This is a genomic window from Fusicatenibacter saccharivorans (genome assembly GCF_015557635.1).
GTDB classification, from domain to species: Bacteria; Bacillota; Clostridia; order Lachnospirales; family Lachnospiraceae; genus Fusicatenibacter; species Fusicatenibacter saccharivorans.
The window spans coordinates 115,344-173,014 of the sequence record NZ_JADNOP010000002.1; the positions used below are offsets into that span (position 1 = coordinate 115,344).

Here is a 57,671-nt window from a genome sequence, read left to right on the forward strand (position 1 = left end):
CAATAAAGGAACCAAATTCTTCTGCTTCCTCCTGCAGGCCTTCCAGCGTATCCACCTTACATCCATTCGCCCGCGCCGCAAGCACCGAACACGACAGCACCGGTTTTCCCTCCAGAAAAACCGTACACAGCCCGCAGTTCGACGTCTCACAGCCGCGCTTCACACTGTAGCATCCCTGGCTTCTCACAAAATCGATCAGGAGCATGTCTGCATCAATTTCCGCTTCCGTCTTCTTTCCATTTAAGATCATCGAAATCTTCATCACTGCTCCTCCTTCTTCTGAATTTCTTCCATACATCTGCGCAGCAGCACCCGTCCCAGATGATGACGATACTCTGCACTTCCGCGCATATTACTGCCATATGTAAACTGATCAGAAATCTCCGAAGCCGCCGCCTTCAGCTCCTCCGCAGATGCCTTTCCAGCCGCCAGCTTTTCCGCCAGCTCCGCCGGAAGCTCTACACGTGCCGCCTTTGCCGGTCTTGCCCCAAGCACCGCACATCCTTTTCCGTCTTCCACCCGCACCGCACACGTCAGCACCGGGAAATCCGTTCTGGAATTTCGATGACTCTGATAAACCGTAACACCCTCATGCTTCTTCACAATCAGCCTCACCAGCACATCCCTGTCTCTCTTTGAACAGGCAAACTCCGCCAGCGGCATCCGTCCCGCATGAACCAGCTCCACCTCCGTATCCAGCGCCAGAAACAGCGTCAGCACATCCGAAAATCCAAATCTGCCGAAAATACTGCCTCCCACCGTAGCCAGATTCCGGAACTGCACCCCGACAATACTCCGCACACTCTCCCGTGCCGCACCGTCGGTATAAGCATTCAGCCCCTCATGCTCCTCCATCTGCCGCAGCGTCACCATACATCCAATCGAAAACTCCTCCTCGGACTCTTCAATCTGATCCAGTCCCAGCCCGGACAAATCAATCGCCGTCTGCACCTGCCTCTGCCCCATCTTCGTCCAGAGCATCCCGCCCAGGATACAGGCGCTTCTCTTCTGATTCAGCTCATACGCCTCCTCCAGCGACCCCACCCGGACATAATCCTTAATCTTAATCATACTTACCCTATATCCTCCATTTTTACTCAATATAGAAGCCCATATATTTGATATTATACCCGACCTGCTCCCCCCTTTCAACTTTTTTCTATTTTTTTCAAAAAAACCCTTGCATTTTCCCTCCACATCCAGTATAATCATTCAATGTCGGAAGTCATTCTGACACAAAATAAAATACATGGACGGATTCCCGAGTGGCCAAAGGGGACAGACTGTAAATCTGCTGCAAATTGCTTCGATGGTTCGAATCCATCTCCGTCCATATGCCGCAGTGGCGGAACTGGCAGACGCCCGGGACTTAAAATCCCGTGGGTAGTGATACCCGTACCGGTTCGATCCCGGTTTGCGGCACGATTAAGAGCTCTGATTCATACGAATCGGAGCTCTTTTTCCATTTCTATTTTTCAACCTCCCGTCCCCACTACCAGCCTCGCCGCCGCCCGTTCAGTCTTGCGTGATGCGGCGGCGAGGCGTCCGTCACTCCTCGCATCTATGCAGTACCACTCCCGATAACGGCAGCAAATCCATCTCCAGTATGCCCGCCGGTGCCTCGATTTCTTTCTCCTCCGAAGAAAATCCCACTGCATCCGTTGCAAACACCTGCGTCAGCTTCGCCACCGAACTCCGGTTAATCCCGGTAAGCCACACCGGAATCTCCACATGCACCCTCTCATTCCGGTTATTAATCACCACAATCACCTGCTCCTCCTGATTAAACCGTCCATAAGAAAGCACATTATAATCATGGTACAAAAATTTCAGCGATCCCATCGCCAGCACCGGAAATCTCCGATGCACCGCAATCATTTCTTTATAGAATCGGATCAGCTCCTGATCCTCCTGTCCCCAGGGATACGTCCGCCGGTTATCCGGATCCGTAAACCCAACCTGGCCGGCCTCATCCCCATAATACAGCGTCGGCGCCCCCGGCCACGTCATCTGAATCACAACCGCCTCGCGCAGCACCGCCTTATTCGTATTCTCCGCAGCCGCATACGGCCCAACATTCGCCACACGCCCCACACGATGATTCGTTCTCGTGAGGAACCGCGAATGATCATGATTATCCAGCTCATTCATCGCCGTATACAGCGAAGGCGCATAAAACGCCGGCATATGATACGTCATCGCCCCGATAAAACTCTCACTGTTTCCGAGAAGCCCCTGGTTAAACTCATCACTGTGCTTCTCCATACCCGTGAGGAACCAGGAAACCGGCTCCATAAACGCATCATAGTTCATCACCGTATCCCACTCGTCGCCCTGCAGCCAGCTCATCGCATCGCCGTAGTGCTCCGCCAGAATAATCGCCTCCGGATTCGCCTCCTTCACAACGCGCCGGAACTCCTTCCAGAACTTGTGGTTAAACTCCGGGCTGTGTCCTAAGTCAGCGGCCACATCCAGCCGCCAGCCGTCCGCATTAAACGGCGGAGAAACCCACTTCGCGCCGATGCGCATAATATCCTCCATCAGCTTCTCCGAACCCTCGTAGTTCAACTTCGGCAGCGTATCATGGCCCCACCAGCCGTCATAAAACTCATTGTACGGCCAGTTATGCTCGTTATAAAACTTAAAAAACGTGTGATACGGACTGTCCTGTGCCACATACGCGCCCGGCTCATAGCCCTTTCCGGCCTCGTAAATCCGCTCGCGGTCCAGCCACTTGTTAAACGAACCACAGTGGTTGAAAACGCCGTCCAGAATCACCTTCATGCCGCGCTTGTGCGCCTCCTCCACCAGGTGGATAAACAGTTCATTGCTCGCCTCCAGGTTCGCCCTGTTCGTCACACGGTCAATATACCGCGTTGCCCGCGTATTGTCCTTGTCGCCCGGCCAGAGCAGATCGCCTTCGTCGGAGACAATCTTTCCGAAATGCGGATCAATATAGTCATAATCCTGAATATCATACTTATGGTTCGACGGCGAAACAAACACCGGATTCAGATAAATGACCTGCACACCGAGATCCTGCAGATAATCCATCTTGTCAATGACGCCCTGCAGATCGCCGCCGTAGAAATTGCGGACATCCATCTGCTCCGGGAAGCGGTTCCAGTCATCCACCTTGTTGACCTGCTCACCGATATAGCTGTACTCTCCCGTCAGCACATCGTTGGACGGATCTCCGTTGCAGAAGCGGTCCACAAAAATCTGATACATGACAGCGCCCTTCGCCCAGTCCGGCGTATGGAAGCCCGGGATAATGCCGAAAGAGTACATCTCCTGAAGCTCTCTTGTGACACCGAGCTTGTTGTAATAACAGACCACGCGGCCTGCCTGAATCTCAAAAAAATAGCGGATCGGCTCATTTCCGACCGGAATCTCGATCTCGTAATAATCAAAACCGTTCCGGACCAAACCGACCTGCATCTGTGCACGGGTGGAACCGCTGATGAAATAAACCGCATCTACATTATTTTTCAGGGTACGGAACCGGATCTTCACCGTGTCGCCCGGGTTCGGCTCAAACGGAATCTGATACTGCGGGGATTCATCACTGTAGAGCGCATGCTTGTTGAACATCGCCCGCATCTGTGACATATACTGCTGCATTCTTGTTTTATCCATGAACTAACGCCTCTGTCTTTCTCAATCATTCATTCCTTATATTTTACCCCACACCGCCATGTAATACAACCTTTTTCTGAACACATGTAACGATTGTGTTTATTGGATTTTTATACAGTAAAAGAGCCAGCGGGGTACGCTGGCTCTTTTGGAGAAGGTATTTCTCTTATGGGGTGTAGCAAAAACTATATAATGTATTGGGGGGTTTTTACAGTTATTATAGTACCATACGTCCCTCGAAAAGTCTGCACAAATCGCGATTTTTTTTCATTTGATTCTTATTCAAAATAACGATGAATTTTTCCGGCGTTTCGGATTTTCTGTTTTAATTTGCACAAACGCCCGTAAAATCGCAGAAAAAAACCTGCAAAAAACTTTTTTTGTTCTCTGCAGGTTTTCTATTGCAAATAAAAAGATATCAGATTTCTCCAGAAACTTCCGGTGCTGTTCCTGTCATCTGTGCTTCCTGCTCAAAAATGGCTTCGAATTCAGCACGGCTCAGCTTCTCTTTTTCCATCAGCTGCTTTGCACACTCATGCAGCACATAGGAATGCTCCAGAATAATCTGTTTCGCCTGATCGTGGCATTTCTCGATCATCTGGCGGACTTCCTCGTCGATGGCTGCGGCTACATTCTCGCTGTAGCTCTTCGTATGGCCCCAGTCGCGGCCGATGAAGACCTCATCCGAGTCGGAATCGTAAGCGACAAGACCAAGGTTCTCAGACATACCGTACTTCGTAATCATGGAACGCGCGGTAGCCGTCGCCTGTTTGATATCCTGGGATGCGCCCGTTGTGATATCGTCGAAGATCAGCTCCTCTGCCACACGGCCGCCGAGGCATACGGTGATGTACTGCATCATTTTGCCTCTCGTCTGGAACATATCATCGTTCTCCGGCTGCGGCATCGTGTAGCCCGCTGCGCCAGGACCGGTCGGGATAATGGAGATCGTATAGACCGCCTCCATATCCGGCAGCATATGGAACAGGATTGCATGGCCTGTCTCATGGTATGCGGTGATCCGTTTTTCTTTATCCGAAATGACTTTACTGCGCTTCTCCGCACCGATGCCCACTTTGATGAAAGCAGACTTGATATCGGACTGGCGCACAAATCTTCTGCGGTCCTTTGCCGCCATAATCGCTGCCTCGTTCAGCAGGTTCTCCAGCTCTGCGCCGGTGAAGCCTGCGGTCGTCTGCGCGATCTGTTTCAGATCCACATCCTCGGCCAGCGGTTTGTTCTTTGCATGGACTTTCAGGATTTCCTCACGGCCCATGACATCCGGCGGTCCTACAACCACGCGGCGGTCAAAACGGCCCGGACGGAGAATCGCCGGATCCAGGATATCGACACGGTTCGTCGCTGCCATCACGATGATGCCCTCATTGACGCCGAAACCATCCATCTCAACGAGAAGCTGGTTTAAGGTCTGCTCTCTCTCATCGTGGCCGCCGCCCATGCCGGTGCCTCTTCGTCTTGCCACGGCGTCGATCTCATCGATGAAGATGATGCACGGCGCATGTTTTTTTCCTTCCTCAAACAGGTCGCGGACACGGGAAGCGCCGACGCCGACGAACATTTCCACGAAATCCGATCCGGAAATGCTGAAGAACGGCACGCCTGCCTCTCCTGCAACAGCTTTCGCCAGAAGGGTTTTACCGGTTCCAGGAGGGCCCACAAGAAGAACTCCTTTCGGGATTCTCGCACCGACCTGTGTATATTTCTCCGGTGCTTTCAGGAAATCGACCACCTCAACAAGGTCTTCTTTTTCCTCTTTTAAGCCCGCAACATCGCGGAACAGGACTTTTTTGTCTTTGTCGGTGGACATATGGGCGTTGCTTTTTCCAAAATTCATCATTTTGTTTCCGCCGCCTCCACCGCCGCCCATGGAGCGGTTCATCATCGACATGCCGAAAAGAAGGATCATGCCGAGCAGCAGGGCCGGCAGGACGGATGTCATGAAAATGCTGTCTCTCTGGACATTCTGCACGGTGTACGTTACATCAGCATCCTCCAGAAGGCTGATAGCTGCGTTTACGTCGGTCACATTGACCGTATAACTGTCACCGCCCTGCTCCTGTACCACGACGGAGCCGGTCGGCACTTCTTTGTTCTGGACAATCTGCGCGGATGTCACTTTGCCGTCTTTTACGGCGGTTTCAAATTTCTGCTGACTTGGGCTGCTGCCTGCGCTGATTTTTCCGGTGATATAGAACATGGCAAGCACTATAATCACCATAAACGCCGCGTAGAGTCCAAATCCACTGCGCTGTCTGTTCATATTTTCTTTTTACTCCTCGTCTTCGTGAAACTCCACTACTCCGATGTATGGAAGATTCCGATATTTCTGTGCGTAATCCAGACCGTAGCCTACGACGAACTCGTCCGGGATATCAAAGCAGGTATAATCTACTTTGACATCGCACACTCTGCGCTCCGGCTTGTCGAGCAGAGTACACAGGTGTACGGATTTCGGATTTCTCTTTTTCAGGATGTCGATCAGATAGTAAAGCGTTCTTCCGGAATCGATGATATCCTCCACGATCAGAACGTCTTTTCCTTCCAGCGGCTGATCCAGGTCTTTTACAATACGGACAACTCCGCTGGACTTGGTGTCATCGCCGTAACTTGATACGGACATAAAGTCAAGGCTTACCGGCACTGTGATGCGTTTTGCCAGCTCGCACATAAAGAATACGCCGCCTTTTAAAACGCAGATCAGGTGCACTTCTTTTCCTGCGTAATCACAGTTGATCTGGTCTGCTACTTCTTTAATTCGTCTGTCTACTTCTTCTTCGCTTAATAATACTCTGATTGTCTCTTTCATCTGTTTTCCTCCTTACCAACGCCAATCTGTATCTGCAGAACTGCTTTCGCATCTTCCCCGACACGGCCGCTCTCTCCTCTGCGATACCCCACGACCCACCAGATCTCCGGTCCGTCGGCGAGCAGCAGAATGGAATCCCGCTCCTCTTTCGGTATCTTGGCATCAATCATATAATCTTTTAGTTTCTTTTTCCCGCCTTTTGCGGTTACTCTCAGATAATCTCCGCTTCTTCTCGTGCGGAGGACAAGACCGTCTTTTATTTTATCACAGTCAAAGCATTTCGTATACTTTTTTTCTTCAATTCTTTCGGGAAAAACCGATGTTTTTTTCACAATCGTGACTGGATTTTCTGCAAATGCGAGACTTTTTTCCTCTTCCCACCCGGCCGGAACCGGAATTGGAACTTCTTCGCCGCTTTTCCTTTTCCGTTCTTCTTTTAAATGCACTCCCTGCTTTTCCAGGCGGAGCGTCTCGTATCCGCGCACGGCGGTGATTCCATACGGCAGGCAGACACTTTTTCCGACCTGCTTTTCAAAAAGTTCCCGCACAGATTCCAGATGCTCCCTGGTAAGATCCTTCCGTTTTCCCGCCAGCTGTTCCAGAACGCGCCGGATCACGTAGCGCTGCAGAAGAGGCGCTTCGCTGCTCACCGCATCACGCAGCACAACCGCATTTTTCTCTGCGGATGCATACCGCTCCATCAGCTGATCCGTCTGCCGCTCCAGATATTCCTCCGTTTCCAGCAGGTCCAGCGATGTCTGTGCCATATGCGCGGCGGCACGCGGATTGACCTCTTCGGTCAGATACGGCAGCACATGGTGGCGGATTCCGTTCCTCGTGTAAGCATCCTCTGCATTCGTGCTGTCCTCACACCAGGAACACTTCCGGCTTTCCAGTTCCTGCCGGATCTCTTTTCGTCCGATGCAGAGAAGCGGACGGATCACATTCCCCCGCACGGGGCGTAAGGAGGCAAGTCCGGCCAGCGACGTTCCCCGTGCCAGGTGATGCAGCATCGTCTCCGCAACGTCATCCTGGTGATGGGCGAGCGCAATTTTCACTGCCCTCTGCTCCTTTGCGCACGCTGCAAAAACTTCCTGCCGCGCCGCGCGTCCAGCCTCCTCCGTCGAGAGATGATTTTCTTTTGCGATCTTCTCCACGGGACAGGAATAGAGATAGAACGGAACATCATATTCCCGGCACAGATTTTCTGCAAATGCCGCATCCCGCCCGGCTTCCGCGCCGCGCAGGTTATGGTTGACGTGGACAGCCAGCAGCGAAAAGCCAAGCGGCTCCTGCAGTTCCCGCAGCAGATGAAACAGGCAGACGGAATCCGCGCCGCCGGAGAGGCCGAGCAGCACGCGTTCGCCTGCCGTTACCATATGATACTGTTCCATAAAGGCTCTTACTTTCTCTCGCATCCTTCGTTTTTACTCCTATTTTTTCCAGATTCTGGCGACCAGAACCGTCATATCATCCCGTGCGCGGCAGCCGCCGAGGCGCAGCACGCGTTCCAAAAGCTCCCGGGCAAATTCCCGCGGCTCGCTGTTTTTCACTTCGAGAAGAAGCTGCTTCATCTGCTCCGTCCTGTCCCCGGGCAGCGCGTCCAGCACTCCGTCCGTCATCATCACAAGGTAATCACCGTCGTACAGCTTTTTCGTTGTGGTATCAAAATCCGTCTGGGAAACGAGACCTGCGGCAAGACTGGTCGACTCCACAACCTCCACCCACGTATCCCGCCTAAGGAACGTCGGCGATGCACCTCCTTTCAAAAAGCTGCAGACGCCTGTGTAGAGATTAATCGAAGCAACATCAAACGTGGAAAACATCCCTTCCTTTGGCTGCAGCAGAAGCATCGAATTGATCATCCGTGCCGCCATGATCCGCGGGAATCCGGCGCGCAGGAACTGTTCAAACAGCTCCACCACCGTCTCGCTCTCCCTGTTTGCCTCGATCCCGGAACCCATGCCGTCCGACAGGCAGAGGACAAACTGGCCGTTTTCGCAGAGCACACTGTAATTGTCCCCGGAGATACTCTCCTGCTCCTTGGTGATGCGTCCCACACCGTAGAGAACCTGGAATTTCACATCCTCCTGAAACAGCACCGTCTGGTATTCTCCGCTTAAGACCTGTGCCCCGTCGCGTACCGCAACCATCGGGATTCCGCACAGGGAACCGATCAGTTCCGCCGTCTGGCGAAGCGTGATCCGGCAGTGACGGCCCGCTTTGACCGTCATATAGATCTGTAAATGCTCTTTCGGCCGCTCCTGGAGCCAGATTTTCTGGACGAAAGCCCCGTTTTTCTTCATCTGGCGGCAGATTTTTTCCGAGAGCTCGTCCGGCAGACTGTTGAGGCTGTACAGATCACACGCGGCGCGGTCCATAATCCCGGCGACTTCACTTAACTGTTCTGCCACCACGCGGCGGCTCTCCGCCACACGCCCCGACCAGAGCGCCGTCTGGCGTTCCTGCTGGTAGCGGTTCCAGAACAGTTCCAGAAAGCGGGAGCCGTTCAGGCAGGAGGCGTTCCATTCGCCTTTTGCACGGCTGATCTCGTCCTCATCCCCGTCGGCGATTGTCTGAAGAAGTTCCTGGCACCGCTCGCGCGTCAGGTTTCCGTACTGCTCCCAGCACCACGACGCCTTCGCACAGCGGCTGCAGACTTCCTGCTGTTCTTTTTCCAGAATCTTGTCCACCCGGCCCATCTCCGGCATCACACTTTTTGACGGCATCTGATAAAAGCTCTCTGCCAGAACGCGGAACGAATCGGCGTAGTGCTCCATCTGCAGTTTCTGCGGATGATTGTCATAGACGGCCGCTTCCCGGCGGCTTCTTCTGGCTTCCAAAAAAATTTTAGCCATGTCCCCTGCTGACAGCAATGCGCCGATCAGGAACATGGCAATGATCCACTCCGGCATGTTCCGCTCCTCCTCTCTTTGTTCTGGACTTCAAAGGGGACTGCGAAATCATGCCCTTTCTTTATCTGTTTTGTTTATTTCGACTGGGATTCTTTAAATAAAATCTCATTATCCTTTACCATGCCAAGTTTTTCTCTTGCCGTTTTTTCTATGTACTCATCGGTTTGCATGTATTCTTTCAAGGCGGTAATATCATCGGTGCGCTGCTTCTCCTCTTCAATCTGGCTGTCCAGACTGGAAAGACGGGATGCATTTGCATTGACCTTCTGCTGAAGGCTGATTCCCTTTACGGTAAGGACTGCAACCAGGCAGCACAGGACTACGGTAATTGAGAACTCTGTTGTACGGCTCTTCTTTCTGACTTTTTTCTTTCGGCCAGAATTCTTTTCTTCCCTTTCTTTCATTCTTTTCTTTACCCTTGCTTTCTATTTTCCAACCGTCTGCAGCCAAACTATCTGTTGTTTTTCGTCCGCAGACTTGTTTCTTTTGTTCTTACATGTGTAGTTACATCTTACCGTTCTTCCCATGAAATTTCAACCTTTTTCTCCGTTTTTTCATACTTTTTACCAGCCATTTTCCTGGAAAAGCGAGGATTCGCCCTGCTTTTTTGATTCCCTTTGCCAGAAGTTCCGGAAGAAAGCGTCCAAACGATGCGTGGTACAATGCAGCGCCCCCAAGGATGCCGCCAAACAGATACCCGCGGAGAACGCCGCTGTTCTCTCCGTAAATCCGTACAAACAGATACAGCGCTGCCGCAATCCAGTAGCAGAGGTCCTCTGCAGATACCGCCGCATGGCTGTGGCGGATCAGTTTCCGCGCTGTCTTAATCAGATCGTACCAGAACCCCAGGACTGCCCCCTGCCAGATGGAACAAGCGAACAGAATCAGCTCCCGGGTGACATACGCACTCATTTTTACCGGAACAGCCGCGCAAGCGCAGACCCCTTCTTCTGCAGCGGCCCATGTTCCGTATAGACCAGGCTGTCGATGCTGCCTTCGATATCCGCCTCTCCCTTTTCCAGCTCCAGGCGGCCCACATGCAGCTCTTTTCCGCGGATGGTAAGAACACCGCAGACGGTCACGAGCAGAACTTCGTTCTCATCAAAGCTTTTCACATCCTGCACGCCGCCAAGAGAAAGTGTTTTCCGCTGTTCCAGTAAAAGGCGGTGCGCCTGTTCGTTCATCTCCCCCATGCAAAAAACCTCCATACAATGGTCTATACACCCATTATATGAAGGTTTTCTCTTTTTATTCGCTGCACATGAATCCTGCCGCACTTCTTATAAGTAGCGGTAAAGCTCCTGTGCTTCTTCTTTTTTCACGGTTTCCTGCACATTCAGCACTTCTACCCTGACGGATTTACTTCCGAACTGAATTTCCAGTACATCTCCTGCCTTGACCTGTGCGGATGCTTTTGCCGGTCTGTCGTTGACGAGGACACGGCCTGCATCACAGGCTTCATTGGCTACGGTACGCCGCTTGATCAGTCTTGATACTTTTAAAAATTTATCTAAGCGCATAGATTTTTACTTAGTTCATCATGTCCTTTAAAGCTTTTCCTGCTTTGAATTTCGGAGTTTTGGAAGCTTTGATTTCCATGGTCTCGCCAGTCTGCGGATTTCTTCCTTCTCTTGCTGCTCTTTCGGATACTTCGAAGGTACCAAAGCCTACCAGCTGAACTTTCTCACCTTTCTTTAATTCTTCAGATACTACATCGATAAATGCTTTTAAAGCAGCCTCTGCATCTTTTTTGGATAAATTTGTCTGCTCAGCCATAGCTGCAACTAATTCTGTTTTGTTCATGAGTTTTACTCCTCCTGTATCTTACATTTGTTTTTTACATGGTACGCGGGCCCGCTGATACACACGACCTGCCCTGCCGGCTGTTTTTCTTCCGGATGATCAGTCTGTTACGTTGACCGGCTTTTTCGCGTAGCTGTATATATTTATATACTAATGCGTCTCTCTTGTCAAGAAAAAAGTCCCCCATACCAGCGGTTTTATGGCGATTTCTGCCCAAAACAGACTCTTTTCCACCGCACGGTTAAAAGAAGGATCCCTTAACAAACCGCAGCCAGTCTGCCTGCTGCGCATTGAGTGTTTTTAGTTTCTCCGTATTCCGCCCGGATATCCACGATTTTCTGCTTCCGTAGTAGCGGTTTGCCAGTTTCCAGTATTTCCACGGATAGGAAAGATAGAGGCGGAGTGTCTCGATTTCCCCCTCATCGAGCGGCCGTCTGGCGCTGTAGGCGTTTAAAATCCGTTCTGCCGCGCGCTCGCTCCAGCCGTGTTTTTCCAGAATTTTCCGCATAAAATAGCCAAGATCTGCCACCTGGAGATCGAAGTTCCACTTGTCGAAATTGACCGCCGTTTCGCCTCTGCCGTTTTCCAGCAGAATATTGTGCTGGCTGAATTCCCCGTGGCAGACGGCGCCTTCTTCGTCCGCCCGCTGCCGCAGTTTTTCATAGGAAGAAGCTTTCATTTCCGCGGCCGCCCGCTCTCCCTGTTCCAGATACGGACCGGCGCTTGCCAGCAGCAGTTTTTCGAACTCATTTTTCTTCTTTTTTGTCTGCAAATACTTTCGGATCTTTCGAATTTCCACATTGTGGCGGATGCACTCCTCCACGATGGATTTCCTCCGGTATTCCATTTTCACCGGCAGATGAGCTGCCGTATGTAGCCGCGCCAGCGCGTCCGAGGCGCGGATAAGATCCTCACTGTTTCCCGTCTCACATTCCCGGCCCGGGTACCAGTTCCGCACAATGTACGTTCCTCCGTCGTCCCCGCGCGTTGCAAGCGCTCCCTCTTCGTTCCGCAGAATCTGATCGCACCGCAGGAGCCCCGACTCCGTGATGCGGCACTGTAGAAGATACCGCTGCTCCAGTTTTTCCGCCGCCGTCCCGAACTCGCTGATCAGCTTATCCCCCTGTTCGGTGTGGCACAATAAAGCGCCCCGCACCCGCATTGTGCCGGAAGCCGTAAGACCGTAATGGGACAGCACACTCAATCCATAATCATACAAGAGCCTGACTCCTTTCCCTGTTGTGATCGTTTTTGGGGTCACGATTCAATGTATGCGTATCCGCCCTGTGCCATGCATACTGGTTTCTGTTTTTTCTTTCATCCCAAAAGCAATGTTGAAAGTGTTTTCTTTTTCTCTTATTTTATTGTTTTTAATTTCACCGCATGGTAAAATATTCCAAACTTGACAGGATGAAAAACACCTGTTATGGGGTTCTCTAAAATCATTTTATTTTAAGGAGGGTTTTTATGATTTTCTTACCACAGCCATCTTCCCTTTCCTACGGAGAGGGCACCTTTACAATTCACTATGACAGCCGCATTTTTCTCGATTCCGAGAGCCCGGCTGAGCTTTTTTCTGCAGCACAGCTTCTGCAGCAGGAGATTGAGACACAGACGGGATTCCGTCCTGCCATCTGCCGCCGTCATCAGCCGGTGGGATCACACCTGATCTATCTGACTGCCTCTCCGGAATTATCCCGTGAGGCTTATACCCTCGCTGTCACACCGAAAAACATCACGATCTGCGGATCTCTGGAAAGCGGCGTTCTCTACGGCGTGCAGACACTCCGTCAGATGATCCGCCAGGCAGGTGCTGTTCTTCCAACCGTCCTGATCTCCGACAAACCGGCCATGGAAAACCGCGGCTTCTACCACGATGCGACCCGCGGACGTGTTCCGACGCTTTCCTATCTGAAACAGCTTGCCGACACCTTGAGCTTCTATAAAATCAATCAGCTTCAGCTCTACATCGAGCACAGCTATCTCTTCGACGATCTGACCGAGATGTGGCGCGACGATACGCCGCTCACTGCAGAGGACATCCTCGAGCTGGACCGCTACTGCAAGGGACTTGGCATTGATCTCGTTCCGTCGCTTGCAAGCTTCGGCCATCTGTACAAGCTGCTCTGCACGAAATCGTATGCACATCTGTGTGAACTGGAAGGCTCTGCTTCGGCTCCGTTCTCCTTCTATGACCGCCAGGCGCACCATACGCTCGATATCACAAACCCGGAGAGCCTCTCCCTTGCCAAACACATTCTTTCCGAATATATGCAGCTCTTCTCCTCGAAGTATTTCAATCTCTGCGCGGATGAAACGTTTGACCTTGGAAAAGGGGCTTCCCGCGCACTCGCCGAGGAAAAGGGAACCACCGTCATCTACACCGAGTTTGTGACAGAGCTTGCCAACTATATCACTGAATCCGGCCGCACGCCGATGTTCTGGAGTGATGTCATCAGCCAGGAGCCGGAAGTTTATCATCTCCTGCCGAAGAACCTGATCTGCCTCCACTGGGATTATGCGTCAAATGTTTCATCGGAGCGTCTGACCCGCCTTGCCAATTCCGGTGCCGAGCATCTGTATGTATGCCCGGGCGTACAGGGATGGAACCAGCTCATCAACAAGTATCATGAGGCGTATGAAAACATTTCCAGAATGGCGCGCTACGGCCACGAATGCCATGCGATGGGACTTCTGAACACTGACTGGGGCGATTACGGCCACATCAATCACCCGGACTTCTCCCGCATCGGCATGATCTACGGCGCGGCGTTCTCCTGGAATGCAGACATTCTGCCGGAGGAGGAAATCAACCGCCAGATTTCCGTGCTGGAATTTGGTGATGCTTCCGGAAAACTCGTTTCCGTGCTCGATCTTCTCTGCCATCAGGATGCGTATCCGTGGCGCACTGCCGTTATGGTACAGGAAGCACTCGAACTGCATCAGGACAAAGAAGAGGCTGCCGAACTGCTCCGCTCCTGCGCGGAAGGTGATGCGGATGCAGCAAATGCTTCGATCGACGCGCTCTGCGCCGTTCTGTACGAGAAAGCCGGCACCGTCCGCCCGGAGAACCGTCCGATGATCTATGCGTACCTGCTCGCCGCAGACGGCCTGAAAGTGCTGAACCGCCTGCTGCCGTTCCTGCGCGCTTCCCTTCTTTCCGAGGGCACTCTGCCGGAGAAAGAAGACTGTTTTGCACTCGCCGGAGATCTCGAACGGTGGCTGCACAGCTATAAAGAGCTGTGGCGCACCGTCTCCAAGGAGAGTGAACTGTACCGCATTGCCCATGTGTTCTGCTGGTATGCGGATCTGCTGCGTGATCTGAACGCATAAAACCAGCAAAAAACAAAAGAGAGCCGGGGACGGATTGTTCTGTCCCCGGCTCTCTTGTTTGCCGTTTTGGCTTTACAGCAGTGTTTTTACGTACTCTGTCAGGTATTCTTTTGTATTCTTCGCCGGATCTTTCATCACTTCTTCCAGCGCCGCGTTCAGGCATTCGCCGATTTTCGGGCCTTTTGGGACACCGAGTTCCATCAGATCTTTGCCGGAAACGGCCAGCGTTTTCAACGTAAAGCAGTCGCCGTTATCGAGAATTTCTCTGACGCACTCCCTTACCTTCCCGATCCGTTCCAGGGTTTCCTCCCGCTGGTACAGGCTTTTGGCCATCGTATCGGCTTCCTGCACGATCATCAGTTTTTCGAACAGCTCCGGGCCGAGTTTGTTCAGAATACGGCGGATCACCGGTTTCTCCGGAGCCATGCGGCAGTCATGCCAGCGGATCAATGCTGCGACCTGGCGGATGGTTTCGTTGTCGAATTTCAGACGGCGCAGAATCGCTTTCGCCATTTTCTCCCCCGCCGGTGCGTGGCCTTTAAAATGATCGATGCCGGCCTCATCCGTTGTGCGGCACGCCGGTTTTGCAATGTCGTGGAGCAGCATCGTCCAGCGCAGAATCGGATCTGCCGGAACGTGCTGCAGAGCGGCAATCGTGTGCTCACCGACATTATAGCAGTGGTGCGGATTGTTCTGCGGCGTTTTCATCAGTTCATCAAACTCCGGCAGCACAATTTTTGTAATACCCGCCTCATAGACGGCCTCCATGTACTCCGGCCGCTTCGAGATCAGCAGTTTATTCAGTTCCACACGGATCCGCTCGGCGCTGATTTTTTCAAGCGTCGGCGCGAGTGCTATGATGGCATCCAGTGTTGCCGGATCGAGTTTGAAGCCGAGCTGTGCGGAAAAGCGGAGGGCACGCAGGATCCGCAGTGCATCCTCACTGAACCGCTCGGTCGGATTTCCGACACAGCGGATGACTTTGCGCTGTAAATCCCTGATTCCATCGAACAGATCCACAAGCCCCTCTTCGTTGTTGTATGCCATCGCATTGATCGTAAAATCACGGCGGCGCAGATCCTCGGCGAGGCTGGAGGTAAAGACCACTTCTTTCGGATGGCGGCCGTCCTCATACTCTCCGTCGATGCGGTACGTCGTGACCTCGTGCGCGCCGCTTCCGGCCAGAACTGTTACCGTTCCGTGCTCCAGTCCCGTATCCACGGTGCGGTCAAAAATTTCTTTTACCTGCTGTGGGGAAGCAGAGGTTGTAATATCCCAGTCGTCCGGCTCCCGCGCAAGAATCGTATCGCGCACACAGCCTCCGACCGCGTACGCCTCGAAGCCTTTCGCATGCAGGGAATCGATTACCATATTTACGCTTGGCGGCATTTTTATCTTCAAATTTGTTATCTCCTTTTTCTAAATCTGCTTTTCCAGTATAGCAGTTTCCTTTTTCTACCGCAAGTGTGGTTGCGGTTGTATTTTGGGGATTGCATGTGTATAATAGAGGTTAATAAAATTCGAAAGGGGATTTACATTTTTATGAAACTGGATCGTTACCGAAAATATGTCCGGGCCGGCGTTACTGCCTTTCTGGTACTTGCAGCGTCCATGATTTTTTACTACCTGCTCTTCCACCAGACTTCTGTGCGGACCGCCTTTCACAATGTCCTCAACATTCTCTCCCCCCTGATTGCAGCCCTGATTCTTGCCTATGTGATCAGCCCGATCATTAACTTCATAGAACAGCGGATCATCGCCAGACTCTTTGCCCGGCACAGAAAAACACAGTCGGTACGCTGCAAAAAGCTTGTGCGGGCGCTTTTGATTCTTCTGACGTACGTCGCCATGCTTTTCGCGCTGTACGGACTCATTGCGACCCTGATCCCGGAGCTGTTTTCAAGTATCGCAAACATCGTCTCCAACTTCTCCAACTACGCAAACAACATTCAGGATTTTGCCACAAAAGTGCTGGCGAATTACCCGGAGATGCAGCAGACGGCAGACCAGTACATCTCCACGTTCTCCGCAAAGCTTTCCAACTGGCTGACCAATGACCTGATGCCGATGCTCCGTACGTTCCTTCTGAACCTCTCCGGACAGCTCGTCAACATGGTTACGTTTTTCAAAAACATTCTGCTTGGCGCGATCGTTGCGATCTACATGCTGTACAACAAGGAAAGCTACATTGCCAAGCTGAAAAAAGCAGTCTACGCGCTGCTCGGTCTGGATCACGGAAATGCCGTGATCCGCGACTGCCAGTATGTGAACCAGGAATTCAGCGGGTTCCTCGTTGGAAAAGTCATCGATTCGATCATCATCGGTGCCATCTGCTATCTTGTGACGAGCCTGATCGGCACCCCGTACGCACTGCTGGTCAGCGTAATCATCGGTGTGACGAATATCATTCCGTTTTTCGGCCCGTTCCTCGGCGCCGTTCCGTGTCTTCTGCTGATCCTTCTGATCGACCCTCTGCAGGCACTGTATTTCCTGATTTTCGTCGTTCTCCTGCAGCAGTTTGACGGAAATTTCTTAGGACCGAAAATCCTCGGCGAAACGACCGGCGTGTCCAGCTTCCTTATCATCATCTCGATTCTGATCGGCGGCGGCTTCTGGGGTGTCTTTGGCATGATCATCGCCGTTCCGGTCTGTGCCATTATCTGCACGGTCTGCCGCAACTTCGCCAACCGTCGTCTTGAAAAACATCACCTGCCGGATGACGATGCGTTTTACTTCCACATGGATCACATTGATCCGGAAACGAGACAGGCGATCCCATATCAGAAAAAGAAGATCGACGAGGCCGACGTCTTCCACTTTCCGGGCTACCGGCTGCGCAAAGCGCTGACAAAGCTGACCACGGAAGAGTCTCCGGTTGATGCGCCGTATACACCGGCAAAGCCTTCGACCGAAGAGAAAAACTCAGATTCTTCCGATTCCGATCAAAAATAAATCGTATCTTACAAAAATGCCTTCTGTGCAGACTGTTTCCATTCTGCACAGAAGGCATTTTCTTATTTTTGCTTTTTATTTCTCGATTACAACCGTGCTGAGTGTCTCTGCCGGAAGATCGACACGCATGATATGTCCGTTGACACGCAGGAAGCAGCCGGAATCCTCTTTTGTGCGGTTCAGCAGGATCACAACGTAGCTTCCGTCTGGATTGACTGCGGCCGTTACATCCAGGTTTGCTCCGTATTTGCTCCAGCCGATGCGTTTTGCACCCGGAGCAATATATTTGGAAATGTGGCCGATGTAGTGGTACATGATCGGTTTGCGGTAATGGAAATCATCATCTACAATCAGACCTGAGGTGAATCCCATCGGTACGTGGCGCGGGCCGCCGTCTTTGTCTACGAGGAAGTTCCAGTCGATCCAGCGGTTCATGCCGGCGTTCAGGTTTCCGATCATATCGTGTGCATAATCTGCGGCGTCAAGGTAATCGACGTACTCTGGTGTCTGGAAGTTCACCGGTCCGAAACCACCGTCGCCAAAACCGATTCTGCCCGGCATGTGAAGGGCACAGCACTCGGAAAGCATGAAGGTTTTGTCCGGGTATTTCTGTTTCATCAGCTCAACAGCCTCGAAGTGGTCGCCGGAATACCAGTGGAATGCGATACCGGCTACCATGTCCATGGTCTCCTCGTCAAGGACGGTCAGAACGTGCTCGATCATACGCTCTTTGTTGTGATCCCAGATGAAGATGCCGATCTTGTCCGTCAGGCCTGCTTTTTTCATCTCCGGATACAGATAATCTTTCAGGTAGGTTTTGGACTCTTCCGGTGTCCATACGCAGCTGTCCCAGGTGGTAGCCGCTACGGTCTCGTTCTGCAGGCTCAGCATCGTCACCGGGATTCCCTCATCGAGGTATGCCTGCAGATATTTTACGACGTATTTTGCCCAGCTTCCGTAATACTCCGGTTTCAGGCTGCCGCCGTGGTTTCTCTGCGGAATCTCTTCCGGAACCGGCATTCCCATTGCACCGTAAACAGCAGCATCATTCTTTGCGATCTTCGGTGCAGTTTTCCACTGATACGGCGGAGACCACGGGCTCATCAGAACACTGATCGGCTCTGCGGAGATTTCGATGGCTTTTTTCAGCATCGGAAGGACATATTTGCGGTCGCGGTCGATCGAGAAGGTTGCCAGATCCGGGTCTGCGATCGGGTCTGCGACTGCCTGATACTCCTCAAGGGAATAGTCACAGCTGTCGATCGGCACGCGGACAAATCTTGCATGAAGGCCGTCCGGTCCGAAAATATCCTGTAATGCCTGATTCTGTGTTTCCTCATCCATACGGGACAGCAGGTATGCGCTGCTCTCGGTCATGGCGCCGCCGAAGCCCTCGATGGTCTGGAACGCAAAGTCCGGATACAGGTTGATGACGTTCGACTCAATCATTTTTACGCTCTTGGACTCGTCTTCCGGTGCCAGCGCTTTTTCCCAGGTTTTTGCTTCCCCTTTTACATGGTACGTTGTAATCTGTTTTGCTTTCATTTTCCACACTCCATTTTTCACATGTTTTGCGGCATTTACTGAAAATCCGCTGTTTCATGCTTCCACTATACCATGCTCTCTTCTTCTTGTTTAGTGCCTTTTTCGGCAGAAAATTAGGGCATTTCCGCTTTTTTGATTCTTACCCACTGGCCCATCGGGCGGTCTCCTTTTTCCTTTTCATACCGCTTCTGCATTTCCTTCATGCTGCAGCCGTACCGCTCCTTAAACAGACGCGACACCGACTTGTAGTTTTCGCAGCCGTGTTTCGGCAGAAGTTCCATGATCCGCGCCTCGGGATGCTGCAAGTCGCGGCAGATCCGGTCGAGCCGGATTTCATACAGATACTGGTAGACCGTCAGACCGAGGTACCGTTTCAGAAGCTTCGACAGATAATTCGGCGTATAACCAAAGTGCTCCGCGACCTGCGCCACCGTCAGCTTTTTGGCGTAATGCTCCTCAATATACCGCATGACCTCGCGGATCTGCTGTACGGCCTTCTGATTCTGCGGAATGTGTTCTTTTCCGATCCGCACCGCATAGTCCACCAGTAAGCGGTACAGCGCTTCAAGAAGAAGGCTGTCGAATTTTAACTGATACCCTTCTTTCTGCGCACCGTACACCTCGTCCATCTCCCGGAGAACTGCTTTGAATTCTGCGAGTTTTTGTTTTTCCGCCTCACTGGCCGGTCTTTCATCCACAACAAAGTAAAGCTGATCGTAATGCTCCATGTACTGCAGCAGCATCTCGTACGGAACCTGCAGGACGATGGCCTGATTCGGATAGGCTGTCACGGCGTGGATCGTGCCGGAGTTGATGACGAGAAGTTCATCTGCCCCGATCTGCCGCTCGCCGCCGTCACCGAAACGCACTTTCAGACGGCCTTCCAGAAGATAAATGATCTCCAGATCGTTGTGCCAGTGCGGCGGGTTGCTGTAGCCGCCGTCGTCGATGCTGTGGAAAAAGCGGATGCCGATATCCCCGTTTGCCGTAATCCATTCGAAATTGCTCTCCATGGTGCCCTCCCGTTTCTTGTCTTTTCGTGTATACAGACGAAGCGCGTCTGAACTTTCTGTTCGTTCAGGCGCGCTCCTTCTATTATCTTTTCTGCTACAGGGACATGGTAATTTCCCGCCCTGTGCGGTGGTATTTCTGAAAAGTGACTCCGGACGCCTTCATCATCCGTTTCGATGCGATCACGGACGGGGTGTCCGCGTACTTGTCGCAGTCGTAGATCACCGTTTTGATTCCCGCCTGGATAATCGCCTTGCAGCACTCGTTGCATGGGAACAATGTCACATACAGCTTGGCTCCCTCGAGGCTTCCGCCGCGGTAATTCAGGATGGCGTTCAGTTCACTGTGCGTTGTGTAAAGATACTTGTTTTCCAGCGGATTTTCACTTGTCTTTCCCCACGGGAACTCGTCGTCCGAGCAGCCTTTCGGGAAACCGTTGTATCCCATGGACAGAATCTTGTTGTCCTCGCTCACAATGCAGGCTCCCACCTGTGTGTGCGGATCCTTCGAGCGCATACCGGCAAGCTGGGCAACTGCCATGAAATATTCATCCCAGGAAATATAATCCTCTCGTTTATCGCTCATACCCATTTCCCCTGTGTTTTCTTAACGTACTTTGCTTCCGCTCTTATTTCGTACCGAAGATACGGTCTCCGGCATCGCCGAGGCCTGGTACAATGTAGCCGTGCTCGTTCAGATGGTCATCCAGTGCTCCGACGAAAACATCGACATCCGGGTGAACCTCATGCATTTTCTCGATTCCTTCCGGAGATGCGATGATGCACATGAAGTGGATCTTCTTTGCGCCTTTTTCTTTCAGCATGGTGATGGCTGCCGTTGCAGAACCGCCGGTTGCCAGCATCGGGTCGGTTACAAATACTTCACGGCTTGCGATGTCTGACGGAAGTTTACAGTAATACTCAACCGGTGCCAGGGTTTCCGGATCACGGTACAGACCGATGTGTCCGATTTTTGCTGCCGGAATCATAGCCAGCATACCTTCTACCATACCAAGACCGGCACGGAGGATCGGCACAACTGCCATTTTCTTTCCTTCGAGCTCTTTTACGGTTGTTTTGCAGATCGGGGTTTCAATTTCAACGTCTGTGAGCGGCAGCTCTCTGGTTGCCTCGTAGCACATCAGCATTGCAATCTCGCTGATCATCTCGCGGAACTCCTTGGAGCTTGTGTCTTTCTTTCTGATAATACCGATTTTGTGCTGGATCAGCGGGTGATCCATGATGACTGTTCTTGCCATTTTCCCTTCTCCTTTGTTTTGTTTAAAATTTATTCATTTTCTCCTTCATGCTCAATCAAATGAATCCGGCGTTCGTGACGCTCTTCTCCGGAAAATGGAGTGTTCAGGAAGGTTTCTACGATTTTGATTGCAAGGCCAGGGCCTACAACGCGTCCTCCCATCGCCAGTACGTTGGCATCGTTGTGCAGGCGGGTTGCCTCTGCGCAGAAGCAGTCGGTGCAGAGTGCTGCACGGATTCCTTCCATTTTGTTTGCCGTGATAGAAATGCCGATTCCGGTTCCGCAGATCAGGATTCCCTTATCACACGTTCCGTTCTGGATCGCATGGCCTACTTTTCTGGCGTAAACCGGATAATCAACTGCCTCGTTGCTGTAGCATCCGAAGTCCTGATATTCCAGTCCCTGTTTATCCAGATATGCTTTTACCTCCTGCATCAGCTCATATCCGCCGTGGTCACATCCTAAAGCTATCATTGTTCTTCCTCCTCTTTCAGCCGCGCAAGAACACCTTCAATCAGGAATTCCAGCGCTTCATAACATTTTCCGTATTCGGTAAGCGGTTCCCCGTAAAGGGCGGGGATGTCTCCTGCCAGCCGCAGAAATCCGGCGATCGTCTGCAGATGGGGCGCATCCGGGAAGTCCTCACGGATCTTTTCCCTCTGACTGTCCTCCATCACAAGAAGCAGCGTGTCGTCGTTGATGTCCTCCGCGGTAAGCGGTGTGGTGGTGTGGTCTTTGGCCGAAAGCCCGTTGCGCGCAAGCACTGCCTCTACCTTCTGGTTGACCGGCTGCGGAAACAGAACGACAAGCCCGCGGGAACCAATTTCCATCGGCCACGGAAGCTCTTTGCTCTGCAGAATCGCCTTCGCCATCGGTGCGCGCGCGGTATCGTCCGCGTCCACAAATAAAATCCTGCTGTAATGTTTCACTGTTATACCTCTGCTACTTTGTGGCCTGCGGCTTTTAACAGGCGGTTCATGATCGCCTGCCCCATACGCGGGGTGTCGAAAGCCTCGGAATAAATCACTTCCACGCCGTCCTCATCGAAGTCGCGCAGAATCGCAAACAGGTGATGCGCGATCGTCGCATCTTCGGCGCGCAGCCCGATGCTCTTGATATCTCCTGTAGTGTACTGCTCCCGTGTCTCATCGGTGCAGATTACGCCCACTTTCTTTCCTGCCTTTTCCTGTTCTGCGGCAAGGCGGTTGATTTCCGGAATCACCCGTTCCATCTCGCCCTGGATAATCGTAAGGTCTGCCTTCGGCGCATAATGTTTGTAGCGCATGCCCGGTGCCTTCGGACGCACATGGCTGTCCTCCGCAAGGATTCCCGGATCGACACGCACGGTTCCAAGCACTTTTTCCAGCATCTCTTTGTTGTAATAGCCCGGGCGGAGAATCGTCGGAATCTCCTCTGTAAAATCGACGATAGTGGATTCGAGGCCGATCTCGGCGTCTCCTCCGTCGATGATACAGTCAATTTTGTCCCCAAGATCCTCGATCACATGCTCGGCTTTCGTCGGACTCGGCCGGCCTGATGTATTGGCGCTCGGCGCTGCGATGAAGCCGCCTCCGGCTAAGATCAGTGCGTTTGCCACTTTGTTGCTCGGATAGCGCACGGCTACGGAGGTAAGGCCTCCCGTCGTCTCGAGCGGAACGGCATTTGTTTTCTCAAAAATCATCGTCAGCGGTCCCGGCCAGCATGCAGCTGCCAGTTTGCGTGCACTCTCCGGCACGTTTGCCGCTACGGTTTCGAGGTCCTCCATTCTTCCGATGTGGACGATCAGCGGGTTGTCCGACGGACGGCCCTTTGCCGCATAAATTTTCTCGGAAGCTTTGGCATCCAGCGCATTTCCGCCAAGACCATATACGGTCTCGGTCGGGAATGCCGCCAGACCGCCGTTTTTCAGAATCTCTCCTGCTTTTTCGATCGCGCTCTGATCTATGTTATCTTCTGTCATCCTGGCAATCCATGCCCTCATATGTTTCTTCCTTCTTTCCATCTGTTCCAGCGCACAGTGTTTCCATCTGCGCACACTGTTTTGATTATACCATTTTCCGGCGCAGTTGAAAACCCTTGATTTAAAGAAGCTCTTTTAACTGAGCCGTGCGGTACGCCTCGATCAGTTCCTTTAATTCACGGATGCGCTGCCGGATCTGCCGTCCCTGATCCGTATCGCCGACTAACTGGCGCTTCATGTTGTACCGCACCGCCACCTGGCGGGAGACAATATCCTTCTCCTCCTGGATTGCTTTTTCCGTCGATTCAAACGGCTCGTGCGCGGTGAGGCTGAGGCCGTACGAGTTGTAAATCAGCGTGTAACCCGCGATGCCGGTTTCTTTGTGGTACGCCCTGCAGAAGCCGCCGTCGATGATCAGCACCTTGCCGCCGCATTTGACCGGGCTTTCACCGGCACTCTGGTGTACCGGGACGTGGCCGTTGATAATATGTACATTTTCACCGGCGAGCCCGAACTCCTGTAAGATCCGGTCCGCCGTCTCCTCTTTCTCGATCAGGCGGTAATACGCGTTTTTCACCTCGGTCCAGGTCTCTTTTTCTGCGAGGAAATACCGCTCAAATGTTGTCATCTTGTCGCGGCCGTACAGCGGGGAATTCGGCGCGGTCCACAGATACCACAGCGTATTGCGGCCCTGCTCCCGTTTTTTCGGATCGCGGCTTACAAATGCGCGGCGCACGTTGTGCTCGAGGATATCGTACAGTGCTTTTCCCTTGTATTTCTTTCCGTCGACCTGTACCTCTTTTAAGGTGCCGTCCTCATTCATCGGCATGCAGCCGTGGTACAGCAGATTTCCATTGTAGACGCGGTAGAGGCTTCCTTTTTTGAGCAGGAAATCGACGTGCGCCTGCAGTTTTTCGCTGTTTCGGAAGGCGAAGATCAGCTTATCGAGCACTTCTGCCTCTTTTTCTGTCAGCTCGTCCGGATGCGCCGGGTCGATCGTCGGAAAGCTCTTGTCGCGCAGAGCATACGTTTTCTCCCCAATCGTCACCGTTCCGTTCTGGTAATCGATCTTTTCCAGCAGACGGCGGTTTTCCATGCCGTACTCCGGGTTCTCACGGATCAGACGGTTCTCGAGCTTTAACTGCATTACGGTGATGGCCTTGTGCATGCGGCGCTCCAGCATCTGCTGGGAATTTCCGCTGTCCTCGCCGCCTTTTGCGGCAAAGCATTCGCACGGATCATCGCCGTACGTCTCGAGAGCAAAGGTGGCAAGCGGAAGCATATTGATGCCGTAGCCGTCCTCCAGCACATCGAGATTGCCGTAGTGGAGGCAGATGCGGATCGTGCTGGCCACGCACGCCGGCTGGCCGGTCGCAGCGCCCATCCAGAGCACATCGTGGTTACCCCACTGGATATCGAGGGAATGGTAATTCATCAGGCAGTCCATGATTTTATACGGCTCCGGACCGCGGTCAAAGATGTCGCCGATGATGTGGAGATGATCGACAACGAGCCGCTGAATCAGCTCTGCCACGGCGATGATGAAGTTTTCGGCGCTGCCGATTTCGAGGATGGTCTGGATGATCGCCTCGTAGTATGCTTCTTTATCGAGTACCTCCGGCTTTTCGGTGATCAGCTCCTCGATGATATAGCCATAATCCGCCGGCAGGGCTTTCCGCACTTTGGCGCGGGTGTATTTGGAAGAAACGATTTTGCAGACGTCGATCAGGCGGTACAGCATGACCTTGTACCAGTCATCGATGTCCTCCTGCTGCTTTTTCTCCATCTCCAGGCGCTCTCTCGGGTAATAGATAAGGGTTGCAAGCGCACGTTTTTCCGAAATGCCGAGCGTGTGGCCGAAGACATCGTCAATCTTCTTTCGCACGGCACCGGAACCGTTGCGGAGTACATGAGAAAAGGCTTCGTATTCGCCATGAATATCCGAAAGGAAATGCTCCGTGCCTTTGGGAAGGTTGATAACGGACTGCAGATTGATGATTTCGGTCGCTGCTTTTTCGATGGTCGGGTACAATTCTGCGAGATATTCCAGATAATTTTTTTCGTTTTCCATGAGGACCTCCTGCCTGGGTTGTTTTTTCTTATTTTATAACGAACTCCCCTTCGGCACAACCCTTTTTCTTCTTTCGATACACCGGGTGCGCCCCCTCGTGGAAGATATAATAGCTCACATAGTCCGTAAGAAAAATCCCAACCGCCGAGAGCAGATACCAGATCCCGAAAAACCACGGGCAGATTAATCCTTCACAGAGTGAAAACGGCAGCGTACTATAGTCCCACATACGGTAATGCAGCACCCGCAGGGAAAACATTCCCGAATACAGTTCGATGGCCGTGATCAGAACCGCAGATACCATCATCTGAAACGCCAGCGGAAAGCGGCGCAGCCCGGCGTCTTCCAGCATTCCGATTCCTGCAAGGGACAGTCCTCCGGCAATGCCCATCAGGCGGAAGCTGTAACCGCGGTAGGTGACTTCGATGGCAATATAAATGCAGTAGCCCAAAAGAAAAAACAGCAGATACTTCTTCGCTTTCATTCGTTTTTCTCCCATTCTAATTGAGAATCTTTTCTCTTATTCCCAGTATCTCTGTCTTTTCTCTTTTTATCCGCTTGCATTTTTTCTTTTCCATGTTACAATACTTTCATGTTTCGAAAGAAGTTTCGAATAGAAAGGACAGAAAAAAGAATGGCATTTAACCCAATAAAGTTAATGGAATTAAAAAATCTGAGAGACCGTTTCGCCCAAAACCACCCGAAGTTCGTAAAATTCATGAGCGATCTCGCATCCTCGCAGATCGAGGAGGGAACGATTCTCGAAGTCACGGTGAAAAAACCGGACGGCCGAACGATGGTTTCCAATATCAAGGTGACTGCTTCGGATCTTGAAATGCTGCAGGCAATCAAACAGATGTAACATATTTTTCGTGGCAAAAAGCCGCTTTCGACGAGCGGCAGGCTTTTGGACGCACGGTATTCCTCGAGATACTGCGTCACCGTCTTTCCCGTCATTTTCCGGAAGAGGCGGCAGCAGACCTCGCGGGACAGATGCACTTGCTCACCAAGCTTTTCGAGCGAAATCACGGATTCTTACCATTACTCCGATGCATTCCTGACGATCGAAGCGCCGTTCTACTTCCTGCTCGGCCTTCTCGCCGTCTACCGCACCTCGATTCAGAGTATGCAGAACGGACGCGCACCGTTTGCCGCATGCATGGTCGAGCTTGTGATGCGTCTTGCTGCTACCGTCTGGCTGTCACGCTTCTTAGGCTACACTGCCGTCTGCATCGCAAGCCCGCTTGCCTGGTTCGGTGCAATTGCACTGCTGATTCCAGTCTACTATCGGATGATGATGAAGCCTGTAAAAACAGTGTAATCAAAATTGGTCCACCGGATATTGATATGCCTGGCAACGCAAAACCCGGAATCCTTTCGCTCCTCTTCTGAGGTCTTGAAAAGATTCCGGGTTTTTTATTTTGCTGTTTTCTCTTCCCAGATTGTCTCCAGATTTTTTCCATCAATCCAGATACAGCGGTACACCCGCTTCATCTGCTCATCCAGTTCCGCTTCCCGGTCCGTCTTTACAATCACATGGCCGATCCGGTCAGTTCCATCTGCCATGGCAGAAACTTCATGCCCCTCCGGATAATCCAGGACAAGCTCCAGCCCTTCCTGACGCAGACGTTCGACCTGATCCCGGTCGATTTGTGTGATGGTTCCGCTTACCGGACTCAGCAGCAGTTTTGCCATGCACGGGCAGCTTTCCGTCTGCTGAAAATCCGTTTCTTCCCCGAGGGCGCTTTTGATCATCTGCTCATAAAAATCAAATCCGTAATACGTTGAAATCAGTTCCGGAATGCAGGTTGCCCCGGTTCTTCCGCCCATTTCAATGATCCAGACCTTCTCTCCGTCCACAAAGACATCCGCATTGACGGAGCACTGATCGGCACCGGATGCGGTGACGGCCAGCTGCATCTGGCGGGCAATTTCTTTCCGCAGTGCCCCGCTGCATCCATACGGAAATGCGTGGCCGACCGGAACGGTCGTGTGTGCACCGCGGTATACAAATTTCGTGTGCGGTGCCAGAAAGACCAGTTTGTGGTTCTGCACAAATCCATCCACGCCGATCTCCGTTCCGCGGAGGAATTTTTCAACCAGCACATAATCTCTTGCCGAACCGTTTCTCGCATTTTCATACGCTTCTTCGATCTGTCCGGAATGCTCCACCACGGTAATTCCGCGGCTTCCTGAACTGTCCACCCGTTTTACGACAACCGGGTATCCAAGCTGTTCTGCGGCTTTTTGTGCCTCCTCTGCGCTTCTTACCCGCATCCCGTCTGCCGCGGAAACGCCGCCCTGCCGGAATGCGTCTTTCATCTTTGCCTTATCGGTCAGAATTTCCGCCGCCTCATACGGAATGCCGGACAGATGCATCTTTTCACAGACATAGCCGATTGTGCTGACGGCCACATCGGTTCCCGATGTACAGATTCCGTCGATCTGTTCTTTTTCCGCCGCCGCAAGAATCGCTTCTTTATCCCGCGTATTCAGTTCATAAATTTTATCTGCAAGTGCAAACCCCGGATAATCGCCGGGAATACTCACTACGATCGTGTAAAGACCCATTCTGCGTGCAGTCCGTATCAGCGGCACCTGGTAAGTACTGGCACCTAAAATCATGATTTTTTTCACTTTTTTTCTTCCTCATCAGATACGTTAATGGTTTCCCGCACAATATACTGCGGCGTGCGGTTCAGAATCAGAATCATTTTTCCGAGATACTCTCCGATAATGCCGAGCACCATCAAAATCAGTCCGGAAAAAACAACAATCGTACAGATTGTGGAGGACCATCCAACCATCACATTCGGATCGATGAGCTTTCGGATTGCAATGATAATGGCTGCCAGAAAACCGCCCGCTGCGGAAATTCCACCGAGTACGGAAGACACCCGAAGGGGGATCACCGAATAGTTCCAGTAGGCGAGCCATAATTTGATCAGCTTCTTTAACGTATAGTTGGAGGTTCCCACCGCACGTTTGAAGTGCTCCACCTCCACATTCCCGATTTTGTGCGTTGTACGGTAAAAAATCCCATCAATATATGGATTAAAGCTGTCGTATTTGACCACTTCTTCCTTGATCTGACGGGTGATCATCCAGAAGTTGCTGGAAACAATATTTTTAGGGCGCCCGAGAAGAATCCGTGATGAGACTTCGTTTAATTTACTTGTGATATTTTTCAGGAAGGAATTTTTTCGTTTCGGATAATATCCGTAAACCAGATCATATCCTTCTTCCATTTTATGGATCAGTTTGCTGATCTGCGATGGATGTGTCTGCATATCATCATCCATACCAAGAATAAAATCTCCCTCCGTGTAGTGGAGTGCGGCCATCAGCGCATTATGCTGGCCAAAATTGCGCAGCAGATTGATTCCTTTGACATTTTTATACTGTTCTCCCAGCTTTTTGATCTCTCCATACGTATCATCTTTTGGAGATCCATCGTTTACCAGGACAAATTCACAGTCATATCCGTCCATTTTTTTGAATTCTTCCATCACCATCTCTACAACCTTCCGAATCGTTGCTTCGGAATTGTAGCATGGGATGACAATTGAAATCCGTTTCATTTCATTCCTCCATCGGTATCGTTCAGAATGCAGTCATAGAACAGCGGCGTTCCTCCTGTGTGAATAAAAAGCACATCACAGTTTTGCAGGTCATGTTCCTCGATATACTGCTTCATTCCCCAGAATGCTTTTCCGGTATAGGTTGGATCCAGCGGAAGTCCGTTCCGGCAGAACTCTTCCCGGATCACCTGCAGAATACGCTCATCGTACTGACCGTATCCGCCCTGGCGGTATCCCATTTCCAGGTGCAGTTCCTGCTCCCATCCTTCCGGCAGCAAAAGATGCTTCTTCTGAAAATAGTCCGAAATCCCGCTCTCCATAATGCGGATCGCGCGGTCGTACTCACGGGATGAAATAGAAAGACCGATAATCTGCTCGCTTCCCTGTTCGATCAGTTTTCCGCTCACCAGACCACTCTGCGTGGAGCCGGTCCCGGATGCTGCAAAGATATGAGAAAAGGAAACGTTCTGTTCTCTCTCCCACTCCAAAATCTCACGGTAGCCATCCACATAAGCCTGCACCGGTGTTCCTTCATTTCCGTTTCCGAATTTGTCGCCGAAAATATAATACGGCTGATATCCCTGCTCCGTCAGACGTTGCATGGTCTTTTCGACCGTCTGCGCAATCTCTGTTTTTCTGCACGGAATGACTTCGGCTCCGAGCCATTTCATCAGACGGCTGTTGTTGGTTTCGATCGGGTGTTCTTCGTTTTCTTCAGAAGAACAGATCATATAGCATGGAATTTTCTCGGCACAGCACAGATTGGCCAGCACGCGGCAGAGGTTGGATCTGCTGTTTCCGTAGATGATCATGCAGTCTTTGTTTTTCTCCTGCATATCCTGGAAAAAAGCACGTCCGATGCGGACTTTGTTTCCGCCTAAGGAAAACGGAAGAAGATCCTCCCGCTTGCAGTACAGGCGGACGCCTCTGTCGTTTGGAAATTCCAGTTTCTGAATTGGTGTCTGTATCATTGTTTCTCCTCTTTTATTCTTGTTTCAACTCACAGTCGGTATTTTCACGGAGTCTGACATGCCGAAAATAGTTCGACTGTGACTTGCCTCATGTCAGTGGAGGATACCGATTTTTCTCCGCCCGCCACTGCCGTTATGTTTCTTTTAACAATTCATCCCACCGCTTTAGAAGCAGGGGACTTCTTGTCTACTGGTGTTAAATTCCGGCATGCACCGGAAGCTTTTCCCTATTATAGACTATTTTTCTCTGCATGGCAAGCCGTGCCGGAAACAGGAAAAGCCCGCCGGTTTTTGTTTTCACATCTGCCGGCGGGCTTTGGGGATTTTTTACGTATTCTGTTTTTTCGTCCAAGATCTGTTCAGGCTTCCTGCGGTGCGGCAAGATTGGCCACAATCCGCGCCACCTGGGCTATCTCCGGGATTTTTGTGTACTCGGCGCAGCTGTGTACCTGATTCATCGAGGTTGCGATGACAAGCCCTTCGATGCCGTGCTGTGCAAAGACGTTGTTGTCGCTGCCGCCGAAAGTTTTTTCGAATGCAGCGGTCAGGCCTTCTTCTGCAACGGCGCTCTCGTAATGCCTTGCGGCATCGCTTGTCAGCGGCGTCTCATACGCATGGATATTCAACTTTTCTTCCCAGACCAGCTTCGCACCAATCTTCTCTGCTTCCTGCTGGAAGGTTCTGTGATATGTTTCCAGAAGCTCCATGGCCGTCTCGTGGTTCAGGCTTCGAATTTCGCCTTCGATCACGCAGCTTTCCGAAACGATGTTGGTACCGGAGCCGCCGCCGATTTTTCCGATGTTGGCAGTGGTGCTTTCATCCACGTGGCCCTGCGGAAGCTGTGCGATTGCGTGGGCGGCCGCCTGGATGCTGTTGATGCCGTCCTCCGGGTGGAAACCGGCGTGGGCGGCTTTTCCCTGGATTTTCGCCGCGAAGGAAACGAGTGTCGGTGCCGCGTAGGCGGCTGCACCGATCGCGCCGCTTAAATCCAGAACGTATGCTTCTTTTGCCTGCACCTGGCTGTAGTCGAAGGCATTTGCGCCTTTGCAGTACAGCTCCTCACCGACCGAGATCAGAATTTCGATCGGGCGGTGCGGTGTTTTGGTCTCGATGAGGTGGCGGACAGCTTCATAGATGACTGTCACACCGGCGAGGTCGTCGGCGCCAAGAACTGTCGTGCCGTCGCTCGTTACGGTTCCATCCTCATGGGAGACGGCTTTTTTTCCTTTTGCAGGCTCAACAGTGTCCATGTGGGCCGCAAAGAGAACCGGGGCTCCTGCAAGGCTGCCCGGAATGCGCGCGAACAGATTGCCCGCATTGGAGCCGGTCTGCTCCTGCGTATGATCTTCTGTAAGCGTAACCCCGATTTCGGCGAATTTTATTTTTAAGGTGTCCGCCATCTCGCGCTCCTCTAAGGACGGCGAATCGATAGATACCAGCTCCGCAAAAAAATCAGCAATTCTTTTCTCATCTATCATAATCTTTTCTCCTGCTCTTTGGCTGTGTCCGCAATTTAAATAACATACTCAGGCTGCGCCATAATATGCATCTTGCTGAAGAACTCCCGTGTTCTCTGATTCTGCGGATGCTCGAATACTTCTTTCGGTGTTCCGTCTTCTACTACGTGTCCTTTATCAAGGAAGATCACACGGTTCGACACATGGCGGATAAAGTTCATCTCATGGGAAACCAGAAGCATTGTATATCCCTGTGCCGCAACTTTTTTAATAACATCCAGAACCTCTCCAACCAGCTCCGGGTCAAGGGCTGAGGTCGGCTCGTCCAGCAGCAGAATCTGCGGTTTCATGGCGAGGGCTCTTGCGAGCGCCACCCTCTGCTGCTGTCCGCCGGACATATGTTTCGGATAATGGTTTGCCCATTTCTCCATGCCGACCAGTTTCAGTTCTTCTAATGCAATGGCTCTGGCCTCGTCTTTTTTCATCTTCTTGACAACAATCAGGCCTTCCATCACATTTTCCAGTGCGGTTTTCTTCTCAAACAGATTGAACCGCTGGAACACCATTCCTGTGTTCTGTCTTAAATACAGAAGCTCTTTCGGTTTCCGCTCGGAAAGGCCGATCACCTTGTCCCCGATCGTCACCGTTCCCTTCTCCGGTGTCTCAAGGCGGTTGACGCAGCGCAGAAGCGTTGATTTTCCGGTTCCGGAAGGACCGATGATTCCCACAACATCGCCCTGTCTGATCTCGAGGCTGATGTCGTCGAGCACCACGTTGTCGTTATATTTTTTTGATAAATGATCAATTTTTATCATTTTTCTTACCCTCCCCGTTTGCGGACGCCAGCTCTACCTGGTCCGGAATCCGGATTTTATTTTCAATTACGCGGATAATCTGCTCGATCACCAGCGTTACCAGCCAGTAAATGATAGCCAGTGAAACGTAAACTTCAAAGTAGCGATACGTTCTTCCTCCAATAATCTGGCCCTGTGCGGTAATCTCGACAACGGCGCAGGTAAAAGCAAGAGACGTTCCTTTGATGATACTGATAAAAGAGTTTCCAAGGGTCGGAAGCGCAACCTCAAAGGCCTCCGGCAGAATGATGCGGCGCAGTGTCTGCGGATACGTCATGCCGAGTGCATGTGCTGCTTCGATCTGGCCCGGGTCAACGGACTGCAGGGCCGAACGGATAATCTCAGCCATAAAGCCCGACTGGTTCAGTCCCAGAGCGATCATCGCATAGACGAAACCGGAAATATTGGCAACCGCCAGATTCGTTCCGAACTGCTGGTTGATTGCCTTGAACATCATGGGAATACCAAAGAACGCAACGTACAGCTGTACGATGACCGGCGTGCCGCGGAGCAGTGAAATCAGAAGATTCGTAATCTGCGTCAGCACTCTGATTTTTTTCATTTTGATGATCGCCATCACAAGTCCCAGTCCCAGTCCGATCAGCATAGAAACCACGGCCAGTTCCAGCGTGATCGGCAGCTTTGTCAGCAATTCTGGTATGGATGAAAATACCAGTGAAACGTCAAATAATTTTCCCATGATTTTTTTCCTCTCTTACACGTATTTTTCTACCAGTACACAGGTAAAGCCAAGATTTTTCTTCGGCTTTTTCGGCTCTTCGTCTTTCTTCGGTGCATGGTGGTCGTATACCGACAGGTCAGCGTCCGGATTCAGTTTGTAGCCTAATTTCTCATAAAAGCCTGCGGCGCGGTCCTGGCTCGTGATGACGATGTGATCGACACCGTATTCTTTCAGCCATTTCTCAGCGGCTTCGATCAGTACGCGGCCGTATCCGCTTTTCTGTTTTTCTCTGACAACACAGACACGCTCGATTTTTCCTGTCTTTTCCGCCGGAAATGCGATGCGGCAGCCGGCTACCGGCTTGTGATCTTCTGTCAGCAGAATTGCCTGCAGATCATCTTTGCTCTCGTCCTGTCCGAATTCCAGTTCAATCGGAATGTTCTGTCCCAAGCAGAACGCATCGGTTCTGACGTAATCATATGCTTTGTATTTCCACTCTTCGCTTCCCTTTTCTACCCGGTAAATTTCTGCCATGTTTTTCGCTCCTTTTAGAATCGGGAAACGGATGTTCTCGATCCGCTTCCCGTCTGTTTTGTAATCTCTTCTGTTTTTATTTCGAAAACGATATTCTAGTTTGGTGTCTCATCAAAGTATTTCTCGTCCGGGCTGGTGTCCACGCCGAGATACTCGGTTGTGATCTTGGAAAGAGTTCCGTCTTCTTTCATCTCTTTTAAGGCTTTGTCAACATCCTCGCGGAGTGCTGCGCCCTCTTCGTTCTTTCCAAACAGGAAGTAGGTATTGTTCTGCGGGAACAGGAAATCTTCGGTCTCCTCGTCGATCTCGTTTGCTTCCAGCTGACCTTCCAGTCCGAACTGCGGAAGCAGGTTGTCGATGATCGGTCCGTCGTCGATTGCCACATCAGCGGTTCCATCTACGATGTGCTGGTAGCGGACCTGGAAGTTTGCATTGGAATATACGATATTGATCTGGTGATCCGGGTTGTCTGTATTCCATTTTTCCAGTGCATTTGCGGTAAGGCTTCCTGAACTCAGCTCAATTTTGTATCCGCGGTCTGCCAGATCGGTAAGAGAAGTCAGCGGCTCATCGCCGGTTCTCTGAATGTATTCGTTGAAGCTGGTTTTATATGGTAAAGAGAAGTAGTAGGATTCTGCTCTCTCATCGGTATATCCATAGTTGTTGACTGCGATGTCGTACTGACCGCTCAGCACACCCTGCAGTGCATCTGCCTGCTCAATTTTCAGTTCATACTGCGGAAGGCGGTTGAACACTTCTTTTACGATATCGATATCGACACCGGTCAGCTCGTTGTCATCATTTACGTAAAAGTACGGTGCCAGTGTGCCGCTTGTTACAGCTTTGATCACTTTTTTCTCACCGGAATCCGATGCGGAGCTGCCTTCTGCGGAAGATGATGCTGCGGAACCGCTGCTGCTTCCTGCATTTGCTGATGCATTGCTTCCGCATCCTGCAAAGCTTGCTGCCAAAAGGCCCGCTGCTGCCAATACTGCCCAGAATTTCTTTGTCTTTTTCATAATAAAATCCTCCTCATTTCCTCGTTTTTTTCTGTTCCGGCCGCGCCCCGGCTGCCTGAGAGTGTTCCACCAAGGTGCCCCGGATTCTTCTGTTTTTCTTATAAAAGTCCTTTCAGCGGATTAATCGATGCATCCACGGAAAGTACGCCGTTCTTCGGGTTTCTGTCTTCCCATTTCGGGCTGTTCCAGATGGTTTTTGAGATTTCTCCTGCGTAATCCTCGTAGGTCTCTCCCTCCGGATGGTGAAGGAATACTTCGTCCGGTGTTTTGCTGAGTGTTCTTCTCGATCCATCGTCTGCCATCAGCTTCTCGAAATCTACTTTTGCAAGGATTCGTTCGTTGTATCCGCGGAAGAGAACCTCGCCTAATTTCTTTCCAGGTCTCGAAAGTGCCAGCACCTGCGGATCGCTTCCGTGACGGAAGGCCGGGATCGCATACAGTTCTTTTAAGTAGCCCCAGATATTTTTGTAATCACGAATCGGTTTCTTCACCGGTCCTACGTTGTGGAAGTAACTGACATCCCAACGGATCAGAGTGACGTAAGCGCGGACATCGCTGTCGGTGATGTAGTCGCCGAACAGGAAACGGTTCGTCTCCAGCCGTTTGTCCAGCTTATCGAGGGATTCATAGAAATCTTCGTATGCCTCATCGTATGCTTCCGGTGACTGGCAGAATGCCATGCGGTAATGGCCGTTGTTGACATGCGGGAAGAGCCAGTCGTTAAACTCATCGATCTCTTTCCGAAATTTTTTCGGGTACAGGTCCGGCGCATCTTTTGGCTGGAATGGACGGAACTGCACTTCGAGGTAGTTCGTCAGGCGGTGATAATCGTTGTTCACAGCCTTTTTCTCTTTGACATCCACCAGAGTCGGTGTCGTTGCTCTTCCTTGGAAGTCCGGGTTTGCTCTTTTATAGAACTCACTTAAGAAGTAAGCGCCTGTCGCCGGATCCTTGAAATCCGGATACTGTCCGAATGCATGTCCGTAACGGTTTGTCTCACCGGATGGAGAAACTCTCGTCTCCGAGATCACATCCTGCAGTCCTAAAAGCTCCCGCACGATGATCGGACGGTTGGACCAGTTGCATCCGGTTGCCCAGTAGATCCCGAAGCGGTTTGCTTCTGCTTTCAGGTCGCCTTCTTTATCGCCGAATGGCTGGATAAATGCATTTGGCTGACGGATGAAAGCGCCGCGCTCATCGATCTCTACAAGGGTTTCATTTGGTCTTGGGTCTACTCCGACTTCTGCTGCAAACTGTTCTGCCAGTGCATCGGTGTATTTGATTTCTTCGGTTTCTTTATTTTCAACTGGGGTGAAGCTGCATCCGCATCCGCTCATGTTTTTGTCCTCCGTTTTCTACATCTGTTTATTATCTATTCTTATGTTGTTCATTCGCATTTCTTTTAAAAAAGGTTAAAAAAATAGCAGGCATTCGTTCCGGCCTGCCCGCACATGCAATTTCTGCTATGCTTTTTCTGCCTGCGAATGTTTCTTATTTTTCTTTATTCTGATTGGAGCTGCAGCAACAGCAACAACACATCTCCATCATTCTGTTCTCCTGCATTCGTCTGTTGTCTGTTTTTTTCATTTGCTGTTCTCCTTTCCTACTAAGTCGATATGTTTAATGTGTTTCTCGATTACATGGCATATTATAATGCATATTTTTTCTATGTGCAACCCCTAAAACGCCTTTTGGTAATTGTTATTTCGATGAATCGCTTATAGGTTTTTCCTATTGGTTAGTCATACCAGAAAGATATTACTTATCACACCTGTAGGCTGATTTTGCTTTTTCCTACCAACCGCCGCAACTTTTGCAATGTGCTCAACAATTCTTGCCATGGCTTTTTTCTTTGAAAACGATACAATAAAAAGCAAAGAACACCACTTGCAAAATACAATGTACTCTCGGAATCTTTCTGTGCTTGTTTTTGTGAGATGATTTTTTGTCAGTTGTGCCCAAATTTCTGAGGCGTACGCGGTGCGTACGTTGATGAAATTCGGGTGCAGCTGGCGGAAAATCAGCCGCAAAGGCAAGTGCAGAAAGATTCCGAGAGTACATTACAAAATAAAGGAGAGTTTTTCTTATGGAAATGACATTTCGCTGGTATGGTTCCAAATTTGATACCGTTACCTTAGAGCAGATCCGCCAGATTCCGGGCGTAACCGGAGTCATCACAACCCTGTACGACACTACCCCGGGCGAGGTGTGGACACGCGAAGCGATTCACGCGTTAAAAGAAGAGGTTGAGGCCTCTGGACTTCACATCTCCGGCATCGAGAGCGTCAACATCCACGACGCCATCAAAATCGGCAGCCCGGACCGTGAGCAGTACATCGATAATTATATTGAAACGTTAAAGCACCTCGGCAAGGAAGATATTCACCTTGTCTGCTATAACTTCATGCCGGTCTTCGACTGGACCAGAACAGAACTCGCACGCGTCCGTCCGGACGGCTCGACCGTACTTGCCTACAAACAGTCCGCCGTAGACGCACTTGTTCCGGAAAAAATGTTTGAATCTATCGCAGGTGATGCAAACGGCGCAATTCTTCCTGGCTGGGAGCCGGAGCGCATGGCAAAAGTGAAAGAGCTCTTTGACGCTTACCGCGATGTGGATGATGAGAAACTGTTTGCCAACCTCAAATACTTCCTCGAACGCATCATGCCGGTCTGCAACGAGTACGACATCAAAATGGCCATTCACCCGGACGACCCGGCATGGAGTATCTTCGGTCTTCCGAGAATCATCATTAATAAAGAAAACATTCTGCGCATGATGAAGATGGTCGATGACCCGCACAACGGCGTGACCTTCTGCTCGGGCTCCTACGGAACGAACCTGGAGAACGATCTGCCGGATATGATCCGTTCCTTAAAGGGCCGCATCCACTTCGCTCACGTCCGCAATCTGAAATTCCACAGCCAGCAGGATTTCGAGGAGGCCGCACACCTTTCCTCTGACGGCAGCTTCGATATGTATGAGATCATGAAAGCGCTGTACGACATCGGCTTTGACGGCCTGATCCGCCCGGACCACGGACGTATGATCTGGGGCGAGAAGGCAATGCCGGGCTATGGACTGTATGACCGCGCACTCGGCGCGACTTATTTAAACGGACTCTGGGAAGCTATTGACAAGAGTCACAAACGTGGAATTTAAAGGAGGTTTTTACTGATGTCTCTTAACTTAACAGCTGCCGGACTGGCAGATCAAAAAGCGTGGGAAGCCGCAGGCTATGCGCTTCCATCCTATGACCGCGAAGCAATGATCACCCGCACGAAAGAATCTCCGTGCTGGGTGCATTTCGGAGCCGGAAATATTTTCCGTGCCTTCCAGGCAAATACAGCACAGGAACTGCTGAACAACGGTACCTTTGACCGCGGTGTCATCGTCGCAGAGGGCTTCGATACAGAAATCATCCGTGATATGTACCAGCCGCACGATAATTTAAGCATTCTGGTGACCTTAAAAGCCGATGGTTCTGTCGAGAAAACCGTTGTTGGAAGCATCGCAGAATCGCTGGCTGCCGATACGGCGTATTCTCCGGATTTTGCCCGGTTAAAAGAAATCTTTACCAAGGATTCCCTGCAGATGGCGACGTTTACGATCACCGAAAAGGGATATTCCATGAAAAACGGTGCGGGCGAACTGCTGCCGTCTGTTGCTGCCGATTTTGCTGCCGGACCTTCTTCCGTTACCAGCTATATGGGAAAAGTTGCTTCTCTTTTATATGAAAGATTTCTTGCAGGCGAAAAACCGGTTGCGATGGTCAGCACCGACAACTGCTCCCACAATGGCGAAAAACTTTCCCTTGCCCTGACAGCCTACGCTTCTGCATGGGAAGAAAACAAGCTGGTACAGCCAGGCTTCCTCTCCTATCTGCAGAACCCGGAAAAAGTCAGCTTCCCGTGGACCATGATCGACAAGATCACCCCGCGGCCGGATGCTTCCATCGAAAAGATGCTCGAGGAGGACGGCCTCGCCAATGCACAGCCGATTATCACCTCCCGCCACACCTACGTTGCTCCGTTCGTCAATGCAGAGGAATGCCAGTACCTCGTAGTCGAAGATCATTTCCCGAACGGACGGCCGCCGATGGAAAAGAGCGGATGGATCTTTACCGACCGGGAAACTGTCAACAAAACAGAGCGCATGAAGGTCTGCACCTGCCTGAACCCGCTGCATACCGCACTCGCTGTGTTCGGCTGCCTGCTGGACTATGAACTGATCAGTGATGAGATGAAAAATCCGGTGCTGAAAAAGCTCGTGGAGCGCATCGGATATGTGGAAGGACTTCCGGTTGTCACCGATCCTGGCATTCTCTCTCCGAAGCAGTTTATCGATGAAGTGCTGAACATCCGCGTCCCGAACCCGTTTATGCCGGATACGCCGCAGCGAATTGCAACCGATACGTCACAGAAGCTGTCGATCCGGTTCGGTGAGACGATCAAATCGTATCTTGCTTCTCCGGAGCTGTCACTCTCGGATCTTCAGGCAATTCCGGCTGTATTTGCGGGATGGCTGCGGTATCTGATGGGCGTGGATGACAACGGCGATGCATTTGATCTGAGCCCGGATCCGCTGCTTGCCACGGTCCGCCCGTATGTGCAGGATCTGAAACTCGGCGCACCGGCTGACCGCGAGACCCTTTCCAAAACTCTGGCTCCGCTGCTCTCCGATGCTTCGATTTTCGGTGTGGATCTGATTTCCGCCGGACTTTCTGACCGTGTGCTGAATGCTTTTGTCTCGATGCTTCAGGGACCTGGCGCTGTGACAGATACGCTTGCTGCGCTGACTGCTCAATTCTAAAAGGGAGGTATTTCCATATGAAACCTTTTATGGACGCTGACTTTCTGCTGCAGACCGATACGGCGAAAACGCTGTACCACGAGGCAACTGAAAAAATGCCCATTTTTGACTATCACAACCATCTGAATCCGCAGGAGATTCTCGAAGACCGCCAGATGGAGAATCTGACACGCGTCTGGCTCGGCGGGGATCATTATAAATGGCGTGCCATGCGTGCGATGGGCTTTTCGGAGGATCTGATCACCGGAAACGCCGATGATTACGACAAATATCTGGCGTTTGCCGAGACGATTGAGAACGCGATCGGCAATCCTTTATACCACTGGACACATCTGGAGCTGCAGCGGTATTTCGGCATCACGACACCGCTCTCCCGCGCAACAGCGAAGGAGATCTGGGATGAGGCGAATGCAAAACTGCAGACGAAGGACTTTACCGTGCGCAATCTGATTCTGAACCAGCATGTGTCGCATCTGTGCACCACCGACGATCCTGTAGATGATCTGCACTGCCATCTGGCATTACATAAGGAAGACTTTGCCTGCCGCGTTCTGCCGTCCTTCCGCCCGGACCGCGCCGTTCATCTCGAGAAGCCGGATTTCCCGGAATATGTGGAAAAGCTTGCCGCTGCCGCCGGCAGGACGATTGCATCCGCGGAGGATATGGTGCATGCCCTCTCCTGCCGCCTCGACTTCTTCCTCTCCGCCGGCTGCGTTGTCAGCGACCACAGCCTTGAGGGCTGCTTCTATGTGCCATGCACGGCTGCTGAGGCGAATGACGTATTTGAGAAACGCATGAACGGCGGTGCTCTCACTGAAAAAGAGCTCGGCATGTACAAGGGCTTCCTTCTGACGAACCTCGGACGGCTGTATCATAAGCACAATATCGCCATGCAGCTTCATATCAAAGCACTCCGCAACAACTCGAAGCGGATGTTCCGTGCGCTCGGTGCCGATACCGGCTTTGACAGCATGAACGATTTCGCCTTTGCCCCGATGCTCGGTGCTTTCTTAAACGATATGGACGAGGATGACGCACTGCCGAAAACCGTGCTCTACTCCCTGAACCCGGGCGACAACCCGATGCTTGCAAGCATGGCCGGAAACTTTGCTGCGCCTGGCATCCGCTCAAAAGTGCAGTTCGGTACCGCATGGTGGTTCAACGATCACAAATACGGCATGGAATCCCAGCTTGCGACGCTTTCCAGCATCGGCATGCTCTCCACCTTCATCGGCATGCTGACCGACTCCCGCAGCTTCCTCTCTTTCCCACGCCACGAATATTTCCGCCGGATTCTCTGCAATCAAATCGGAAACTGGGTGGAAAACGGGGAGTACCCGGCGAACCTGGATTTTCTGAAAGAGATGGTGGAAAATATCAGCTACAACAATGCTGTTTCGTATTTCCTGTGATTTTCGCATGCCTTATTGACAATTATTCCCACATACCGTACAATAAAAGGGATTACTGATCAACGAAAGGATTACAGAAACATGGACGACTCAGGCAGTATGCCTCGACGATGCTTTATTTTCATCATTTGATAAACGGAGACATAATCTATCTTTGATTCCGCCAGATTCAAGATAGGTTATGTCTTTTTGTACATTTTTTGCATCGTGTCCCGGTTTCCTAAGAAAGGAAAAACAAATGAACAGCGACATTGTGTCACTCATCATCATTCTTATCTGCGTCATGCTCTCAGCCTACTTTTCGGCGACGGAGACTTCTTTCACCTCGCTGAACCGCATCCGCATGAAAAATATGGCAGAAAAAGGCGACAAGCGGGCGGAACTGGTGTTAAAGTTGCTGGAGAACTTTGACAAGCTGCTCTCCACGATTCTCGTCGGCAACAACATCGTCAACATCGGACTCAGCTCCCTTGCCACGGTGCTTTTTATCAAGCTTCTCGGCGGCGACTCCGGTGCGACGGTTTCCACGATCGTAACCACTATCGTGGTCCTGATCTTCGGCGAAGTTTCCCCGAAAAGCATTGCAAAAGAATCCCCGGAGACGATCGCCAAATTTTCCGCACCGTTTCTCCACATTCTGATGATCGTGCTGACCCCGGTGACGTTTCTCTTTTCCCAGTGGAAGAAGCTGCTCTCCCGCATCTTCAAATCCTCGGAAAACCACGGCATCACCGATGAGGAACTGATGACCATCGTCGAGGAGGCGACCCAGGAGGGCGACATCGACGACCAGGAAGGCGATCTGATTCAGAATGCAATCGGCTTCATGGAGATGGAGGCCGCAGAGATTTTTACTCCGCGTGTCAACGTCATCGGCATTCCGCTCGATGCGACGAAATCCGAGATCGCTAAGACTTTCTCCGACACCGGATTTTCCCGGCTGCCGGTGTATGATGATGATATCGACCACATTGTGGGAATTGTGTATCAGAAGGATTTCCACAACCACATTTACCACACCAACAAACCGCTAAGCAGCATCATCCGCCCGGCGCTCTTTGTAACCGAGAATACGAAGGTCGGCCCGCTGCTGAAAAAAATGCAGGCGAAGAAATCGCATATTGCCATTATCATTGATGAATTCGGCGGCACCGACGGTATCATCACCATGGAAGATATCCTCGAAGAGCTCGTCGGCGAAATCTGGGATGAGCATGATGCGGTTGTACAGGAAATCCAGAAAGTTTCCGAAAACGAATACCTCGTGACCGGAACGGCAAGCATCGACAAGGTGTATGAAGAGCTCGATATTGACAAAGAATTTGACGTCTTTACGGTCAGCGGATGGATCATGGGGATCCTCGAGCGCGTGCCAAAGGAAGGCGATCATTTCGTCTCGGATGGCCTCGACGTAACCGTACTGAAAATGGCAGACCGGAGAGTCGACAAGGTACGGATCGTGCGGCTGCCGAAGGATGAAAATGAACAGTAAGTAATTGATACGATTTACACGCAAAAAACGGATCGAACATCTGATTTTAAAGTCAGATACTCGATCCATTTTTTTGTATCCTCTATTCTTCTTTCAGACCGTCCGCAAGTCCATACACATCATTTTCCCGTCCTTTGCAGCCTTCCCATACAATCGGTTCTGCAAAGGTAAGTTTCAGAATGGTATCAATGCTGTCGCGCTCCGGAATCGGGACGGAGATCGAAAAGGTTCCGTTTTCTTCCGTCAGTTCTGCTTTTCCGCCGGAAATCACTTCCCATTTTTCCATTGTATTCCCCGGAATTTCAAACGTGATCTGATCTTTTTCCCATTCCAGAATATGCACATAAACAATATTGTCGCGGTACGTCGTTCCGCCCCAGCGGTCCGCAATCACAGGGCCGCCGCGCAGGCCGTACAGCGTTTCGCCGTATTTCGAAAGCCATTCTCCGGCCTGGCGCAGGCGTTCTACCTGCTCCTCATCCATTTTTCCCGTTCCGTCCGGGCCGATATTCAGCAGATAATTGCCGTCCCGCACGGCGATTGAAACCAGATTCTGAATCAGCTGGCGCAGCGGCAGCACTGGTCTGCCCGGAATATAGCCCCAGGAATCCGCAATACAGTCGTTGCTGTCCCACGGCTTGTCCGTCCGCATCCCGTCGATTCTGCGTTCCCGCACATGGAAATCGCCTTCCCAGCCGCCGCGGTTATTGATCATAATATCCGGCTGCAGCTGTCGAATTTCATTTATCAGTTTCTCCGACTCCCAGAAATAATTGACCCTCATATATTCACTGGTCTGCCAGTCATCTTTCCTGTACCAGCCTCTTTCTCCATTCCAGTCCATTCCTCCAAGTGCAAGCCACTCACCGTCGAACCAGAGCAGATCAATCTTTCCATAATTACTCATCAGCTCCATCAGCTGATCATGGCACTGTTTTTTCAGTGCCTCTGCACTCTCCCAGTAAAGATCCGGCATGAAATATCCTGGAAAGCGCCAGTCGAGAGGAGAATAATAAAAGCCAACTTTCATTCCTTCTTTCCGGCACGCCTCCACATATTCTTTAACAAAATCCCGATGTGCAGCTCCTTTCATTGCGGTAAAATCACTGCATTTCGAATCGAACAGGCAAAAGCCATCGTGGTGGCGTGTTGTCAGCACCATGTACTTCATCCCCGCTGCCTTTGCATTTTTGGCCCACTGTTCCGCATCAAAATTTTCTGCAAGAAAGTCATCCTTCAGTGTCTCATACTTCCGCACATCCAGATGCTCATTCATCAGCACCCATTCCCCTTTTCCGAGCATCGAATATACTCCCCAGTGAATAAACATGCCAAACTTTGCATCCCGGAACCATTTCATCTGTTCTTCCGACAGTTTTTCTACCTTTTCCGGTCTGTAATTTTTTCTTGCCGCCGGAAAGGATTTCATTTCTTCTATTGTTTTCATTTTTTCTCCAAACTCCGCATCTTTTCCCAGTAGTCATGATACAGTTCTTGATTTACCTTTTCCAATATAGCAATTAATTCTGAATCTGTCATCTCATTCCAGATCATCAGGTGAACGATACGAATGGGCTGAGAAAGAAGCATTTCTCTTACATTTTTCTCTTCTTTCAGACGCTGCGCGAAGATTCCTCCTGCTTTTTCTGTAATTTTACGATACAGCTCTTCAAAAATCTGTTCCCCAGCCTTCGTTTCCAGCAGACGCTCCGTTTTATCCCATCCCTGGATCTGTTTTGGTACTGGAAAAACCGGTGTTACTTCGATCTTCTGTGCTGCACGGATATCCTGTACTGAAAATCCAAGCTCAAGTCCATACATTCCCTGCGGTACCGTCCGCTCATCAACGCGTTCATCGTAGAGTTCAAACAGTTCACGTGAAATAGAAAATACAAACTCTTTTTCTTCTCCCGCCTCCAGTATGATTTTCTGAAAATCGCGAAGTTCCCTGGCTGGCCTTGCTTTCCATGCTCTTGGATTTTTCACATAGAGCTGAACGACCTGAGCCCCTTTTCTGTTGCCCGTATTTTTAATTTTTCCACGCAGAACTGTTTTCTCACAATCTGTGATTTTCTCCTGCTCCACGCTGCACTCCGTAATTTCAAATGTTGTATACGAAAGTCCGAATCCAAACGGAAACTGCACCGGAATTTTTTTCGTCTCGTATCCTCGGTAGCCCATAAACATACCCTCGCGGTACGTCACCTGCTCCGTCTGCTCTGCAAAATTTTCATCCGAGATAATCTGTTCCCGGAACGCCGGAACTGACACAGGCATATGTCCGGACGGATTCACCTCTCCGCTTATCACTTTCACAATCGCTCTTCCAATCCCCTGACCGCCGTAGAAGCATTCCAGAATTGCCTTTACTTCGTCGGCCCACGGCATGGCAACGGCTCCGCCGTTCATCACAACCGCAATTACATTCGAATTAACTGCAGCAATTTCTTTTAAAAGAGCCACCTGGTATTCCGGCAGTTCATACTGCACACGGTCATTTCCTTCTCCTTCAAAACCAAAATCCATAGCAAGGAAAAACAGAACCGCATCTGCATCCGCTGCTGTTTTCACCGCCTCATCCCGGAGTTTTTGCTGCTCCGCTTCACTTCCCGCATTGTTCCTGCGATATCCCATCGCAAACGGTGTATTATCTGCTCCGTTCCATTTTTCTGCACATTCCCAGGCGTCTTCTTTTCCTGCTCCTTCTACTTTTCCGGAGCCCTCCGCCTGAAACAGAGGTTCTCTCGCATATTCTCCAATAACCGCCAGCTTTCTGCCCTGCTGCAGCGGCAGAATATCCTCTTTATTTTTCAGCAGAACAATGGCTTCTTCTGCTGCTGCGCAGACTTTTTCATGATTTTCTTTTAAAATCAGCTCTCGTTCTTCCTCTGTCTTTTTCGTTTTCGGAATCTTCCACTTTCTCGCATTTCGTATGATGCATTCTGCCCGCTCACGGATCACGTGTTCGTCCAGTCTGCCCTGTTTCCACTGCTCCACCATATAAGCAGTGCTTTTTCCATCCGTTCCCGGCATTTCAAGATCCAGTCCTGCCTCTGCCGATTTCACCCGATCGTCCAGTCCGAACCAGTCCGTCATGACCAGTCCGTCAAAGCCCCATTCTTTTCGAAGAATATCGAACAGCCAGCGATTTTCTGCACAGTATGTTCCATTGATCTTCGAAAGGCTCGTCATGACCGCTGCCGGTTTTCCCTCACGGATTGCAATTTCAAATGCTTTTAAATACAGATCCCGCAGGGCATCTTCCTCACAGATTACATTCAGATATTCCCGTTCGGTCTCCTGATTATTTGCAGCAAAGTGCTTGATACATGCGCCGACCTGCTGTGACTGCACGCCGCGGATATAGGCACCTCCCAGTCTTCCTGCAAGAAGCGGATCCTCGGAAAGATATTCCACATTTCTTCCGCAGAGGGGATTCCGTTCCAAATTAACCGCCGGTCCCAGCACCAGATCCACTCCGTACGCAGCCGCCTCTGATCCAATGATTGTTCCTACCTGCTCTGCTACATCCGGGTTCCAGGATGCCGCTACTGCTACTCCCGCCGGCAGACAGGTCGCCGGTTCACTTCGATTAATGCCAAGAGAATCCTTATCCTTTTTCTGATAGCGAAGCCCCATCGGTCCATCGCTCATTTCCAGGGATGGAATATCGTATTCCGGCAGTGCTTTTGTATTCATAAACTGATCGCCGCAGAGAAGCGAAATCAGTTTTTCTGTTTCCATCTCTTTTATTTTCATTTGCTTTCCCCCAATTTTTTCTCAGCCTTTTACAGCTCCAATAGAAATTCCTTTTACAAAATATTTCTGTACGAATGGGAATACGATCAGAATCGGAAGCAGTCCGACGATGGCGATTGCCATACGCACGGTCTCCTGCGGGATTCCCCCTCCTACGCTGGCCAGATTGATATTACTGTTCGCATTTTTGGAAAGAAATTCGATATTTTTAATCATATTATTCAAAAGCTGCTGAATGCTGAATTTATTAGTATCTGTAATATAGTATAATCCATTTGTCCAGTCATTCCAATAACCAAGTCCGGCAAATAATCCGACCGTTGCAATGATCGGTTTACACATAGGAAGAACTACTTTGCGGAATACCTGAAACTCTGTTGCACCATCAATTTTGGCAGCCTCACTTAATGCCGCCGGTACATTTGACTGAATATACGTTCTTGTCAGAATCACATTAAAAGCACTCATCAGCAGACCCGGTATAATTAATGCCGGAATCGTATTTTTCATGTGCAGGTAGCGGGTATACATAATATAGGTCGGTACCAGTCCACCATTAAACAGCATCGTGAAAAACAGATAAAATGCAAGAAATGTTTTTCCAGGAAATTTCTCATGTGCCAGTACATACGCATACAAAAGTGTCATCATCACGCCAATCGTTGTTCCAATCGCGGTTACCAGAATGGTGATTCCATATGCATGGAAAACCTGTGCCCTCTCGTTCCAAATGTACCTGTATGCTTCCAGACTCAGTTCTTTTGGGAAGAAAGAATATCCATGCAGCACAATCTCATTGTTGCTTGTAAACGATGCAACCACCAGAAGCACCAGCGGAATCACCATAATCAGTGAAATCAGTGCCAGAACTACCGTGATCATTCTCTGATAACGCCGTTCCTGTTTTCCTACCATAATTTTGTCCTCTTTTCTGTCAGAACAGTGCATTCTCACTGCTGTAACGTTTTGTAAGCCAGTTTGCAATCATGACAAGTGCAAATCCCATCAGCGACTGATATACACAGGCTGCCGATGACATACTGATGTCACCCAGCTCAATCAGTCCTCTATATACGTAAGTATCAATCGTGTTGGTTGCATTGATCAGCGCTCCCGAGTTCATTGGTACCTGATAAAACAGACCAAAATCAGAATAGAAAATTCTTCCGATGGACAGCAGTGTCATTGTGATTACTGTAGATTTCAGCAGTGGAAGGGTAATACATTTGATTTTATGCCATCTTGTTGCTCCGTCAATCTCAGCTGCCTCATACATTTCCTGGTCAATTCCAAGAATCGCTGCCAGATAAATAATGGATGAATATCCGGCTCCCTTCCAGCAGTTTACAAAAATCAGGATGAATGGCCAGTATTTTGACTCGGTATAAAATGAGATATTTTCTTTTCCAAGAGAAGTCAGCAGTCCATTAACAAAGCCAGTACGTCCGCTTAAGAACGCATATACCAGATAGCTGACAATGATAATCGAAATCAAAGATGGAATCAGAACAGCAGACTGAAAAATTTTCACTTTTGTCTTGCTTCTTAATTCACTCAGTAAAATTGCAATCAGAATAGATACCGTCGTATTAACGACAATAAATGCAAAATTGTATAATAATGTGTTTCTTGTAATCAGTGCTGCATCCGGTGTTTTAAACAGATATTTAAAGTTGGAAAGCCCCGCCCAGTCACTGTGCAAAATTCCTTTTGCAAAATTCAAATGTTTAAAAGCAATGATGATACCGGTCATCGGCACATAGTTATTAATTAAAAGATATAAAAATCCCGGCGCTACCATTATATATAATGGAAATGCTCTTTTTATATTTTTCCATGTTTTCTTTTTTCCCATAGGAATCCCTCTTTTTCTGTCTCAAAAGCCAGGGCCGGCCGATTCTCATCGTCCGACCCTGTCTGCCTTGTTTATTTATTTGCAAGCCATTCGTCTACCTGTTTCTGCATATCTTCGATAATATTGTCGATACCTGCTGATTTCAGTTCTTCATTGAACTGCGGCAGTGTCGTACTTGGATCTGCATCGCCGTTTTCGATGATTGCTTTATATTTATCTGTTACGTTTGTAATTGCTGTAATTTCATTTTTTACATTTGTCGTGTCATAAATGAATCCATATAGCGGAGATTCCTGTGCAGTATCATTGTATTCCGTAAATTTCTCGTATACATTTTCCGGATCAGTTTCCCATGCATAGCCAACAGAACCATTACCACAGAGCCACAGCTCGTTGCCCCAGCCTACCGAATCAGAAGTTACTCCATCTGGATAAGATGCAATTCCATCCGATACAACATAATCTTTGCCTTCAATTCCATATCGGAACAGATTCTGGAAGTCGGAGTCTGAGTACAGCAGATTCAGGACTGCAAGAGCTTTTTTCGGGTTCTCGCACTGTGCCGGAATTGCCCACTGGCAGAAGTTAACAGAGGAAGTACTGATAGTGCTTCTTCCAATCGGAATCGAAACGATTTCTTTACCGGAGTTCATTGTTTCCTGTGTTGCAGTTCCCGGATGCTGGTTTCCATAATAGCTGAACGCTGTATTAGCACGGAACAGATCCTGACGGGTTGTTGTATTCGTTGTAGAATCTGGCATAAAATAGCCTTTCTGGTTCCAGTCATATGCTTTTTCAGCCATCTCTTTGTACTTTTCTGTGTCATACGTATTAATAACGGTGATTCCATCGGATGCATCATCATCGATATCAACGCCGACACCTGAAGTTACAACATCAAACTCTCCTTTTACATAGTTCAGGAAACATCCACTGTTCAGATCCGACGGAATCATCGGATAAAGTTCCGGATGTACTTCCTGGCATTTTTTCAGTACTTCCTCGATATCATCAAAGTTTTTGATATCTTCCGCTTTATATCCAAGCTCTTCCAGAATGTCTGCCCGGCACATAAATCCTGCCTGGGATGCAAGGTCACGATACGTCGGCAGTCCATACAGATTACCGTCGAAATAGCATGCTTCAATATAACGTTCCATTGCACCGTATGCATCCGGTGCATACGTCTCTACCAGATCATTGATTGGATAGAGCTGTCCTCTCTGTCCATCTTCACGAATATTGGACATCAGAAATACCATATCCAGTTTTTCACCGCTCGAAAGCATCAGGTTCGTCTGGTCGTTATAAGCACCCCATTCAATAATCTGAAGTTTTACTTTTGCATCTACCTTTTCTCCGATGATCTCATTCATTGCATCCTCTACGGCCTGCATATCTGCCGGTGATGCATTAGATCCTGGCCATACCATCAGAAGTTCTTCTGTTTTTCCATCCTTCAGATCGGATGTACTATCTCCTGCTTCACTTTGGTTCGATGCTGTTGTCTGCGCAGAATCTGCCTTTGTGCTGTCCGAACTCTTGCTGTCCCCACATCCTGCAAGAAGTGATGCGGTCATTGCCGCCATCAAAACTGCTGCTGCCATTTTCTTTCTCATTTGTGTTACCTCCCGTGTTTTTTGATGGTTTTATCTTACCGCACTTCCACTTCTCTCTCAATTTCAATCCCGACCCGTTTTATAACAAAAACGACTTATCCTTTTGCTTTTGCCGCACGATATTCCAATGGTGTACGTTCGGTCTGTTTTTTAAATATTTTAGAAAAATAGGCCGGCGAATCATAGCCTGTCCGAATACTGATTTCAGAAATCGACAGCGTCGTCTCCCGCAGCATTTTCTTTGCCATCAAAATTCGATAATGCTGTACATACTCCATCAGTGTATATCCTGTCTGTTTCTTAAACTCCCGGTTGATATGATCCTGGTTCAGATGCACCAATTCTTCAATCTTCTTTCGTGTAATCACTTCACTGTAATGGCTTTCCAGATACTTTTTAATCGTATTGACCGCATCTGCTATCTCCGGATCTGCTTCCGGTTTGTTTTTTGTTTTATACTCCTCCAGCTTTTCCACTGCTGAAGCAATTGTTTCTTCCAATTCATCAAATGCAATCGGTTTCAGTAAATACCGGTAAACTCCAAGGGAAATTGCACTTCTCGCATAATTAAAATCCGGGTACCCAGTCAGAATAATATTGATAATTTCAGGATACATATCCTGAATCCATTGAATCAGACTCAGACCATTCTCTTTTGGCATTTCAATATCGCAGATCACAAGATCAATTTTGGAACTACTGATAATGTCCCGTGCAAGATCCGTATTGTAGGCCATAAAAACCTTTTGAATTCCCTTCTTTTTCCAGTCAATTGCCTTCTCCATAATATGCAGCATGGCAATTTCATCATCTACCAGCAGCAGATTCATTTTTGCTCCCTTCTTTCTACTGTTTTTCTATTCTCGGCAGTAAAATGCGAATTTCACTATATCCCGGCTGACTTGTAATTTTTAATTCATACGCCTCCCCATAAAATTCACGGATACGTTCCTTCACATTCTGTATTCCGATATGTTCTCCTTCTTCTTCAATTGACTCATTCCGATTAATTTTATCAAGAATTTCTTTCTTAAATCCTAAACCATTATCTTCGATCAGAATCAGCAGATCATGCTCGCCTTCTCTTTTTACTGTCAGCTCGATTTCCAGATGCGGAACCAGCATAATATTATGTTTTACACTGTTTCCAACAAAAGTCTGAATCACCAGTGGAAGAATCATTTCATCCTCCATTTCCGGTTCTACGTTTACCTGAATTTCCAGCATATCTTTATAACGGCAGTGCTGAATTTCAACATAGCTTATCAGACATCGAAGTTCTTCTTTCAATGGTACAAAGGTTCCTTTCTGCCCCATCAGATAACGGAAATATGCAGCTGATACCCGGCAGAGTTTCTGAATTTCTTCAAAATCCTGAATCTGTGCCATTCCATGAATCAGATTTAAAATATTGGTATAAAAATGCGGCTGAATCTGCACCTGCAGGAAACGGCTTCGCGCCCTCTGCCGCTCCAGCTCTTTTTCATAAACATCAATTCTTAAAATCTGAATCTGATCTGCCATATGATTAAAGGTCTGATAGAGCTGTCCGATCTGAGATACATTTTCCCGCTCCGGCAGACGTACGTCCAAATCCCCGGTACTGTACTGCTCCATGGCTCTTCGAAGCTGTTCTAATGGCGCAAAGACTGTTTTTCCCTGCAGACCAATTGCCATCAGAATGCTGGCAATTGCAAGCATCATGACTCCCATTAGCAGAAGCGTTCCGAACGTTCCTCCCGGGTCCAGCATTCCTTCATCCATACTGACATAAATCTGTGCATTTGTATATTTCAGTGGATAAACACAAGTTGTACTAATTCCGCTTTTTCTTGTCCCCTGGTGTATTTTTACTTCTCCTGTCTCATTATCCCGCACTTCTACGCAAAGATCTTTTCGTTCTCCGACAAAACCAGATACAATTCTTTCCAAAGAAAATGCAGCTCCAATGTATCCATTTTCAGCCGAATAAATACGCGCCAGGTACTGATGTCCATCAAATTCCATAAAAATCCAGTTTTTCTCTGGTTCCTGATATTGGTTCGCGATATAAGAAATGATTTTCTCTTTAAACGCTCTCTGATAGGCATAAGTTGTCCCTTCCTCTGTGCTTACAAAATAAATATTTCGTTCCGGCACATAGACAAACAGCATCATTTCCCTTCCATACCGTTCTCCCATTTCGATCATGATTTTCTGCTGCTGTACTTTAGCAGTTTCCACCGTTAGCGGATCTTTCGAAATACACAGCTGCTGATAATATGGTGTTGAATCCGTTCCGCTCATCAGCAGAAGCGCTTTTGAAGTTGATGCAAATTTATCCTCCCAGAACTGACCGTAGCTCTCTATCGTATTAGAAAATAGCCTCTCCGTCTTTCTTCTGTCTCTCTGAATCAGAAAAATACTTACAAGCTCAATAATGAGGACAGCTAAAATCATAACTGTCCCCATGATCCAGAGTGACTTGTAAATAACTGACTTGTCCTCTGTTTTTTTCATTTTCTTTTCCTCATGCAATCTTCTTTAACAAATCACCAGTTCACCATCAAACGCCTGCAGCGTGCAGGTATCTTCCATCTTTTTCTCCTGCAGCACCCCATATCCATTCTCTGGAAGCTCTATTTTCTGCTCCTTTCCCGTCAGATTCACATAAAAATACTGGTTTTTCGCTATTTTTCTTCCAATTACTCCCTGCGGTGTAACCACGGACTGCATACTTTTTTCCCTGCAGCATTCATCAAGAACCTCGCCTAAAAGTTCCGGCTCTGTTTCACAAAACAAATAATACGCCGCTCCTTTTCCATACCGATTTCTGGTTATAGCTGGAATCTGATGTGTCTCCTCACGCTGCAGGACTTCTGCATCTGTTGCTTTGATCTGCTCATAATAATCCACATCAATCCATTTTTCTCTCACTTTCAGAAGTTCTCTTCCGTTTGCCGGATTTCTGCGAAGCTTCTGCTCTTCTTTTTCAGAAACTTCCATACCTGCGGTCCTCTGATATCCAACAATTTCTATTCCAAATACATCAGTCAGGTTTCCTGGTCTCGACGTGTCAAATACCTGACCGGTTTCTTTTACCCATGCAGAATACCCTGTCATAATTGCCGTACCGCCATTTTTTACAAATTCCCGCACCGTGTTTTCCTGCTCGTGATCCATTACAATTTCACCCGGAATAATCAGAATCTGATATTGTTCTGTCATTTGATGCAAATCTACAACATTATAATTCAGGTTTCTCTCTTCCAGAATCCGATGCGCGATGGCAAGGTTGTTGCTGTATGGCATTCGATACTGCATTTTTGCATACGCAGCCATAAGCTCACTGTCATAACTGTAAGAAACAGCAATCTCTGGCTGCGGCAGATATGGAAATCCGTATTTTTCCAGCTTCCGAAAATCCGATGCAATCCACTGGTATTCCCGATAATTTTCATTCGGTCTTCCATCATGATTCAGCATACCGGTCAGATATTGTTCTTCGCCATTCAGCATGCTTCGCCAGGTCCATCCCAGCATCATCTGCATCCGATGCAGCAGACACCAGAACGCATACATTCTGTTCATCCCCATTGCCGCATGATGAATCCCGAAACCACCTGTCACAAATTCAATGCACCACATTGGTTTTCCAGTTTCAGAAATCCGTTTCATGTACCAGGAACCCGTTTTCCAGAATCCCATACTCTCCCTGTTTCCATAGCCAGGATAAAAACCGATGCCAGGATAGTCAACAAATCCAGATGCTGCCTTCAAATAATCAAATCCAAGCGTCTCATATTCTGCAAAGTGGTTCGATGTATGAGCCTTTCCCGGCGCATTTTGTTCTACCGTTTCTGCCAGTTCTGTAATAAAATCTGCGATACCATCGGAAAAGAAGCGCCGCATATCCAGCCATGCCTCCGGTGCCCCGATTTCGTATTCATTTACCTGCATTGCAACGTCTTCGAAAGATGAAAGCTTTCGGCTCCAGCGCTGGGTTGCCCAGGCATGATTTAGTGCTTTTATTGTTTTATATTTCTTTTCCAGCCATTTCTGAAATCTCTTCTTCGACGCTTCAGAATAGGATGGATAGCCTGCTCCCAGCTCATTGCACAGTCCAAACGCAAACAGCGCCGGATGATTTTTATAACGGGAAACGATTTTTTCAGCAAACCGCAGTGCATACTTCTGATACTCTGGATCAGAAACATCGTCCATATATCGGCGCAGCGGTGCCTGTGGAGCTCCATTTTTTCCTCCTACATTGCATCCCGGGCAAAGTTTATGAACCCAGATCGGTGCCGGATGCATCGACACATCCAGTATTACATTCAATTTGTATTTTACGCATAACTCCATAACCTGATCAAACCATTCGAAGGTATAAACGCCATCCTCCGGCTCATAGCTGTCCCAGCACAGATGTCCCAGCCGTACTGTATCAAATCCAGCCTCTTTCATCAATTGAAAATCCTTTTCCCACCGCTCCTTCGGCCAATCATGCGGATGATAATTTGTCCCGATATATAAACTCATTTTATTCACTCCGTTTCTGTTTTTTCTTACCTCCATTTTGCAGCAAAATCATTAAAATTCCTATGACAATTACGACGTAAAATATAATTTTATCGAGTTTTTCCTGTTTTTCCATTTTTTCTTAGTCAATTATATTCTAAAGTTGTCTATTTTTCCACTCTTTCTCTGCTTTTTCTTTTTCGAATGCCCAACATCTTACTATGCTGGACAAATCTATTATAAAAGCAGAATTATCTTTATGAGGATTTGTTTTCCGCTAAAATAGGATAACAGCAAAAAAATCCACAGAGCCCTTATCCCCCTGTGGATTTTTCTATTTCTATTCTATTTTCTTCTCCACCCGGTACTTCTTCGGCGATATTCCATAGCGCTCTTTGAAAATCCGATGGAAATAACTCATGTTCTCATACCCGACCCGCTCGCCGATGTCTGCCACGGAAAGTCCCGTCGTTTCCAACAGATACGCGGCCTGGGTCAGGCGTTTGTTCTGAACGAGTTCGGTGTAGTTTTTCCCGGTCAGGCGGCGGATCATGCGGCTTAAGGTGTAAAAATCGTAGTGCAGTTCTTCCGCCAGTTCCGAAAGGCTGCCCTCCCGGTAATGTTCCTCGATATAGCGGTATACGCCGAGCAGCATCTCCTGTTCAAAATACTGCTCTCCCACCTGCACGCGTTCGGTGTAGTTCATGAGTTGCAGAAATAAAAGGCCCATCGTAATCTGATTGATGCTCCGCTTATTGCTCTGGTGATGTAAGAGCGTCCAGACGAGATTTTCGATCAGATTCTGCACCGGAAGGACATCCGCGATTCTGTAATGCAGATAACAGAGCGGTACCTCCCCGCTTTTCAGACAGCCGACGATAAAATCCTTTAACTGATTCTCCTCTGCCCCGATCATTCGCAGCGTCTGGTCAAAAAACTCCGGCAGAATCAGAAAGTTGACCGCGATATCGCCACGCCCTGCCGGTTCAATTTCCTGCACTGCATTCTGATTCAGAATCAGCAGCTCACCCGTTTTCAGCTCGATCCGGTCCCCGTTGATGGTGTGCACGGTGCTTCCCTGGCACATGTAGATCATCTCGACATAATTGTGGCTGTGCGCCGGAAAACGAATAAACCGCGTGTGCGGCCGAATATCAATCAATTTTCCCCGCTCCAGCAGCTTTCCCGCATCCATCACAAACTTCTGCCCGCTCGAATACCGCTCCTTTTCCACTTCCGTCTTGCCGTCCAGAATTGCCTGTTCCTCCTCCGTAATCCGGGACAGGTCTGCTATAATTTCCTGTTTCACGATTATTCCTCACATTTTTCACGTTTTTTCTGCTTTCTATTATATTCCATTCTGGTGCAAATAAGCAATGTACTTTTTCTTCTCACTTTCTGATAAATATTCCTTTCCTACGCATCAAAACAGCAAGTGCTGCACTGCCAAGTGAAACATAACGAAGATTCTCTCTTTACAATTTCACTTTCTTAAAGTATACTTTAAGAAGTTATTCTACTATTCAAACTCTATCGTTCAAGGAGGTTTTTCCATGGAACAGCAGACCTACACCATTCGTGAAATGTCCGAGCGTTTTGGACTTCCGGCCTCTACGCTTCGTTATTATGAGGAGATCGGACTTTTGACGGATGTCATTCATACCGAAAGTAAGAAACGAATTTACACCCAGCAGCACATTGACTGCATGACCGCAATTCTCTGCTTCAAACGCACCGGGCTTCCGATTGCGGGGATTCAGGAGTTTTTCCGGCTTGAGAACGATATCCCGGGAAATATTGACCAGATGGTTGCCATTCTCAAGGAACATGAGCAGAATACACGCGAGAAAATCGAGCGCATGGAATCTGATCTCGAACATATTCAGCAGAAAGTGCGGTATTACAGTGCGGTTCGCGATGCGATTAAAAATGGGGATGAAATGCCGTCGTGGGATTCCTGCGGCTGTGAGGAGAAGGCGCAGTAGATATCTCTCCAGGCTTTTCCGCCGCAGACACACACAAGTTTCAAAAGAGCAGGTAAGAAAAGGGACCAACATCCACTTTTCTTACCTGCTCTTCTTATTTTTTCTATCACCTTTTCCCTTCATACCCGGAATTTTTTCTGCATTTCCCGCATAAAATCTTTTCCGCGGAAAAAAAACAGCCCGATCAGATACAGCACACTGAGGCCCACGCAGATCACGGACGGCCAGGTAATGCGGACAGTTCCTGTCAGCCACAAAATCGCCGGAACGATTCCTGCTGCTCCGGACTGCATCAGATAAAAAAGATATTCACTGACCTCCATTTTGTACGCTCTTGCCAGAATCTGCATCGTCGCGCCATTCAGAAGAACGGCGAGCGGAATTGCGAAATCGACAGACCAGCCGATCCAGCCCGTCGCATAATCCCACAGAATCGCACCGATCATAATAAAGATCAATTGCCACATACTGTTTTTGAGTGGATTTTTCCGTTTCTGATATCCCACCCGGATCAGAAGCCAGGCGCAGAACACACCCGCTGTCGCATAACCTGCCCACCACATCTGCGGCGTTGCAAGGAAATTCATCATCCAGCAGAGTACGACAGCCGCGATGCAGGTGAAAGAAAAAATTTTCAATCCCAGTTTGGCCGTCCCGTGCGGCTGTTCTTTCTGTCCCGGAAAATCATTTTCCTCCTGTTCACAGACAATGCCCTCTTTCTGCAGCAGATGCATCAGGTTCCGTTCAATATTGGAATCGGCGATTTTAGATGTGATTCCAAGCACCATGCTGTCCCCGTAGGAGCAGGAACACATCTGTACTTTGTCTGTGCTGGTGAAAAATCCGAACCGCTCAATATATGTTTCATACTCCGGCGGCATCTGAATCCGGCCGATATTGGAATAGACGGTCGTAATGCTTCGTCCGCCGAGCGTCGTGCCCGCCATCAGCGCCAGATTTTTGATTTCCAGCGGCACGGCGCGCAGCACCGGATTCCGCTCAATCCGCACCAGATCGTTCATACGTGTGGAAATCTCCTGCTTCAGCGCCTCTTTCTGCATCGCGGCTCCCGTGATCTGCAGGGCATCCTCAAACGATGCCTCCGGCCCAAGATCACAGGCAATCTCGATCCAGCTCCAGAAATTCGTCATCGATGCAGATGGGAAAAAGTTACGCAAGTTGGCTGGAACCATCAGAGAAACCGGCTTTTTCAGCCTGCTTTTCGGGATTTCTTCATATACCGCATATACCAACGCCGCCGCAAGGTACGCCGTTACCGACACGCCATGTGCTTTTGCGCACTTATGAACTGCTTCCGCAGAAAGCAGAATCTCAGTAATTTCCATCTCCTCCTGCTCCAGATATTCGCCTTTGATCTGGTATGCCGGGCGGCTCTTTTCTTTTTCACTTTTCTTTCCGGTGTAATACTGGGAAAAGCTGTCCTCCTCGAAGTCCGTTTCCGTCAGCATATCTTCGCTGACCTTGGAAAATGTTTCCTCTGGATGGCGCAGGATCAGATAATTGCTCACCAGTTCTTTCAGAAACAGCATCGCACCGGTGCCGTCTGTCAGGGCATGGAATACTTCGAAATTGATTCGGGTTTTATAGTAAGAAACCTGGAAAAGAAGTGTTTTGTGGTCGGGTACGTAAATCTCACTGCATGGCGGACGCTTTTCCTCTTCTACTTTTGCTGGCAGATCGCGCTGCTCCAGATAGAACCAGAAAAGACCTTTCCGCAGTACCATGGAAAACACCGGGTAATGCTCCATTGTCTCCTCCAGCGCTTTCTGCAGCAGATCCGCCTGGATGTCCTCTTTCAGTTGGC

The 57,671-nt window shown here is 49.6% G+C and carries 52 protein-coding genes and 2 tRNA genes (2 of these 54 cut by a window edge); 11 read left to right on the top strand and 43 right to left on the bottom strand.

Annotation, left to right across the window (positions count from 1 at the left end; translation table 11 throughout):
- Positions 1-262: the 5' portion of a (2Fe-2S)-binding protein gene (locus tag I2G42_RS02440; RefSeq protein WP_022462114.1), read on the bottom strand. It extends 209 nt beyond the left edge of the window; the window shows 262 of its 471 coding nt (coding positions 1-262); it begins with the start codon at positions 260-262; the stop codon falls past the left edge of the window.
- The gene (locus I2G42_RS02445) at positions 262-1,071 is read right to left on the bottom strand and encodes an FAD binding domain-containing protein (protein ID WP_022462113.1); all 810 of its coding nucleotides are present in this window, start codon (positions 1,069-1,071) and stop codon (positions 262-264) included. The genes I2G42_RS02440 and I2G42_RS02445 overlap by 1 nt, the downstream gene beginning before the upstream one ends.
- Before the next feature lie 180 nt (positions 1,072-1,251).
- Between I2G42_RS02445 and I2G42_RS02450 the strand changes: the two genes are divergently transcribed.
- Both I2G42_RS02450 and I2G42_RS02455 read left to right on the top strand, forming a co-directional pair.
- A tRNA-Tyr gene (locus tag I2G42_RS02450) sits at positions 1,252-1,333 on the top strand.
- A 3-nt stretch (positions 1,334-1,336) separates the two neighbouring features.
- Positions 1,337-1,422, top strand: a tRNA-Leu gene (locus I2G42_RS02455).
- Between the two features lie 126 nt (positions 1,423-1,548).
- Here I2G42_RS02455 and I2G42_RS02460 read toward each other — a convergent pair.
- The 11 genes from I2G42_RS02460 to I2G42_RS02510 all read right to left on the bottom strand — a co-directional run bounded on the left by I2G42_RS02460 (position 1,549) and on the right by I2G42_RS02510 (position 12,403).
- Positions 1,549-3,639: a glycoside hydrolase family 13 protein gene (locus I2G42_RS02460; protein WP_055264834.1), complete on the bottom strand. Its 2,091-nt coding sequence runs from the start codon at positions 3,637-3,639 to the stop codon at positions 1,549-1,551.
- 418 nt (positions 3,640-4,057) lie between these two features.
- Positions 4,058-5,920, bottom strand: a complete 1,863-nt coding sequence (gene ftsH / locus I2G42_RS02465) for an ATP-dependent zinc metalloprotease FtsH (protein WP_055227250.1) — start codon at positions 5,918-5,920, stop codon at positions 4,058-4,060.
- A gap of 9 nt (positions 5,921-5,929) precedes the next feature.
- Positions 5,930-6,466, bottom strand: coding sequence for a hypoxanthine phosphoribosyltransferase (gene hpt / locus I2G42_RS02470; protein ID WP_195530688.1), 537 nt, complete (start codon positions 6,464-6,466; stop codon positions 5,930-5,932).
- Positions 6,463-7,884 carry a tRNA lysidine(34) synthetase TilS gene (gene tilS / locus I2G42_RS02475; RefSeq protein ID WP_195530689.1) on the bottom strand — a complete coding sequence of 474 codons (1,422 nt, stop codon included), beginning with the start codon at positions 7,882-7,884 and terminating at the stop codon, positions 6,463-6,465. The genes hpt and tilS overlap by 4 nt, the downstream gene beginning before the upstream one ends.
- 15 nt (positions 7,885-7,899) lie before the next feature.
- Complete coding sequence (locus tag I2G42_RS02480) at positions 7,900-9,381, bottom strand: SpoIIE family protein phosphatase (protein ID WP_195530690.1); 1,482 nt, start codon at positions 9,379-9,381, stop codon at positions 7,900-7,902.
- A 74-nt stretch (positions 9,382-9,455) separates the two neighbouring features.
- On the bottom strand, positions 9,456-9,785 hold the full coding sequence (locus I2G42_RS02485) for an FtsB family cell division protein (protein WP_022462107.1): 330 nt from the start codon (positions 9,783-9,785) through the stop codon (positions 9,456-9,458).
- A gap of 100 nt (positions 9,786-9,885) precedes the next feature.
- A complete protein-coding gene (gene yabQ, locus I2G42_RS02490; RefSeq protein ID WP_195530691.1) occupies positions 9,886-10,293 on the bottom strand; it encodes a spore cortex biosynthesis protein YabQ in 408 nt (135 codons plus the stop codon).
- 2 nt (positions 10,294-10,295) lie between these two features.
- Positions 10,296-10,574 (bottom strand): sporulation protein YabP, encoded by a 279-nt coding sequence (gene yabP, locus I2G42_RS02495; RefSeq protein WP_330410109.1) that lies wholly within the window; start codon positions 10,572-10,574, stop codon positions 10,296-10,298.
- 87 nt (positions 10,575-10,661) lie between these two features.
- Positions 10,662-10,901, bottom strand: a complete 240-nt coding sequence (locus I2G42_RS02500) for an RNA-binding S4 domain-containing protein (protein WP_022462104.1) — start codon at positions 10,899-10,901, stop codon at positions 10,662-10,664.
- A 10-nt stretch (positions 10,902-10,911) separates the two neighbouring features.
- Positions 10,912-11,184: an HU family DNA-binding protein gene (locus tag I2G42_RS02505; protein ID WP_022462103.1), complete on the bottom strand. Its 273-nt coding sequence runs from the start codon at positions 11,182-11,184 to the stop codon at positions 10,912-10,914.
- A 241-nt stretch (positions 11,185-11,425) separates the two neighbouring features.
- Positions 11,426-12,403 (bottom strand): CotS family spore coat protein, encoded by a 978-nt coding sequence (locus tag I2G42_RS02510; protein ID WP_055227261.1) that lies wholly within the window; start codon positions 12,401-12,403, stop codon positions 11,426-11,428.
- A 248-nt stretch (positions 12,404-12,651) separates the two neighbouring features.
- On the opposite strand from I2G42_RS02510, the gene I2G42_RS02515 reads away from it, so the two are divergent.
- Positions 12,652-14,517 (top strand): beta-N-acetylhexosaminidase, encoded by a 1,866-nt coding sequence (locus I2G42_RS02515; RefSeq protein ID WP_195530692.1) that lies wholly within the window; start codon positions 12,652-12,654, stop codon positions 14,515-14,517.
- Between the two features lie 72 nt (positions 14,518-14,589).
- Here I2G42_RS02515 and I2G42_RS02520 read toward each other — a convergent pair whose 3' ends face one another.
- Positions 14,590-15,918, bottom strand: coding sequence for a CCA tRNA nucleotidyltransferase (locus I2G42_RS02520; RefSeq protein ID WP_055264848.1), 1,329 nt, complete (start codon positions 15,916-15,918; stop codon positions 14,590-14,592).
- Between the two features lie 141 nt (positions 15,919-16,059).
- Between I2G42_RS02520 and I2G42_RS02525 the strand changes: the two genes are divergently transcribed.
- The gene (locus I2G42_RS02525) at positions 16,060-17,469 is read left to right on the top strand and encodes an AI-2E family transporter (RefSeq protein ID WP_195530693.1); all 1,410 of its coding nucleotides are present in this window, start codon (positions 16,060-16,062) and stop codon (positions 17,467-17,469) included.
- 75 nt (positions 17,470-17,544) lie between these two features.
- Here the strand turns inward: I2G42_RS02525 and I2G42_RS02530 are convergent, their stop codons facing one another.
- The 9 genes from I2G42_RS02530 to I2G42_RS02570 form a co-directional block, all read right to left on the bottom strand.
- Positions 17,545-19,014: a glycoside hydrolase family 30 protein gene (locus I2G42_RS02530; protein WP_022462098.1), complete on the bottom strand. Its 1,470-nt coding sequence runs from the start codon at positions 19,012-19,014 to the stop codon at positions 17,545-17,547.
- 113 nt (positions 19,015-19,127) lie between these two features.
- Entirely contained in the window at positions 19,128-20,027 is a 900-nt protein-coding gene (locus I2G42_RS02535) for an AraC family transcriptional regulator (RefSeq protein ID WP_195530694.1), read from the bottom strand.
- 94 nt (positions 20,028-20,121) lie between these two features.
- The gene (locus tag I2G42_RS02540; RefSeq protein ID WP_055227455.1) at positions 20,122-20,610 is read right to left on the bottom strand and encodes a deoxycytidylate deaminase; all 489 of its coding nucleotides are present in this window, start codon (positions 20,608-20,610) and stop codon (positions 20,122-20,124) included.
- 43 nt (positions 20,611-20,653) lie between these two features.
- Positions 20,654-21,283: a uracil phosphoribosyltransferase gene (upp, locus tag I2G42_RS02545; RefSeq protein ID WP_022462095.1), complete on the bottom strand. Its 630-nt coding sequence runs from the start codon at positions 21,281-21,283 to the stop codon at positions 20,654-20,656.
- A gap of 29 nt (positions 21,284-21,312) precedes the next feature.
- Positions 21,313-21,756 (bottom strand): ribose 5-phosphate isomerase B, encoded by a 444-nt coding sequence (rpiB, locus tag I2G42_RS02550; protein WP_055218692.1) that lies wholly within the window; start codon positions 21,754-21,756, stop codon positions 21,313-21,315.
- Positions 21,753-22,211: an arsenate reductase/protein-tyrosine-phosphatase family protein gene (locus I2G42_RS02555; protein ID WP_055218690.1), complete on the bottom strand. Its 459-nt coding sequence runs from the start codon at positions 22,209-22,211 to the stop codon at positions 21,753-21,755. The genes rpiB and I2G42_RS02555 overlap by 4 nt, the downstream gene beginning before the upstream one ends.
- Positions 22,212-22,213: 2 nt before the next feature.
- Positions 22,214-23,263 carry an L-threonylcarbamoyladenylate synthase gene (locus I2G42_RS02560; protein ID WP_118595102.1) on the bottom strand — a complete coding sequence of 350 codons (1,050 nt, stop codon included), beginning with the start codon at positions 23,261-23,263 and terminating at the stop codon, positions 22,214-22,216.
- A gap of 100 nt (positions 23,264-23,363) precedes the next feature.
- Positions 23,364-25,313: a fructose-1,6-bisphosphatase gene (locus I2G42_RS02565; protein WP_117509472.1), complete on the bottom strand. Its 1,950-nt coding sequence runs from the start codon at positions 25,311-25,313 to the stop codon at positions 23,364-23,366.
- Positions 25,314-25,341: 28 nt separating this feature from the next.
- On the bottom strand, positions 25,342-25,797 hold the full coding sequence (locus tag I2G42_RS02570) for a putative ABC transporter permease (RefSeq protein WP_195530695.1): 456 nt from the start codon (positions 25,795-25,797) through the stop codon (positions 25,342-25,344).
- 150 nt (positions 25,798-25,947) lie between these two features.
- On the opposite strand from I2G42_RS02570, the gene I2G42_RS02575 reads away from it, so the two are divergent.
- The gene (locus I2G42_RS02575) at positions 25,948-26,175 is read left to right on the top strand and encodes a hypothetical protein (protein WP_055227276.1); all 228 of its coding nucleotides are present in this window, start codon (positions 25,948-25,950) and stop codon (positions 26,173-26,175) included.
- Between the two features lie 45 nt (positions 26,176-26,220).
- On the top strand, positions 26,221-26,634 hold the full coding sequence (locus tag I2G42_RS02580) for a hypothetical protein (protein ID WP_243033838.1): 414 nt from the start codon (positions 26,221-26,223) through the stop codon (positions 26,632-26,634).
- Between the two features lie 95 nt (positions 26,635-26,729).
- Here the strand turns inward: I2G42_RS02580 and I2G42_RS02585 are convergent, their stop codons facing one another.
- The 10 genes from I2G42_RS02585 to I2G42_RS02625 all read right to left on the bottom strand — a co-directional run bounded on the left by I2G42_RS02585 (position 26,730) and on the right by I2G42_RS02625 (position 35,748).
- Complete coding sequence (locus tag I2G42_RS02585) at positions 26,730-27,950, bottom strand: ATP-binding protein (RefSeq protein WP_195530696.1); 1,221 nt, start codon at positions 27,948-27,950, stop codon at positions 26,730-26,732.
- The gene (locus tag I2G42_RS02590; protein WP_118600713.1) at positions 27,947-28,894 is read right to left on the bottom strand and encodes a glycosyltransferase family 2 protein; all 948 of its coding nucleotides are present in this window, start codon (positions 28,892-28,894) and stop codon (positions 27,947-27,949) included. The genes I2G42_RS02585 and I2G42_RS02590 overlap by 4 nt, the downstream gene beginning before the upstream one ends.
- Complete coding sequence (locus I2G42_RS02595) at positions 28,891-29,865, bottom strand: 1-aminocyclopropane-1-carboxylate deaminase/D-cysteine desulfhydrase (protein WP_055227284.1); 975 nt, start codon at positions 29,863-29,865, stop codon at positions 28,891-28,893. The genes I2G42_RS02590 and I2G42_RS02595 overlap by 4 nt, the downstream gene beginning before the upstream one ends.
- 196 nt (positions 29,866-30,061) lie before the next feature.
- Positions 30,062-30,217, bottom strand: coding sequence for a hypothetical protein (locus tag I2G42_RS16230; protein WP_207741834.1), 156 nt, complete (start codon positions 30,215-30,217; stop codon positions 30,062-30,064).
- Between the two features lie 7 nt (positions 30,218-30,224).
- Positions 30,225-31,343: a M20/M25/M40 family metallo-hydrolase gene (locus I2G42_RS02600; protein ID WP_207741835.1), complete on the bottom strand. Its 1,119-nt coding sequence runs from the start codon at positions 31,341-31,343 to the stop codon at positions 30,225-30,227.
- 35 nt (positions 31,344-31,378) lie between these two features.
- Positions 31,379-32,137 carry an amino acid ABC transporter ATP-binding protein gene (locus I2G42_RS02605; RefSeq protein WP_117801468.1) on the bottom strand — a complete coding sequence of 253 codons (759 nt, stop codon included), beginning with the start codon at positions 32,135-32,137 and terminating at the stop codon, positions 31,379-31,381.
- On the bottom strand, positions 32,124-32,876 hold the full coding sequence (locus I2G42_RS02610) for an amino acid ABC transporter permease (RefSeq protein WP_022462083.1): 753 nt from the start codon (positions 32,874-32,876) through the stop codon (positions 32,124-32,126). Before I2G42_RS02610 ends, I2G42_RS02605 begins: the two co-directional genes overlap by 14 nt.
- 15 nt (positions 32,877-32,891) lie before the next feature.
- Complete coding sequence (locus I2G42_RS02615; RefSeq protein WP_195530697.1) at positions 32,892-33,392, bottom strand: GNAT family N-acetyltransferase; 501 nt, start codon at positions 33,390-33,392, stop codon at positions 32,892-32,894.
- Between the two features lie 95 nt (positions 33,393-33,487).
- On the bottom strand, positions 33,488-34,411 hold the full coding sequence (locus I2G42_RS02620) for a transporter substrate-binding domain-containing protein (protein WP_055227295.1): 924 nt from the start codon (positions 34,409-34,411) through the stop codon (positions 33,488-33,490).
- Between the two features lie 98 nt (positions 34,412-34,509).
- On the bottom strand, positions 34,510-35,748 hold the full coding sequence (locus tag I2G42_RS02625; protein WP_070103196.1) for a glutathione S-transferase C-terminal domain-containing protein: 1,239 nt from the start codon (positions 35,746-35,748) through the stop codon (positions 34,510-34,512).
- A gap of 749 nt (positions 35,749-36,497) precedes the next feature.
- Here I2G42_RS02625 and uxuA point away from each other — a divergent pair.
- The 4 genes from uxuA to I2G42_RS02645 all read left to right on the top strand — a co-directional run bounded on the left by uxuA (position 36,498) and on the right by I2G42_RS02645 (position 42,128).
- Positions 36,498-37,574, top strand: a complete 1,077-nt coding sequence (gene uxuA, locus I2G42_RS02630) for a mannonate dehydratase (RefSeq protein ID WP_055227297.1) — start codon at positions 36,498-36,500, stop codon at positions 37,572-37,574.
- A 15-nt stretch (positions 37,575-37,589) separates the two neighbouring features.
- Positions 37,590-39,224 (top strand): mannitol dehydrogenase family protein, encoded by a 1,635-nt coding sequence (locus I2G42_RS02635; protein WP_055227299.1) that lies wholly within the window; start codon positions 37,590-37,592, stop codon positions 39,222-39,224.
- A gap of 17 nt (positions 39,225-39,241) precedes the next feature.
- Positions 39,242-40,636, top strand: a complete 1,395-nt coding sequence (gene uxaC / locus I2G42_RS02640) for a glucuronate isomerase (RefSeq protein ID WP_195530698.1) — start codon at positions 39,242-39,244, stop codon at positions 40,634-40,636.
- A gap of 238 nt (positions 40,637-40,874) precedes the next feature.
- Positions 40,875-42,128: an HlyC/CorC family transporter gene (locus tag I2G42_RS02645; RefSeq protein ID WP_055227303.1), complete on the top strand. Its 1,254-nt coding sequence runs from the start codon at positions 40,875-40,877 to the stop codon at positions 42,126-42,128.
- Positions 42,129-42,210: 82 nt separating this feature from the next.
- Here I2G42_RS02645 and I2G42_RS02650 read toward each other — a convergent pair whose 3' ends face one another.
- The 9 genes from I2G42_RS02650 to I2G42_RS02690 all read right to left on the bottom strand — a co-directional run bounded on the left by I2G42_RS02650 (position 42,211) and on the right by I2G42_RS02690 (position 55,170).
- Positions 42,211-43,575, bottom strand: a complete 1,365-nt coding sequence (locus I2G42_RS02650) for an alpha-L-fucosidase (protein WP_022462075.1) — start codon at positions 43,573-43,575, stop codon at positions 42,211-42,213.
- Positions 43,572-45,887, bottom strand: a complete 2,316-nt coding sequence (locus I2G42_RS02655) for a beta-glucosidase family protein (RefSeq protein WP_195530699.1) — start codon at positions 45,885-45,887, stop codon at positions 43,572-43,574. Before I2G42_RS02655 ends, I2G42_RS02650 begins: the two co-directional genes overlap by 4 nt.
- A gap of 21 nt (positions 45,888-45,908) precedes the next feature.
- The gene (locus I2G42_RS02660) at positions 45,909-46,802 is read right to left on the bottom strand and encodes a carbohydrate ABC transporter permease (protein WP_022462073.1); all 894 of its coding nucleotides are present in this window, start codon (positions 46,800-46,802) and stop codon (positions 45,909-45,911) included.
- 19 nt (positions 46,803-46,821) lie between these two features.
- Positions 46,822-47,742 (bottom strand): ABC transporter permease, encoded by a 921-nt coding sequence (locus I2G42_RS02665; RefSeq protein WP_055218664.1) that lies wholly within the window; start codon positions 47,740-47,742, stop codon positions 46,822-46,824.
- Positions 47,743-47,813: 71 nt separating this feature from the next.
- Positions 47,814-49,361 carry an ABC transporter substrate-binding protein gene (locus tag I2G42_RS02670; protein WP_195530700.1) on the bottom strand — a complete coding sequence of 516 codons (1,548 nt, stop codon included), beginning with the start codon at positions 49,359-49,361 and terminating at the stop codon, positions 47,814-47,816.
- Between the two features lie 95 nt (positions 49,362-49,456).
- The gene (locus I2G42_RS02675) at positions 49,457-50,191 is read right to left on the bottom strand and encodes a response regulator transcription factor (protein ID WP_195530701.1); all 735 of its coding nucleotides are present in this window, start codon (positions 50,189-50,191) and stop codon (positions 49,457-49,459) included.
- 16 nt (positions 50,192-50,207) lie between these two features.
- Positions 50,208-51,860 (bottom strand): sensor histidine kinase, encoded by a 1,653-nt coding sequence (locus I2G42_RS02680; protein ID WP_117509490.1) that lies wholly within the window; start codon positions 51,858-51,860, stop codon positions 50,208-50,210.
- A gap of 24 nt (positions 51,861-51,884) precedes the next feature.
- Positions 51,885-53,882, bottom strand: coding sequence for a beta-galactosidase (locus I2G42_RS02685; RefSeq protein ID WP_167622797.1), 1,998 nt, complete (start codon positions 53,880-53,882; stop codon positions 51,885-51,887).
- A 319-nt stretch (positions 53,883-54,201) separates the two neighbouring features.
- Positions 54,202-55,170 (bottom strand): AraC family transcriptional regulator, encoded by a 969-nt coding sequence (locus tag I2G42_RS02690; RefSeq protein ID WP_055227313.1) that lies wholly within the window; start codon positions 55,168-55,170, stop codon positions 54,202-54,204.
- 244 nt (positions 55,171-55,414) lie between these two features.
- Here I2G42_RS02690 and I2G42_RS02695 point away from each other — a divergent pair, with 244 nt between their 5' ends.
- Complete coding sequence (locus tag I2G42_RS02695) at positions 55,415-55,846, top strand: MerR family transcriptional regulator (protein ID WP_055227315.1); 432 nt, start codon at positions 55,415-55,417, stop codon at positions 55,844-55,846.
- 119 nt (positions 55,847-55,965) lie between these two features.
- Here I2G42_RS02695 and I2G42_RS02700 read toward each other — a convergent pair whose 3' ends face one another.
- Positions 55,966-57,671 carry the 3' portion of a DUF6320 domain-containing protein gene (locus tag I2G42_RS02700; protein WP_195530702.1) on the bottom strand. 103 nt of this gene lie beyond the right edge of the window, so only the last 1,706 of its 1,809 coding nucleotides appear in the window; its start codon lies off the right edge, out of view — the gene reads right to left on this strand; the stop codon is at positions 55,966-55,968.

Excerpts from the sequence above, each read along its gene's own strand:
- I2G42_RS02445 (WP_022462113.1), bottom strand. The coding sequence starts at position 1,071 with ATGATTAAGATTAAGGATTATGTCCGGGTGGGGTCGCTGGAGGAGGCG.
- I2G42_RS02460 (WP_055264834.1), bottom strand. The coding sequence starts at position 3,639 with ATGGATAAAACAAGAATGCAGCAGTATATGTCACAGATGCGGGCGATG.
- ftsH (WP_055227250.1), bottom strand. The coding sequence starts at position 5,920 with ATGAACAGACAGCGCAGTGGATTTGGACTCTACGCGGCGTTTATGGTG.
- hpt (WP_195530688.1), bottom strand. The coding sequence starts at position 6,466 with ATGAAAGAGACAATCAGAGTATTATTAAGCGAAGAAGAAGTAGACAGA.
- tilS (WP_195530689.1), bottom strand. The coding sequence starts at position 7,884 with ATGCGAGAGAAAGTAAGAGCCTTTATGGAACAGTATCATATGGTAACG.
- I2G42_RS02480 (WP_195530690.1), bottom strand. The coding sequence starts at position 9,381 with ATGCCGGAGTGGATCATTGCCATGTTCCTGATCGGCGCATTGCTGTCA.
- I2G42_RS02485 (WP_022462107.1), bottom strand. The coding sequence starts at position 9,785 with ATGAAAGAAAGGGAAGAAAAGAATTCTGGCCGAAAGAAAAAAGTCAGA.
- yabQ (WP_195530691.1), bottom strand. The coding sequence starts at position 10,293 with ATGAGTGCGTATGTCACCCGGGAGCTGATTCTGTTCGCTTGTTCCATC.
- yabP (WP_330410109.1), bottom strand. The coding sequence starts at position 10,574 with ATGGGGGAGATGAACGAACAGGCGCACCGCCTTTTACTGGAACAGCGG.
- I2G42_RS02500 (WP_022462104.1), bottom strand. The coding sequence starts at position 10,901 with ATGCGCTTAGATAAATTTTTAAAAGTATCAAGACTGATCAAGCGGCGT.
- I2G42_RS02505 (WP_022462103.1), bottom strand. The coding sequence starts at position 11,184 with ATGAACAAAACAGAATTAGTTGCAGCTATGGCTGAGCAGACAAATTTA.
- I2G42_RS02515 (WP_195530692.1), top strand. The coding sequence starts at position 12,652 with ATGATTTTCTTACCACAGCCATCTTCCCTTTCCTACGGAGAGGGCACC.
- I2G42_RS02525 (WP_195530693.1), top strand. The coding sequence starts at position 16,060 with ATGAAACTGGATCGTTACCGAAAATATGTCCGGGCCGGCGTTACTGCC.
- I2G42_RS02530 (WP_022462098.1), bottom strand. The coding sequence starts at position 19,014 with ATGAAAGCAAAACAGATTACAACGTACCATGTAAAAGGGGAAGCAAAA.
- I2G42_RS02535 (WP_195530694.1), bottom strand. The coding sequence starts at position 20,027 with ATGGAGAGCAATTTCGAATGGATTACGGCAAACGGGGATATCGGCATC.
- I2G42_RS02540 (WP_055227455.1), bottom strand. The coding sequence starts at position 20,610 with ATGAGCGATAAACGAGAGGATTATATTTCCTGGGATGAATATTTCATG.
- upp (WP_022462095.1), bottom strand. The coding sequence starts at position 21,283 with ATGGCAAGAACAGTCATCATGGATCACCCGCTGATCCAGCACAAAATC.
- rpiB (WP_055218692.1), bottom strand. The coding sequence starts at position 21,756 with ATGATAGCTTTAGGATGTGACCACGGCGGATATGAGCTGATGCAGGAG.
- I2G42_RS02560 (WP_118595102.1), bottom strand. The coding sequence starts at position 23,263 with ATGAGGGCATGGATTGCCAGGATGACAGAAGATAACATAGATCAGAGC.
- I2G42_RS02565 (WP_117509472.1), bottom strand. The coding sequence starts at position 25,313 with ATGGAAAACGAAAAAAATTATCTGGAATATCTCGCAGAATTGTACCCG.
- I2G42_RS02570 (WP_195530695.1), bottom strand. The coding sequence starts at position 25,797 with ATGAAAGCGAAGAAGTATCTGCTGTTTTTTCTTTTGGGCTACTGCATT.
- I2G42_RS02575 (WP_055227276.1), top strand. The coding sequence starts at position 25,948 with ATGGCATTTAACCCAATAAAGTTAATGGAATTAAAAAATCTGAGAGAC.
- I2G42_RS02590 (WP_118600713.1), bottom strand. The coding sequence starts at position 28,894 with ATGAAACGGATTTCAATTGTCATCCCATGCTACAATTCCGAAGCAACG.
- I2G42_RS02595 (WP_055227284.1), bottom strand. The coding sequence starts at position 29,865 with ATGATACAGACACCAATTCAGAAACTGGAATTTCCAAACGACAGAGGC.
- I2G42_RS02600 (WP_207741835.1), bottom strand. The coding sequence starts at position 31,343 with ATGATAGATGAGAAAAGAATTGCTGATTTTTTTGCGGAGCTGGTATCT.
- I2G42_RS02605 (WP_117801468.1), bottom strand. The coding sequence starts at position 32,137 with ATGATAAAAATTGATCATTTATCAAAAAAATATAACGACAACGTGGTG.
- I2G42_RS02610 (WP_022462083.1), bottom strand. The coding sequence starts at position 32,876 with ATGGGAAAATTATTTGACGTTTCACTGGTATTTTCATCCATACCAGAA.
- I2G42_RS02615 (WP_195530697.1), bottom strand. The coding sequence starts at position 33,392 with ATGGCAGAAATTTACCGGGTAGAAAAGGGAAGCGAAGAGTGGAAATAC.
- I2G42_RS02620 (WP_055227295.1), bottom strand. The coding sequence starts at position 34,411 with ATGAAAAAGACAAAGAAATTCTGGGCAGTATTGGCAGCAGCGGGCCTT.
- I2G42_RS02625 (WP_070103196.1), bottom strand. The coding sequence starts at position 35,748 with ATGAGCGGATGCGGATGCAGCTTCACCCCAGTTGAAAATAAAGAAACC.
- uxuA (WP_055227297.1), top strand. The coding sequence starts at position 36,498 with ATGGAAATGACATTTCGCTGGTATGGTTCCAAATTTGATACCGTTACC.
- I2G42_RS02635 (WP_055227299.1), top strand. The coding sequence starts at position 37,590 with ATGTCTCTTAACTTAACAGCTGCCGGACTGGCAGATCAAAAAGCGTGG.
- uxaC (WP_195530698.1), top strand. The coding sequence starts at position 39,242 with ATGAAACCTTTTATGGACGCTGACTTTCTGCTGCAGACCGATACGGCG.
- I2G42_RS02645 (WP_055227303.1), top strand. The coding sequence starts at position 40,875 with ATGAACAGCGACATTGTGTCACTCATCATCATTCTTATCTGCGTCATG.
- I2G42_RS02650 (WP_022462075.1), bottom strand. The coding sequence starts at position 43,575 with ATGAAAACAATAGAAGAAATGAAATCCTTTCCGGCGGCAAGAAAAAAT.
- I2G42_RS02655 (WP_195530699.1), bottom strand. The coding sequence starts at position 45,887 with ATGAAAATAAAAGAGATGGAAACAGAAAAACTGATTTCGCTTCTCTGC.
- I2G42_RS02660 (WP_022462073.1), bottom strand. The coding sequence starts at position 46,802 with ATGGTAGGAAAACAGGAACGGCGTTATCAGAGAATGATCACGGTAGTT.
- I2G42_RS02665 (WP_055218664.1), bottom strand. The coding sequence starts at position 47,742 with ATGGGAAAAAAGAAAACATGGAAAAATATAAAAAGAGCATTTCCATTA.
- I2G42_RS02670 (WP_195530700.1), bottom strand. The coding sequence starts at position 49,361 with ATGAGAAAGAAAATGGCAGCAGCAGTTTTGATGGCGGCAATGACCGCA.
- I2G42_RS02675 (WP_195530701.1), bottom strand. The coding sequence starts at position 50,191 with ATGAATCTGCTGCTGGTAGATGATGAAATTGCCATGCTGCATATTATG.
- I2G42_RS02680 (WP_117509490.1), bottom strand. The coding sequence starts at position 51,860 with ATGAAAAAAACAGAGGACAAGTCAGTTATTTACAAGTCACTCTGGATC.
- I2G42_RS02685 (WP_167622797.1), bottom strand. The coding sequence starts at position 53,882 with ATGAGTTTATATATCGGGACAAATTATCATCCGCATGATTGGCCGAAG.
- I2G42_RS02695 (WP_055227315.1), top strand. The coding sequence starts at position 55,415 with ATGGAACAGCAGACCTACACCATTCGTGAAATGTCCGAGCGTTTTGGA.